Below are 57,671 nucleotides of genomic sequence, written 5' to 3'. Positions count from 1 at the left end.
GCCCGAGCGCAGGAACCGGGGCCCGGGGGCAAGAGAGCCGGGGAACGCGGCAGCGTGCGCGCTCCCTGTTGCGGACGCCTCCCCGGAGGCGCACAGTTCTGCTATGAGAACGACGACGCCGTTGTTCGTGCTGGCCGTGGTGATCGCGGCCCTGGCCCAGCTGGTGGCTGGGTACTTCTACATGGCCAGCGGCCTGATGGCCCCGCTGTGGGCCATCGTGCTCCTGGGCGTGTGGTGGGTGCTCCTCACCTACGCCGGCGTGCGGCTGGTGCAGCGCCGGTCCTACCTGGTGCTGCTCGTCCCCGTCGTGGCCGGCGTGACCTGGTTCGCGGTCATGACGTTCGGGGAAGCGGTCCTCGGCTGGACGCCCTGAGTTCTCGGGCCGATTTCCGTTCACGGGGCGGTCACCTCGGGGTCGTCTGGCAGGCCTACTCTCGGCGACGCCGCGACTGCTCACCCGCGCGGCCCGTCCCGAGGAGTCTGCCCATGCGCACGTCCATCGTTTCCGCCGCCGTCCTGGCCCTGGGCCTGGGGTGCCTGAGCACCGGTCCGGCCGCCGCGAAGCCCGCGGCCGAGGAGCTGCCCGCCGTCCCCACCCTGTCCGGCTTCTCCGTGCTCCCCGCCGACACGTTCGTTCCCGGCTCGGAACCGTCGGGTGCTTTCCTCGACGGCCGCACGACGCCCGCCTACCCGGGCCAGCCCGTCCAGGGCTTCTCCGGGGTGCACGCCGCCGGTGACGGCACCTGGCTCGCCATGTCGGACAACGGGTTCGGCAACAAGGCCAACAGCCGCGACTTCCTGCTGGCCGTCCACCGCATCGCCCCCGACCTCGACGGAGGAGAGATCCAGGTGCTGGACACGATGCACCTCTCGGACCCCGAGGGCCACATCCCCTGGGACATCTGGCGCGACGGCGGGTGCGAGGCGGCCGGTGACCTGCCCGCCGGCTACGAGTGCCCCGTCCGGGACCGGGTGCTGACCGGCGGGGACTTCGACCTCGAGTCGATGCAGGTCGCCGAGGACGGCACCCTGTGGTTCGGTGAGGAGTTCGGCCCCTACCTGCTGCACACCGACGCCGAGGGACGCCTGCTGGAGGCCCCCATCAAGCTGCCCGGCGTGACCTCTTCCTCCGACCCGGACCCGGAGGCCCCGGCAGCCAACCTGGCGAACTCCAAGGGCTTCGAGGGCATGGCGATCGCCCCCAACTCCCGCGCCCTGTACCCCATGCTCGAGGGCGCCACCGACGAGGACAAGGCCGCCGGGCTGGCCGCCGACCGCCGCATCTACGAGGTGGCGCTGAGGGCGGGGAGCGCGGCGACGACGTTCACCGGGGAGTACCTGCGCTACCGGATGGAGGCCGCAGACCACAACGTGGGCGATTTCATCGCGATCAACGCCCACGAGTTCCTGGTGATCGAGCGCGACGACACCCAGGGCGCCGAGGCCGATTTCAAGAGGATCTACCTGCTGGACACCCGCGATCGTGACCGGGACGGCTACGTGGACAAGCGTGAACTGGTGGACCTGATGGACGTGGCGGACCCGCAGGGGCTGGCCTCCGAGGACGGCACCTACCGCATGCCCTACTTCACGATCGAGGACTTGGAGATCCTCGACGAGAACACCATCGCGGTGCTCAACGACAACAACTACCGCGCCACCGGCGGGCGTGGGGAGGGCGTCGTCGACGTCACCGAGTTCGCCACGATCGACCTGCCCGAGGAACTCAGGGTGGACCACCGCCTGCTCCCGGGTGCGGTCGAAGGACGGCAGGGCGGGGCGCACGGCTCGTCCCGGCCGGGCGGGACCCCGGCGCACTCCGGGACGGCCGCGGCCTCCTGGGCGGACTCCATGGTGCTGCCCGAGTAGGGCGACGCGGGGCAGGGCACCGACCCGGCCATCCGCGGAACCGCCGAGGGCGGGAAGTTCGTCATCCAGGTCGACAAGGCCTCCACCGTAGGCGTCACCGAAGCCTCCGGCCGTGCCGCGCTCGCCGGGGGCATGCCGCTTCCATGCCGATCGGCGCGCTGCCGCTCAGGCTGACGCGCCGTTCCGGTCGACCCGGTTGGTGAACCCGCCTCCCTGCGTCAGCGCCTCGAGGTTCTCGCGCAGCAGGTCTGCGGCCCCGATGGGCCGGCCACCGGCCATGTGCGGAGTGATGGTCAGGTTGGGGGCCGACCACAGAGGGGAGTCCGCGGGCAGGGGCTCCTGGGCGGCGACGTCGATGGCCGCGCCGGCGATGGACCCGGTGCTGAGGGCCTCCACGAGGGCGTCCTCGTCCACGGTCGATCCCCGGCCCACGTTGACCACCAGGGCGTGCGGCGGAAGGGCGTCGAGCGTCTCGCGGTCCAGGGCGCGCTCCGTCGCGGGGTCGTGGGGCAGGACGAGCACGAGCACATCGGTCCCGGGCAGGTGCTCGGGCAGCTGCTCCGGGGTGATGACCGGGTGCCCGCCGCGTTCGCCGGAGCTCCGCGCGACGCCGGTGACGTGACTGCCCAGAGCGGTGCACAGGTCGGCCAGGTGCTGACCGATGGCGCCGAACCCCCAGATGAGGACGCGGGCGTCGATGAGCGTGGTGACCCGGTCCTCGGGGTGCAGCGGCTGCAGGCCGCCCAGCTGCGGGTCCCAGGTGCGCTCGTCCTGGCTCCGGGCCGCGGTGGGCAGCCGGCGGACCAGGTTCAGCAGGAGCGCCAGGGCGTGCTCGGTCACGGGCCGGGTGTGCAGGCCGACACCGGAGCAGATGACCGCCTCGGCGCGGAACCCCGCCTCCAGCACGCTGTCCGGCCCGGCCGCCAGCGCCTGGACGAGCTCCACGCGGGTGAGCCGGCGGGCCGTCTCCTGCAGGACGTCGCCGGAAGTGCCCCAGACGACGACGGCTTCCGCGTCGGCGTGCTCCGGCGGGACGGGCTCCGCGGCCGCGTAGCGGACGACCTCGTGGCCGGTGAGGTCGCCGGGGTCGATGTCGGTGGTGTCGGGAATCAGGATCTTCATCAGGTCATCGTCTCCTGCCCGGTCCGTCGCGTCGAACAGCCCGCCGAGCGGCCGGACCTGTTGCCGGCCGCTCATTCCGGGGAATGGTCGGGTTCGCCTGCACAACCGACCTGGCGGGATGTCCGACGGTCTCAGCAGGTGCGGGCACCGCCGCGCGGGGCGGAGCCACCCAGGAAGACCAGGCTGCGCCGCAGCGTCTGCCGCCAGCCGTCCCAGCCGAGGTCGCGCCACGGCATCCGCTCCTCCGCGGGAATGGCCAAGCGCCCGATCACCGTGTACACCGCCAGCACAGCGGCTGTGGCCGTCAGCAGAAACAGGAACGCGATCATGATGAGCTCCTTGCATGTCGTGGGCCGGCCGATCCGGCTCACTCTCACGCTGACAAGCCTGGTCGCTCGGCGATCTCCGCACGAGTGGCAGAAATGACTATGTCCGATCATTTTCTGCCATCTTTCCCACGCCTCGACTCGGAGCGGGCAGGGGGCAGTCCTCCCGCCCTCGTCGCGACCACGACGGAGCACCTCGGCCACGCTCTCGCGGCCGAGGCGCTTACGTGTCGGTGCTCAGGAGGTGGTCGCGAAGCGGCGGCGGTACTGCTGCGGGCTGAGCCGGCGGATCCGGGTGAAGTGGTGGCGCAGCGTGGCCGCGTTGCCGAAGCCCACGTCCGCGGCGATGCGCTCGACGGGCAGGTCGGTCTCCTCGAGCAGCTGCTCGGCCCGGTGCAGGCGCCGCGCGGTGATCCAGGCGTGCGGTGTGGTGCCCGTTTCGTCGCGGAAGCGGCGGGCGAAGGTGCGCGGGGACATGGCGGCGCGCCGGGCCAGGGCGTCGACGTCGAGCGGTTCGTCGAGGTGTCCCACGATCCAGGTGAGCAGCGGGTCCAGCGTCTCGGCCCGGCGCTCGGGGACCGGGTCCTTGATGAACTGGGCCTGTCCTCCCTGGCGCTGTGGTGGCACGACCATGCGCCGGGCCACGGTGTTGGCGGCCGCCGAGCCGAACTCCTGGCGCCACAGGTGGAGGCAGGCGTCGAGACCCGCCGCGGTGCCGGCACTGGTGAGGATGCTGCCGTCCTCGACGTAGAGGACCTCGGGCACCACCTGGGCGGCGGGGAACCGCGCGGCCAGCTCCGCGGTGTGCATCCAGTGGGTGGTGCAGCGGCGGCCGTCGAGCAGTCCGGCCGCCCCCAGCACGAAGGCGCCCGAGCAGATCGACAGGATCCGGGCGCCGCGGTCGTGGGCTGAGCGCAGCGCATGGATCACCTCGGCCGGGACCTCCCGGTCCCGGGACATGGCCGGGAGGACCACGAGATCCGCCTCGGCCACCCGGTCGAGCCCGTGCTGGACGGCCACGTCGAAGCCGGCGATCGTGCGGACCGGCCGCCCGCCGGGACTGCACACCGCGAAGTCCATCGCCGGCAGGCCGTCGGCGGATCGGTCGATCGCCCAGGCCTCGCAAGCCACGCCGAGCTCGAAGGGGGAGACCTCGCCGAACACGATGACGGCCACGTTGCTGATCATGGGTCCATGCTTCCAGTACGGCGGCAGGAAGTCGACGAAAGCTATGAAAATGCCAGTCGCGGTGGGGCCGGCGGGTGAGGAGAATCAGTGCCATCAGGACCGAAGCGCGGGCGGACGGGAACAGGGCGGTGGACGATGGCGAGCATGGGTGAGGGCGAGCGCCGGAAGGTGGCGGTCCTGGGGGCGACCGGGGAGCTGGGCGCACGGGTGGTGGCGCATCTGCGCGAGCGCGGCGTCGACGTCGTCGAGGTCTCGCGCCGACAGGGCACTGACGTCTACTCCGGGAAGGGCCTGGACGCCGCGTTCGACGGGGTCTCCACCGTGGTGGACTGCCTCCACCTGGCGACGCTGTCCCGCCGGCGCGCCGTCGACTTCTTTAGCACCACCGCCCGCAACGTGCTGGCCGCGGCACAGCGGAACGGTGTGTCCCGGATCGTGTGCGTCACGATCCTCAACGCCCGGGACCCGGAGGTGCACCGGTGGCTGGGCTACTACGCGGGCAAGGCCGCCCAGGAGCAGACCTACCGTGCCGGGCCGGTCCTGGTCACCGTCGTGGCCTCGGCGCAGTGGTACGAACTGGCCGAGACCCTGCTGTCGCAGCTGCGCATCGGCCCGCTCTCGGTGGTGCCGGGGATGCGCTCCCGGCCGCTGGCCGCCGAGGACGCCGCCGCGTTCGTCGCCGACCGTGCCCTGGAGCCGGCCAGCACCGCGACACCCGGCGACGCCGTCATCGCCGGGCCCGAGATTCGCGACATGGCGGAGCTGGCCCGTGCGCTCGCCGAGCGCCGCGGAGGACGCCGAAAGGTCCTTCGGGTGCCGGTGTCCTTCACCGCCCTCGGCAACGGCGGCCTCCTGCCTCGGGGGGACTTCACCACGGCCCCGACCCGGTTCGAGGACTGGCTCCGCGGCACCTCATGACTGCGGGCGTGAAGGTACCGCATGTTCTGCCGACTGGAAGCCTTCTTTCGCCATGACTCGTCGCCGCCGTGCATACATGCGTTCCAGGAGTGGTACGTCCTTGTCACGGTAGTCATGGACGACAGCCGGAAGGGGTGCCTCCGTCCGCCCGCGAGTGATGCGCCCGAGTTGCTGGATCACGCGGCCTTTGAAAGATACGGGGACCGTGAGGAACAGCGTGTTGAGAGACGGGAGATCGAGTCCTTCGCCGGCGATCTTGTCGATCGCTACGAGCACGAATGGGTGCTGCTGCGCGTCCGCTGCCCCCAGTTCTCTCCGGACCTCACCACGCTCAGCGGGGGTCATGCGACCGTGGAGTCGAAACACGGGTGCATCACATCCCTGGATAGCGTCAGCGAGTGCGTCAAGATGACCGAGCCTGTTCGTCAGGACCAGACATGTGCGACCTCGATCGACGGCGTCCCTGACATGTTGCGCAATCATCGTGTTGCGAGCGACATCGACCGCGAGTTCGGAGTAGATCGCCTGGATGGATGGCCCGTCCGTTCCCGGTTCCTCGGTGGTGAATGTGGTCTCGTGCGTGATCAGCTCCCGATGAGCCCGGTCAGCGGAGTCGATCACATGTCGGATGGGGCCGCACTGCATCGTGATCAGACCGTTCATCTGATCAGCTCGGTAGGGAGTCGCCGTCAGCCCCGCCCAATGGCGGACGTTCACGTTGCGCAACGCGGCCTCGGTCGCGGGTGCTGCGACGGCATGGCATTCGTCGATGATGATCTGCTCGTACTCCTCGAGCAGAGCGGGGTCCGCGTTCCGGTGTGCGATGGACTGCATCATGATGAGATCCACGATCCCGCGCCGTTTTCGCCGTCCTGCGCCGAGCTGGCCGATCTGCTGGTCCGTCAGGCCGAGGAACTGCTTCAGGCGCTCCCGCCACTGCGTGAGCAGTTCGGCGCGGTTCACCATGATCGCCGTGGGCGCGGCACGCTGGGCGATGAGCGCGCAGGCGATGACCGTCTTGCCGGCGCCCGGGGGCGCGACGAGGACGCCGGTGTCGTGCGCGAGGAGCGCATCGACTGCCACTCTCTGCTCCTCACGGAGATCCCCCACGAACGCCAACTCCAGGTGCTTGTGAGTCTCCGAGCTGGTGCTGATGGTGACGCGGAAACCAGCTTCCCGCAGCAACGCCACTGCTTCGTCGGTGAGGCCGCGCGGCAGGCGCAGTTCGTTCTCGTCGTGCTCGAAGCCGGTGACGAGGCGCGGTGTGCCGAAGGTGCTGAATCGCTGGGCCTGCTTGCGGTAGAACTCAGGGTTGGGTACCGACGCCATGTGCTTGAGCTCGGTGATCACGACGCCGGGAAGGTCGCCTGCCGGGACGTGCAGGACGGCATCACGGCGCAGCTCGAGTACTTGCCCGGCTGTTGCGCGAGCGAGCACTGTGATGCTCGCTCGCCGGGGTCGCGCGCCCAGCGTCTGCGACGGACCGATGCGTGAGTCGGTCGCGGTTGTCGTCCCTAGTTCTGCCACGCGCTCGACAGGCACGGGAGTCGTCGTCGCCAGCACGGCGAATTGGTCCTCGTACGATTCCCATGTCGCAGGGTCGGCGAACACAGTCGTCCCGCGACGGCGGCAGTTCCCCTGCAGGGGCAGTGCGATGAGGTTCCCGAGACGAGCCCGGCCTGTTGACCGATCCGGCAACGTGTCCTGCGAGGGGAAGAAGCGATCGTAGCTGCGGAAGGCCATCCCGGGCCGTTTTGCCATCGCGGCGCGAAGCAGCGACATCCCCGCTGACCTCGCGGTGGCGGCGGGCACCGGCGCGGTGAAGAACATCCAGACGTGCGCGCCCTCGCCGGACCGGGAGATCTCGGCGAGAACATCAATGCCGGCACGCCTGCATTCCTCGACGAATGCTGCGGCATCCAGGCGCCAATCTGCGTCGTCGAAGTCGCACACCAGCAACTGGCAGGTGTCCTCCGCGAGCATCGGGTAGATGCCGACGTGGAACTCACGATCCCCTGGGCGAGTGCCCCCACGAAGGTGCCGCTCGAGGACGGCACCGTCGAGTGCCAAATGGTCCGCCGCGGTCTCCGACCCGGTGTAGAAGCCACCACGGACCGCGGGACTCCAACCGGACTTGCCCGTGCGGGTGCTGGTCCATCTGACCGCGTAGACGTCGTTCCTGCCGACGAAGCGAGCACCGAAAAGCGCAAGCTTCTCGGCGCTCGATGACGTCGCCGTGACTCTTGAAGACACGCTGGAACGAACGTCAGAGAAGATTCCGGTGCTCCCTGAGCCTGCCCGATCACTCTCCAACTTGCGGAGCGCAGCGCGCGCCTCCGCCAGTTCGCTTTCGAGGTCGGCGATCCGCGATCGCAGCGCCTCGACCTCGTTTCCGACCTCCCGATGCCCCACGGGCATCAGGCTACCGAGGTGGTGACGAACCCCGAAGACCTGGCCTTCCGACGCAAGGGCTCTCTCCATCGATATGGACGGTCAGGTGTCGCGTTGAAGCCATCCCAGTGCTCGTCCGACTTCGACAGGCCAGCGCTCTTGAATGCTGCGGAGTCGCTCGATGATGACTTCCCGGTCGACGATCTGGTACTGGAGCAGGGCTCCGACGAATGCCTGATCCTTCTCCCGGTAGGCCAGCAGCTTCGCCACGCACAGGCCTTCCTTGTCCAGGCACAGGCCGGTGAACTGTTGGCCGGTGCCCACCTGGCGGGTGTTCTCATTGCTGACCACGACCAAGCGCTCGCGCCAACCAGCCGACAGCTTCGCCGTCATGTCGTCCACGCCATCCAGAAAGAAACCGTGCGTCTGGTCGAAGTCCGACCACTCGCCGGCAACCGCCGATAGCTCATCCGACAGATCAAGGACCGTCTGCGGGTCGTCGTCCATGGGCAGGATGTCGATCTCCGTGGACATCGTGGCCTGGTCGGGCAGATCGTCCTCGTGGAAGGAACCCAGGATGGACTGGGAACCCACGATGATGACCTGGTCTCTGCGGATGATGCTGCAGGCGGCGCGGATCGCATGCTCGAGCTGGTAGCGGTGCACTCAGCGTCTCGGCAACGACTTCAGGATGGACAGCCGCTCGTCCTGGCCGATCAGGCCACCCATGGGAGAGACCTCACGCATCTCGATGCTGCCAGGGTCGGGGGAGTCGAGGACCGTCCGCAGGGTCTCCACATCGCGGGTCTCCACGATGCGGCGCCAGCGGCCGAGGTTCTCGACGTGCGGATGCCCTTGCACCGAGCTGCTGAGTCGCTCGAGGTTCTGGAGGATCTGCGGCGTCCAGGAGGACAGGGTCTCCTCGTTCAGCTTGGGGACCAGCGACCGGTGGAGCAGCAGGGTGCGCAGGCTCGACCGGTTCATCTCGGTGTCCTGGGACATTGCTCCTCCTCTCCTCCTGGTGACCGATTCTACCGTCGCGCATGATGTCCGAGCAGGCTGGTGGCTCATCTCTGGTGCCCAGGTGAAACCTCCCCAGGCGTGGCCAGAAGAGCATCCCGTTGGCCGCGCTCTGGGGAAATCAAGGTGGGCCGGCGGTCCTGCCGGGGCGACGAACGGCCCTGCTGCTAGCCGATCGGTGTCGGCGGTCGTTTCCCGCTGAGCACGGCGAGCGCGTTGTCGGCGGCGAGCACCGCCATCGCGGTGCGCGTCTCCACGGTGGCGGAGCCCAGGTGCGGCAGGAGCACCACGTTGTCGAGCTCCAGCAGCTCGGGATGCACCTGAGGCTCGTGCTCGTAGACGTCCAGCCCGGCGCCCGCGATCCGACCGTCCCGCAGCGCGGACGCGAGCGCCGCCTCGTCGACGATCGGTCCGCGCGCGGTGTTGACGAGGTACGCCGAGTCCTTCATCGCCGCCAGCTGCTCGGGGCCGATCAGATGGTGCGTGGCGGGCCCGTAGGGGCAGTGCAGCGAGACGACGTCGGAGACGCTCAGCAGCTCGTCGAGCTCGACCCGCCGGGCGCCCAGCTCGGCGGCGATCCCGGGATCGATCTCGCTGCGCGACTGGTAGACGATCTCCATGCCGAAGGCCCTGGCCCGGCGCGCGGTCGCCTGGCCGATGCCGCCCATGCCGACGACGCCGAGGGTCTTGCCCTGCAGGCTGCTGCCGAGCAGGAAGAACATGCCCCATTTCCAGTCCTGGCCGGAGCGGATGAGCCGTTCCGCCTCGCCGAGCCGGCGGGTCGCCATGAGGACGAGGCCGAACGCGATGTCGGCGGTGGCGTCCGTGAGCACCCCGGGGGTGTTGGTGGCCACGACGTCCCGTTCGGCGCAGGCCGGCACGTCGATGTTGTCGTAGCCGACCGCGACGTTCGCAACCACTTTCAGCTGCGGGCCGGCGGCGTCGAGCAGCTCGGCGTCGATGCGCTCGGTGAGCAGGCTGACGACGGCATCGGCGCCGGCCACCCGGCGCAGAAGCTCCTCGCGGTCGATCGGCTCCGGATCCGGCCAGGCGTCGACCTCGTGGGCGGCGCGGAGCTTCTCGATCGCGGCGTCGGGAATCCGTCCCGTGACGACGACCCGGCTCATGCCGTCTCGATCCACGCGCGCAGGCGGCCGAGGCCGTCGCGGATGTCGTCGACGTCGATGCCCGAGTAGGCGAGCCGGATGTACTGCCGGTCCTCGCCGGGCTGGCGCCGGCCGAAGTGCTCGCGCGTGCAGAAGGAGACGCCGGTCTCGTGCAGCGCCGCCGTGGCGAAGTCACCGACCGCCGTGTACCCCATGCGTTCCATGGCGGCGGTGACGTCGGGGAACAGGTAGAAGGTCGACTGCGGCACGGCCACGTGCATGCCGGGGGTGGCGTTCACGAGCTCACAGGCGACATCGCGGCGCTCGCGCAGGATGTCGAGCGTCTGCTGCACGGGCTCCTGGGTGCCGCGGAGTGCTTCGATGCCGGCCCACTGCACATAGTGCGTGGTGCACGACTCGTCGTTGGTGTTGAGCGTGCTGAGCACCTTCGCGATCTCCAGGGGCGCGACGGCGCAGCCGAGGCGCGAGCCGGTCATGGCGAACTTCTTGCTGAAGGTGTAGAGGATGACGGTGCGCTCGGCCATGCCGGGCAGCGAGGCGATCGAGTTCGAGACCCCCTCGTAACGGGTCTCGAAGTAGGCCTCGTCGGAGAGCACCCAGAGATCGTGCTCCTGGGCGAGCTGCGCGACGGCCTCGCGCTCGGCCGCCGTCGACTCGGCCGAGATGGGGTTCTGCAGGTCGTTGTAGATGATGGCGACCGTGTTCGGGGTGATCGAGGCGCGCACCTGTTCGAGGTCGATCGCGAAGCCGTCCTCCGTGGGCAGGTAGCGGTACGACACGGCCGTGCCCCCGAGGTACTCGATCTGCGACTCGTAGATCGGGAAGCCTGGGTTCGGGTAGAGCACCTCCTGGCCGGGGTTCATGACCGCCTGCAGGAACTTCGTGATGACGGGCTTGCCGCCCGTCATCACTACGATGTTCTCGGGGCTGAGGTCGATGCCACGGCGCGAGCCGATGTCCTCGGCGAGGGCCTCGCGCAGCTGCGGGATGCCCGGGCCCGGGCAGTAGCCCGTGTAGCCGTCGGCGATGGCCCGGTCCATCGCCTCGATGATGTGCGGGGCCGTCGGGATGTTGATGTCACCGAGGTGGAAGGGGTACACCCGGTTCCCCTTCGCCTTCCAGGCGGCGGCGGCCTGGGCGACGCTGAAGGCGGTTTCGGTGCCCAGCCGGTCGAGCCGGTGTGCGAGTTCCCGCATGCTGTTCCACTCCTCGTCGAGTTGGCGATCGATCCGCTGGCGGACCCGCACCGAGCATACGACTCATATATCAGCCTGGGAAGAGTGGTTTCCCGATGGATTCCCACCGTGGACATCGTTGCGAGGTGCCTCCGCGTGCAGAGGCCGTCCACATGGGATGCGGGTGTGGGGGGGGGGGGGGGGGGGGGGGCGCCCCCCCCCCCCCACCCCCGGCTCAGGTGCGTGGGGTCAGCGCACGCGGAGGTAGACGGGGCCGGAGCCGACGTTGACGGTCTGGATGACCGTCTGGTTGCCGTTCCAGCCGCCGTGGACGGCCTTGCCGCCGCCGATGTACACGGCGATGTGGGCGAAGCCCATGCCGCCGTTGGCGTAGTAGACCAGGTCACCGGGCTGGGCCTGGGCGGCGGAGACCCGGGTGCCGAGCTTCAGGTAGGAGACCGGCCACCCGTGGTGCTTGACCCCGGCCGCGCGCAGGGCCTTGGTGACCAGGGCGGTGCAGTCCTGCCGCACGCCGAGCTGGTTCTTGGCCGCGGCGGCGATGGTCGCGGCCTTGCCGGACTGGGCCTGGGTGCTGAGGACCTGCTGGGGGGCTGCGGCGGGGGCGGCCTGGGCCGGGGCCACGCTGCTGAGCGCCAGGGCGCCGCCGGCGGCCGCCAGGATGGCGGTGCGCCCGAGGCGGAACGAGCTCTGGGCGCGGTGGCGGGGCGTGCGGGACTGGAAAACGGGCATGAGTGATGTCCTCCCTCTTGCCTGCGAGGTGAGCTGTCGGATGCGGGTGGGAGACACCCGGTCGCAGGGTGGGGGCCCTGGCGACTTAACCCCTAGGTCCCGGGGAAGGGACCGTTTCTGGTTCCCCCGCTTCTGCCGAGCGATGTGTCTGGGGGGCCCCGGGCACCGGCAGAATTCGGCGATGTGCACGGGGATGCCGATCGATGAGGCGATCGGCACGGAGGAAACACTAATCGAAAAGTAACGAGAAAGTCTCGTTTAGATCACGGGCGTGTCTCGGCTTGAGTGCTGGTGCGGCTGTGCACCTCCGCGCCGGGACGCCGTGGCCCCGTGAGGCGTGCCCATGGGGATCCCCCGGGAGGCTCAGTTCGAGACGAAAGTGGTTTTGACCTGGGGCTCTGCCAAGGTCATGCCGACGGGCAAGCAGGCCCCTGCCCTGGAGCCGAGTACCGAATGGCGCCACCCGTGGCAGGGCACGACCGTTTGCCGGGAAAGGCCCACAGAGCATTAGGTGTCCGACGGGATCGGCCCCTTCAAGGGCCGGGGCAAACCATCACTTCCGGCAATTTCCATTGTTGTCCCAGGAATTCGCAAAAAGAAAGAAATGCCTTTGTGGCACGTCGATTCCGCTTCCCTGGCATCCCGCGAGCACCAGGCTGCCGATGAGGGGATGCGCCCCGACGCCCCGGCCTGCCGGCATGCGGAGGGCTCCGGTGCCGCAGCACCGGAGCCCTCCGTTCGGCTGTTCGACCGGTCAGGCGACGCTGAAGCCCTCGTACTGTCGGGAGGCGACCTCGTCGCACTTGGCGCGGTAGGCGCCGACCCCGCCCACGTAGGGCATGAACACCCGCGGCTTGCCGGGCACGTTGGCGCCCAGGTACCAGGAGTTCGCCTGCGGGAACAGGGTCATGTCCGCGGCGTCGTTGACGTGCTGCACCCACGCGTCCTCCGCCTCGGGAGAGGCCTCGGAGCGGACGAGGCCCTGGTCCTCGAGGTAGCGGATGTGGTCGGTGATCCAGTCGACGTGCTGCTCGATCGAGGTCACCATGTTGCTGAGCACCGACGGGCTGCCGGGACCGGTGACCAGGAACAGGTTCGGGAACCCGGCGGTGGCCAGCCCGAGGTAGGTCCGCGGGCCGGCGGCCCACTTCTCGGCCAGGGCGAGCCCCTCGGTGCCCCGGATGTCGATCCGGTTCAGGGCCCCGGTCATGGCATCGAAGCCGGTGGCGAAGACGATGGCGTCGACCTCGTACTCCTGCTCCGTGGTGGCCAGCCCCCGCTCGGTGAGCCGGGTGATCGGCGCGGACCGGACGTCGACCAGGGAGACGTTCTCCCGGTTGAACGTCGTGTAGTAGTCGGTGTCCACGCAGATCCGCTTGGTGCCCACAGGGTGGTCGTAGGGCTTCAGCAGCTCCGCGACCTGCGGGTCCTCGACGATCTCGTCGATGCGCTTGCGGATGTACTGGGCCACGACGTCGTTGGCCTCCTTGCTGATCGCCAGGTCCGAGAAGCACTGCCCGAGGCGGAACCCGCCCAGCGTCCAGTGCTCCTCCATGACCTTGCGCTGCTCCGCCGGGTCGGTCTCCAGCGCGGAGGCGGTGCTGGGCGGGAACGGCAGCCCGGTCGGGGTCTGCCTGGCGATCTCCCGGATCCGCGGGTAGTCGGCCTTGATCTGCGCCCACTCCTGCGGGTCCAGCGGCTGGTTGCGCGCCGGGACGCTGAAGTTCGGGGTGCGCTGGAAGACCGTCAGGTGCTCGGCCTGCCGGGCGATCTCGGGGATCGACTGGATGCCGGAGGACCCGGTGCCGATCACCGCGACGCGCTTGCCGGTGAAGTCCACGCCCTCGTGCGGCCAGGAGCCGGTGTGGTAGACCTCCCCGGTGAAGTCGGCCAGGCCCTCGAAGTCCGGCACGCGCCCGGCCGAGAGGCAGCCGGTGGCCATGATGCAATAGCGGGCGCTGACCGTCTCCTCGGTGCCGTCCGCGGTCGAGCGGGTGGTGACGGCCCACCGTGCCGTGGCGTCGTCGTAGACGGCGGAGGTCACCTCGGTGTCCAGCTGGATGTCGCGGCGCAGGTCGAAGCGGTCGGCCACGTGGTTGAGGTAGCGCAGGATCTCGGGCTGGGTGGGGTAGCGCTCGGTCCACTCCCACTCCTGCTCCAGCTCCGGGGAGAAGGAGTAGGAGTAGTAGGGGCTCTCCACGTCGCACCGGGCCCCGGGGTAGCGGTTCCAGTACCACGTGCCGCCCACGCCGTCGCCCTTCTCGACGACGGCCACGGACCGTCCCTGCTCGCGCAGGCGGTGGAGGAGGTAGAGGCCGGAGAACCCGGCGCCGACGACGACGACGTCCAGCTCGCGCACCGTGCTCATCGCTCGCCCGCCTCCTCCAGCTCGGCCTGGACGTCCGTGGCGATCGAATCCACCACGAAGTCCAGGGCCTCGGCGCTGGCCGGCAGCACGTTGACCATGGAGAAGAAGCCGTGCATCTGGCCCTCCCAGCGGCGCTGGTGGACCTCCACCCCCGCCTCCTGGAGCTTCTCGGCGTAGGCCTCGCCCTCGTCCCGCAGGACGTCGTGGGCGGCGGTGATGACCAGCGCCGGGGGCAGGCCGGAGAGGTCCTCGGCGTGGAACGGCGCGGCGTCCGGGTGTTTGCGCTGCTCGGCGTCGGGCACGTACTGGTCCCAGAACCAGGTCATGAACTCGGTGGTCAGCAGCGTCTGGTTCTCCTCCTCGGTGTAGGAGGGCCGGGTGAAGTCGGCGTCGGTGACCGGGTAGATCAGCACCTGCTTGGCGATCACGGGCCCGCCGTTCTCGCGCGCCCGCAGGGCCATGACGGCCGAGAGGTTGCCGCCGGCGCTGTCCCCGCCGACGTAGAGCGGGACCTGCGCCCCGGCGATCTCCGCCAGGTGCTCGCCCGCCCAGGTCAGGGCGGTCCAGGAGTCCTCCACCGCGGCGGGGAAGGGGTGCTCCGGGGCCTTGCGGTAGTCCACGAGGACGACGGCGCAGCCCGACTTCTCGGCCAGCTGCCGGCCCAGGGTGTCGTAGCCGTCGATGTCCTGCAGCACCCAGCCGCCGCCGTGGAGGTAGACGAACACGCCGGTCGGGGACTCCCGCGGCACGTGCACCCGGACGCGGAAGCTGCCGCCGTCGGAGGCGTCCAGGACGTGGTCCTCGGTGCGGTGCATCTCAGGGCCCGTCCCGAACATCTCGTTCATGGCCGCGGCGACGTCCGGACCGGCGAGACGGAGGGACACGACAACTGTGGCGTTCGAGATGCCGGCCACCCGGCGAGAAGCGGTCGCGGAGCACCTGCGGGAGGAGATCCTCTCCGGTGCGCTCGCGCCCGGCGCCCCGATCCGTGACGCCGAGATCGCGGCCCGCCTCGACGTGAGCATCACGCCGGTGCGCGAGGCCATCACCGAGCTCATCGGCGAGGGCCTGGTGGTCAGCACCGCCAACAAGCGCCGGCACGTCGCCGTGCTCACCCAGCGGCAGGCCATCGAGCTGATGGACGTGCTCGGGGTCGTCACCGTGGCCGCGCTCGAGCGCGCCGTGCCCCACCTCGACGACGGCCGGCTCGACGCGCTCGGCGACACCGTCACCCGCTTCACCCAGGAGGCGGGACAGCACCACTTCGAGGAGTCCCGCACCGGCCTGATCGACGCTGTGCGGGTGCTGCTGGCGGCCGCCGACAACGAGGAGCTGACCGCCATGGCGGAGCAGGTCATGCTGCGCTCGCTGCGGCGGATCACGCTCTATCCCTCAGGCCACCTGGTGCCGCTGTGGGTCGAGAGCTGGCAGGACATGCTGCACCTGCTGCGTGAGGGCGCCGGTCCGGAGGCGGTGGCCCGGCTGCGGGCGTTCTTCACGGAGCTGACCACCCGGATGCGCGAGGACCGGCCGCTGGACGCGACGGTGGGGCCGGCACCGCAGGGCTGACCACTCTCTGATCCCTGATGTCCGGCGGCCTCACTGCGTACGGGCGCCGACGACCGGGACACAGTCACCCAGGACGAGCAGGCTGAGCCGCCAGCCGCCAGCCGCCAGCCGCCAGCCGCCAGCCGCCAACCGCCAGCCGTCCCAGTCGAGGTCGCGCCGCGGCACTCCCGCGTGACAGGGCATCGATGACAGCCAGCAAAGTGCCCCTCACAGTGTGGTCGACGACGTCTGCATCGATTCGCCCGAGGTCCGCGACCCGGCGCAGCTGGCCTCCCCTGTGCGCGAGGCTTCTGCACGACGATGGCGGTGTCCTCCCCACCTCAAGAGGGGAGGACACCGCCATGGCTCTTCGCCGGTGCGGCTTGCAGCCCTACCAGGTGCCCGACAGGTCGAGAGACAACCGGTCGCCGTCCAGGACGATGGGAGCCGAGAAATAGACGGTCTTGGTCGTGTCCTCGCTCTCCCAATCGGCGGGCTCCTCGTCGTCCTACTCGGTGTTGTACTCGTAGGTCAGCGTGACCTCCCCGGACTCCTCCGTGCGCAGGTAGAGCGAGTCCCAGCTCTCCTCCACCGTGTACGTCGGGTAGGACTCGACCGACCACGTCGGACTCCGGTAATCGTCGTCGTTGTAGAACGAGGACCCGAATGGACAGTCCTCGGGATCGAATTCAGCCATGGCTGCACACTCGTCGATCACCGCGTTGGCTGCCGCGATAGCGTCGTCCCGGACAGCGTCCGTGGGCTCTGCGGCTAGAGCCCCGTGGGTGCCCCGGCCGCCGGCCGAGGCGTTAACACCCGGCCCCATGGCCAGCGAAATCCCCAGCGCCCCACTGCGCTCGCGGCAACAGCCCCCGTCCAGGAACCTGAATGGAGCACAATGACCCCCGATAGCAGCCCTGCACCGGACCTCAAGGTGCTGGACACCTGGGCGCGCGCTCACAATGCCGCCCGCCCCGTACCAGCGTCGGTCGACGATCGCAGGGAAAAGATCGAGCTCCTGGCCGCGCGTGAGGCTCTACAGCCCTCCAGCGAGACATCGGCTCAGTCGCGGACGGCGTCCGTACCCTCAATCCGCGCCTGCGAGCGGGTAACCTGCACGATCTCCGATGGCGTGCGCCGGACCATTGCACTCCTGAAGTCCTGCACCAACGCCCTCGCTGCGACGCCCGCCATCTACCACGGGAACACGAACGCTCTGGCCGTCGGCGCCCATACCTGCGACTGCCACTCTCCCGGGCTCAACCCGCCCGACACACCCCTAACCTCGACCGCCCTCAGATCGCGCGTGGTTGCCCACCGTGCCGGTCGAGCAGTGCCCGGCACCCGGAACCTGGACGCCGCGACCCAGGCCGGTCAGTCATGAAAGAACTCAGATCGCCGCTCGCCATTTTGGCTGCCGTAGGGCTGATTGTGTCTGTTTGCGGAATTCTTTTTTTGCTTCTAGTTATCATCCATCAGGCGAATCCATTGCCGTGGGTGCCTGCCGACGCACTCTCGTGGGACGGGTTTACCGCGATTATTTCCACCCTGCTGTCAGCAGGCATCGCCGGCGGCGTCGCAGCTTTGGTTCTCAACGTCCAGAATAAACACCAAGTCAGGATTCAGGACAAGACCTTCAATGAACAGCGGGAGCAAGCTCGTATGCAACGCGAGGTGCAATCTGCAGCGGACCTGGCCAAAGAAATCGATCAACGGTGGCATCTTTACGATGATGTGTTTGATCTCGAGAAAAAATTCGGGGACCTGTATCTTCCAGCCGTTCAAATACGTGACTTGCGCAGATTGACCAACCTCTGGACAGCTCAGCTCAATGGTGACCTTTTGCAGAAGGCGGGCATCACTCGTGCCGATCTTGGAAATGCGGTGCAGAAATACGTGCGCGGCATCGACTGGGCAATAGCCCACTACGGTTACGCAGAGGGGCGTTCGTCCAGCATCAATTCAGAGGGTCCGGTCACACCCGGCCGGGTAATGGATAAGGCACATACCGCGCTGGCAAAATTCGCCCACTACATAACCAGCCTGCCTGTCGCACCGGATGACACCGCATGCCGTTGGTTGCGTCAATTTGTGCGCAACGGCCAAGACCTGGGCACTTTTCTATTCGACCAACCTGAAAAGCGCCAGCCAAACAATGTCCCGTGACGGGTCTGTTGGAGGCTTTCATTCCACGGAAGGATGAGAGTCATGGGAGCACCGAGGAAGTGCCCCGACGAGTTGCGTGAGCGTGCCACTCGGATGGCGGTGGAGGCCCGGCGGGACCCGGCGACCAAGGCCGGGGCGCTGGCGCGGATCGGGCAGCAGTTGGGGATTAATCCGGAGACGCTGCGGAACTGGGTGAGACAGGCCGAGGTGGACGAGGGTTACCGGCCGGGGACCACCACCGATGACGCCCAGCGGTTGGCCGAGCTGGAGAAAGAAGTGCGGGAGCTTCGTAGGGCCAACGCCATTCTGCGGTCGGCCTCGGCTTTCTTCGCGTCAATGTCATCGTAGGACGTGCCGGCGGGGTTGGCTCGTTTATTCGCTGTCCTCGATCTTGGTGGGCTTGTCCGCGATGTGCCGCCCCGCCGGTCCGGCCGGGCGAGGTCCGGGTGTGGCCTGATAGGGCCTCTGTGTCAAGAGAGGGCCGGTGGGGCGGCGGCGAGGTCCTTGAGCATGGTGCGGTAGATGACGTTGCTCAGTCGGCGTTTGAGGGCCCTGCGGGCCTCACGGGGCGTCTTGCCCTCTTGAATCTTCTTCAGGTAGTTCTCCCGGCCCGGGCCGCCGTGTTGAACCTGGCATACGGCCATGACGTGCAGCACCGAATTCAGTCGACGGTTGCCACCGGGGTTCAGGCGTTGCCGCAGATTATCCCCGCTGGAGGTGTCCAAGGGTGCGACCCCGGTGCAGCTGGCGAAGTGGCCGGCCGAGCGGAACCGGCGTACGTCCCCGACCTCGCCCAGGATCTTCCCGGCGTGCAACGTGCCGATGCCTTGGAGTTCCATCAAGAAGCTGCCGGTGCCCTGAAGCTCCTCGGCGATCTTCTGCTCGTAGTCGTCCATGAGCCTCTCCAGCCGGGCGACCTCACCGACCAGATCGCGGGCCAGGTCACGCCGGCACTGTGCTCGATAGCCGTGCTCGCCCGTAGCCCGCGCAACGCCGCCCGCGCTCGAGTCGAGGTCAACCCCCGGGGCACGCCCCCGGCGATCAGATTCCGGAGCAGATCGTGCAAACGGTTCAGGGCCCTGGTCCGGTCACCCTTGAGGCCGTCACGGGCGTGGGTGAGCAGGTTCAGAATCTCGGCGTGGTCCTCGGCAGCCACCGGCCGCAGACCCTCGTGGTGTTGTGCGGCCCAGCCGACGGCCCGGGTGTCGGCGGCATCGGTCTTCCGGCCGCCGCCGGTGTGCAGCACCCGGGCCTTCATCGACAGGGTGGCATGGACGTCGAGCACCTCGTGGCCTTGGGTGAGCAGGTACTGGGCGATCCCCGGCCCATGCCCTTGGCACCTTCTACGGCGAAGATGATGTCCTCGAACTGGGATGCCCAGGCCAGCACGGCCGGGCCGGTGCCTTTGGTCACGGCAAAACGCCGTGTGGCTCTCACCGTGCCATCAGCGGCCAATGCGGCGGCGGTGAGCGAGGACTTGTGCGGGTCGATCCCGATGACGGTCATGACGGGCGGCTTCCGCTCGTAGGGATATGAAGCTCCCTCGGTGGGCACTCTGACTTCAATCCACCTGCACGCCTCTGTCGAACCACACCCAGGGCAGGTGGCGGCCGGCCGGGCACCCTATCAGTGAGCCAACCCCTTCCCAGGGGTGCCAAGAAGCAAGCGGACCAGCGCCGACCGCCACCATCAATACTACGAAGCTGCAGACTCCCCAGCGCTGGCCACTACCCATTCAAGACAAGTCAGAGGCAAAAACGTTGGGGTGCAGGTCGCCGCCCCGTTTCGACAGCCGCCGTCATGTCAGAAGGCTCGAGTCGGGTTCTTCCACACGGCCCCGTCGTAGGTGAGTTCGTACAGGCCCGCGTCCAGCGCTCGGTGGTGATTGGGGCACAGAAGCTGCCCATTGGCGACGTCGGACGGACCACCCTCGCTGTCCGGAACGACGTGAGCGGCCTCCAGAATGAACGCTTCCTCTAGCCCGCAGACAGCGCACTCTGCTGGGTAGTGCCGCAAGAGCAGCCTCCGGAAGGCCTGCTGGTGTAGCCGGTGTCTGCTGAGGCCTTGGGTATAGCGGGCCTCGATTGCCGAGGCCACTCGTTCGACCGGTCGATGGGACGCCCACAGAAGCTCCAGATCGTCGGCGACATCGGGAGTGAGAAGTACGCCTCCGCCTTGGAAGGTCCAGCCGCTGTCTGGGATCTCTCCTTGAGCACCTCCCGAGGAAGCACCTCCTGCGGGCAGAGCAGGGTGTCCCAGGCGACGTCGACGAACGGAGCCTGCTCCTGCCGCTCCGTGTCCCAGTGATCCCAGTGTTCGATCTCGCTGCGGGCGGTTCCCGAGGCGATCATGCCGAGAGGCTTCGTCCCCACCTTGAGAAGGAAAATCCTGTCCCCAGGGTGCATGCCGGAGGTGCGGCTTCCCGTCGACCACCTGTCCGGCGCTTGTCCCTGTTCGGCGATGAGCTGTTGCATGCGATCGCGATCATCCTGCGACCATTCCCAGCTGCCGGGATTCCACAGGAGCACGAAGGCTGACGGAGGGCGGGGGAAGTCCCCGGGTGGGTCTCCTCCGACCACGTTGAAGCCCAGATCCGTCAGTTTGCGCGCCGTCGTGTCCAGGCCCCCGTTGAACATCTCATGACGCAGAGGTCGGCCGTGCTGGTGACCGCAAGCGGCCCCCAGGAGCGCTTTGGAGTCGTAGCGTCTGCCCTCGTATTCCACGAAATAGGTGCTGGATCGGCCGAAGCCGTACTTCTCCAGGAACCGATCTCGTCCGAGCTCGTCGAACTCGTGCATGGCCGCCACGACGGCTCCAGGATCGGTGAGGTCACTCAGCTTCATGCTTTGCACCATAAAGCCACGGAACAGTCAGGGCCAGGCGCGGTTCGACAGGCGTGGACCAACCAACGACTGACCGACACACGTCCGCTGACAAGACACAATAGTTCCCATGGCCGAATCCGATGACGTGACAACCAGCCGCTCCCGCGTGACCCTTCCGTCCGCTCAGAAGATGTACTGGGCGGCGGAGCAGTGGCGGGACCGATCGTTGATCGACGACCGCAGTCTCTTCAGCGGGGAGCCAATCAACAGCGCGGCTGCGGTGCAGGAACTGGTCGAGGCCTTCATCGATCAGCCGGACGAGGGCTCCGGGACCTTCTACGAGAAGCTCGAGACCCAGCTGTCCACGGTCAGCGCGGACGCGGTGCAGCTTGCCGCCGAGCTCATGTACGTCTACTACCTCATCGTCACCACTCGGGCGGCGCGGGCCAAGACGAAGCGCGACCAGATCCAGATGATCCTCGACTACCGCGATGCCGGCACCACGGATCTGCCGGACGAGTTTGCCGAGGCGCTCGCCGGTGGTGTCGCTCATCCCGGAACTGGCTACAACACGTTCCGGTGGAAGATGTTTGCCTACCTCATCCGGGTCTACGAAACGGCGAAGAAGTTGCCTCGCGCCGAGCGAACTGGCGTCTTCACGGACTGGAGTACTTTCCAGCGCTTCATGGGCGGCATCGACGACCAGTCCGTGTGGAGCCAGCGATTCGCCCTCGAGCACATGCTTTTCCCGAACTACGCGCCGGCCATCACGAGCCGTGATGACCGGCGCGCCCTGCCCAAGTTTTTTGCGGACCGGCTGGGTGCGGAATTCGAGGTTGCCGAGATCGTACGGCGGCTCGAGCCGAACGCCTGGTTCGGGAACCACGCGTACACGGACTTGTATCGGACGCCCTATCGGGAGGTGTGGCAGCAGCCCAATCCGAAGATGGACGCCTACGTCTCGTGGGCGCGGCGTTTCGTCGACGTGCTGGAGCAGCCTCGCGCCGCGTGGGAGGAGTGTGCGCTCCGGGCTGCGGAGGCTCTGCGAGCAGCAAGCAGCGGGGCGCCTGTCGCCGGGCCGCTGCGCGCGGCGCTCGCCGACTTGGATGCGGGAGTCGCACCGGTAGTCTCGGCCGTCGTGTCCTGGGCCGAGAACGACGACGCTGCCGCCCGGTACGCCCTGACCGCCTTCGCGGATCACCGCGGAGGGGAGGCGATCGACCGCTTTCTGGACCGGGTGCCTGACGACGTGCTGCCGAGCGGCAAGGCTCAGATGGCACTCGCCTCAGCCTTGCTCATGGCGCAGCGTGCTGAGGAGTTCCCACTCTGGCCGTTCGAGACCGCGGCCACGGCCCACCGTCTCGCCAACGGTTATCCGGGGCAGGACGCCTCCACAGTGGGGGAGAACTACGTTCTTTACCTCGAGCGACTCGACGCCACTCGCGTCGGCCTCGGAACGCCGGAAGACCTCTGGGGTACCCGCCTCGACGCAGCTGTGCTCGCCGACATCCTCGTGCGAACTGATCGCCCCGAGGGGTGGGAGGACACCGAGTGGCGAGCCTTCGACGCCTGGCGCACCGGCAAGACCGTCGCACTGACTACGCAGGACAGTACTCCGGCAGCTGGGGCGGTTACCGCGCCGGCAGAGGTTCCGGTGGCGGAGGTTCCGTCGTCGGACTCCTTCGAGGACCTCGCGGCCGGACTGTCCCTGGACGAGGAGGGGGCCGAGTGGCTCGAGGAGACCCTCGAGCTGCTCCAGCTGAAGAAGCAGCTGATCCTGCAAGGGCCTCCGGGCACGGGGAAGACCTACTTGGGGCGCAAGCTTGCGGAGTTTCTCGCCGGCGACCCGAAGCGGGTGATGCTCACACAGTTCCATCCGGGGACGAGCTATGAGGACTTCGTGCAGGGACTTCGACCGGACCCGGACAACCCGACGTCGTTCCGGGTGGTCGACGGCCCGCTGCTCCGCATCGCGAAGGAGGCGCGGGCGCACCCCGAGGACACCTATGTGTTGCTCGTCGACGAGATCAACCGGGGTAATGTCCCGGCGGTGTTCGGGGAGCTCTATTACCTGCTCGAGTATCGCGACCAGGAGGTCACGCTGACCTACGGACAGGACTTCAGCCTGCCGGGCAACCTTTTCCTCATCGGCACCATGAACACCGCCGACCGCTCCATCACGGCCCTGGACTCGGCGCTGCGCAGGCGCTTCTACGTCCGCGACCTGCGACCGGGCGAGACCCCGGTGGACGGCATGCTCCGGAGCCACCTCGCCCAGCACGACGCCGAGCTGAAGTGGCTCGCCGAGCTCCTCGACCGGGCAAATGGCATCATTAAGGACAAGGACCAGCACGTCGGCCCCAGCCACTTCATGGGTGCGCAGATGGATGAGACCCGAGCCCGACGTGCTTGGGACTACACCGTGATGCCGACTCTGCGCGAGGTTTTCTACCGCCGCCCGGAGTTTCTGGACCAGCTCGAATTCGCGACTCTGAAGGCGGCCGTGACGCACACGGCGGGCGATGCTGCAGCTGACTGAGTGGGCGACCTCTGGGCCCCTGACTCTGAGTTCCGCCCAGCGGCATGTGCTGGAGACCCGCTTCGAGGCCGTCGTCCGCGCGACCGGCAAGGGCGATGAGGTCACCGTACGCCCCGGCGGGGTGGTGGGCAGCGTGAGCGTCGGCGGCGTCCCGATCGTGGTGCGGCCCAAGATCCCGATCGATCGGGTGCTGTTCATGACCGCCTACGCCGCTGACCCGTTCCGCTGGGAGGAGAACTGGTCGGCCATAGCCGGCGTCGACGACCTCGAGGACGGCATGGCCGCCCTCTTCGTCGCGGCGTGCCGTCGGACACTGCAGCGCGGACTGCTGCGCTCGTACCGGACCATCGACGCCGACCTACCGATGGTGAAGGGGCGGGTGCGCTGGAACGTCCAGGCACGGAGGCGCGCGCCGCTGCCCGTCGCGTCCCGCTTCCAGGTGCACGACGACGACATCACGGAGAACCGGATCCTCCGCGAGGCACTAGCGGTGCTGCGCCACAGCCGCCTGACCGATCCGGCGCTCGCCGCCGGGGTGGACCGGCTGTGGCGGAGCCTGGAGCACGTCCGGCCGCTGCGGGATCCCCTCCCTGATCTGGACACGATCACCTGGACCCGGCAGAACGAGCACTACCGCCAGGTCCTCGGCCTGGCACGGGTGGTGCTGGAGAACTCCATGGTCGATCTCGCCGGTGGAACCGTGGGTACGGTCGGCTTCACGCTGCGCCTGCACGACATCTTCGAGCGCTTCGTGCGCACGGCCCTCCGTGAGGCCGTCGCCCTCTCGGAGACCGAGTTCCCCAACAGCTGGCGGGGCAGGGGGCTGTCATTGGCCGAGAGCGGACAGGTCCCGCTGGTGCCGGACCTCGGTGTGCGGGTCGGCGGACAGTGGCGCTTCGTGGGCGACGTGAAGTACAAGCGTGACGCGGGGCCCAGCCACGAGGCTGATCTCTACCAATTGCTGGCCTACGCGACGGCGACCGGATTGCCGGAGGCAACGCTGGTCTATGCCCAGGGGCCTCACACGCCGATCACCCACGACGTTCGGCACTCAGGGGAGCGGCTGCATCTACGGCACCTGGACCTGTTGGTTCCGCCATTGGCGGTGTTGCGGCAGGTTGGCGGGATCGCGCGAGAATCGGTCCGGGTCTGACCTGCCAGCGGACCGGGAACAGTCGGTGCTGGAGGCAGCAGGAGAACGGGCTGTCAGTATGTCCAGCGGTCGGACGTCGACCTTCTTGCCCATACGGGTGTTCAGATGACCGGCACGGGTCCAGAATTTGAGCCCGCCGTCTATGAGAGATCGACCGAGGTTCGCTGAAGCCGATCGGTTGAGGGGACTGCCTAGGTGTCTTCGGAATGGCTGGTCGTCGGTCGGCGCGCCCGTACCGGTGATATTGACGCATCATCGGGTGTCGTGAACCGCGCGTTTTGACGCTCGAACTAGGCTGGTGATGCAGCACGCTAACCTGCAGCAACCCCCACGCCGCAAACCCTGGAGCACCGATAAACCGATGAAGGCTGATTCGCCCCACTGGAAGGTGATGGGCCCGCCCGCGACGCCAGAGGAGGCGGCCGCCCTCGAAGCGTTCCGCGAGGTTCTGCCCGACGACGGGCGCACGACTGCGTGGGTCAACTTGACCTTCATCGACACCAACAACCGCACCGCTGAGGTCGATGTCCTACTCCTGACGCCAGTGGGCCTGTTCTGTGTCGAGCTCAAGGGCTGGCACGGGACTATCACCGGCAACTCCCAGCGCTGGTACCAACCGGGCAAGACGCACCCGAACCCGTTCCTGGTCACCGACCGCAAGGGCAAGCGCCTCGCCTCGCTGCTCAAGTCGTACACGTCGAGCCCACATATGGAGAGCGCCGTCCCGTGGGTCAACCCGCTCGTCGTTCTGCATGGCGAGGGCTCCACGTTCGCGGTCGACGCCTCCGGCCGCGCCGGTGTGGTTAAGCTCGACGGATACTCCGTCAGCTCCAAGCCTCCGCTGCTCCGGCTCAGCGACTTCCTCGCCACTCCGCCGACTAACCCGAAAGACAACATTGACCCGCAGCGTGCCCAACTCGTGCGGCACCTGTGCGAGAAGGCGGACTTCCGTCCGACGCCGAAGACGCGGATAGTGGGCGACTTCGCTGTCGCCGAGTCCGACCCCGTCGCCGAAGGGGTCGACTGGCAGGACGTGGTCGTCACGCACCCGAACCTGCCAAAAATCAAGCAGCGCCTGCGTTTGTACGACGTGCACCCCAAGGCGTCCGCGTCGGAGCGCAAGCGCATCGAGCAGCTCGCCCAGCGCGAGTATCAGCTCACTTTCGGGATCCGCCACGAGGGCATCGCCGTCCCGCAGCAGTTCCTGGTGACCGATGACGGCCCGGCGCTGGTATTCGAGTACCAGGACGCCGAGCGACCGCTCGACGCGTTCCTCGCCGACGATGGCGCCGCGCTGACGCTCGACCACCGGGTCGCGATGGTCGAGCAGCTCGGCGACATTCTTCGGTACGCCCACAACCGTCATCTGTTCCACCGCGCGCTATCGCCGCAGCGTGTGTGGGTTCGACCATCGCCTGACGGTCCGCGCTTGGAGGTGCGCGACTGGTATTCGGCGCAGAAGGACCGTGAGACGGCCGCAACGACCCGCTGGACCGTCATCAGCCGCGGCGTGACGGACCTGCTCGGTGTCGCGGGCGCGGAGGACCTGGTGTGGCTCGCTCCCGAAGCCCGCCAGTCGGTCACCGATGTACCTGGTGCGCCGCTGGATGTCTTCGGGTTCGGAGCCGTGGCTTTCCTCATCCTGACCGGAAAAGCACCGGCCACGACGATCGCCGATGTCCAAGAGGTCCAGCAGCAGGCTGGACGGTTCGACCCGCGTGCGGTCACCGCCGGACTGCCGGACTCCCTGGCCGAGGTCGTGGGAGAGCTGACGGCCGTCGACGAGGCCGAGCGACCGGCGTCGGTCGAGGACGCGCTCGGGCTGGTCCGCATGGCGTGGGATGAGGTACGCCGACCGGACGACCAGGCCCCCCCTGCGGAGATCGCGGACCCGCTCGACGCCCAGACCGGCGACATGATCGGTGGACGCTTCCTAGTCGCTGGCCGCCGCGGCGAGGGATCGTCGGGTGTGGCCCTCGCCGTGCTGGATGACGAGGCAGGCGACGACAGGGAACTCATCCTCAAGGTTGCCCGCGACGACGCCGCGGGTCGCAGGCTCGACATCGAAGCCGAGGTGCTCGGAGGGCTTGAGCACCCGCGCGTCGTCCGACTGATCGAGACGCTTGAACTCGGTGGCCGAAGCGCCTTGCTCATGTCTGACGCAGGCAAGGAGACCCTCGCCGCGCGCCTCATCAAGGAAGGCCAGTCGACCCTGGAGCAGCTGCAGCGGTGGGGCACCGACCTGCTGGAGGCCATGGCGTACCTGGTCGACGTCAAGGGCGTCTTCCACCGCGACATCAAGCCCGCGAACCTCGGCATCGCCCCGGACCCCGGTTACCGGAAGCCGCACCTGACACTCTTCGACTTCTCGCTCGCCCGCGAGCCCTTGGACAACGTCGCCTCCGGCACGCCCGGATACCTCGACCCATATCTGGGCAAGGGGCGCCGCAGCCGCTATGACCGGGCGGCGGAATTATGGGCGGTTTCGGTGACGTTGTTCGAGATGGCGACTGGTGTGCTGCCGTGGTGGTCCAACGGCGGGGGCGCACCTGCCTCCACTACGGACCGTCCGGTGGTGGAGCCGACGTCGTTCGACCCTGCCGTGAGCGCGCAGCTTACTGAGCTGTTCCGTAAGGCCCTGTCGCCCGACATTAGGGAGCGGTTCGGGAACGTCGAAGACCTGCTGCACGCCTGGGGTGAGGCATTCGCGAGCCTTGCACTGGACGAGGACGCCCGGCGGAAGGACGACGAGCTCGCTTCCAAGGTCACCTTGGAGACGCCGTTGGAGCAGTCGGGCTTGTCCGCGCAGGCCCTGTCCGCCCTGCGCCGTCTGGACGGCGTGGTTACGGTCGCGGACGTGCTGGGCGTGCACCCGGTCAAGATCAACGGAATCCGCGGGCTGGGGGAGACCTACCGCAAGGAGATCCAGGCCCGCATCGCGCAATGGCGCGCATCACTGAGCTCGGCCGAGCCTGCTCCGGGGGTTGAGGTAACGCTCGGCGTCGACCGCGTGGTCGACAACCTGCTCGAGATGCTTCCCGCGGCGAACAAGCCGCTCGCGCACGGCCTTCTCGGCCTTGGCGATGGCGCCTCGTGGCCCACGGCGGCCGATGTCGCGGCCAGCTTCCAGACCACGCGCGAACGCGTCATCAGCATGCTCGACGACGCAGTCGGCGAATGGTCGAAGGACAAGCCATTCCTCGCCGCGCGCAGCGAGCTGACCAACATCATCGCGAACGCAGGGCGCGTCATGACGGTGCGCGAGGCGGTCGCCGCGCTCCTGACGCTGCGCGGCTCCACGCTCGACGGCGCCGAACGTTCGACCTACGGCACTGCGCTCGTGCGGGCTATCGTTGAGCTCGACGCACGCGACACCCATCCTGTCTTCGTGCTGCGCCGCCGTGCCGGCGCCAAGGTGGACCTGCTGGCACTGAGCGAGCACGCCGCGACCGTGGAGGACGGCGGAGTTGCCCCGCCTGCAGATCTGCTCACTGACCTGGCCGGCGAGCTCGGCGGTAAGGCCGACGACCTGGTTGCCGGTGGCGTCGTCGCCGCCAGTACGGCGATCACCGCGCTCCGCGGCGTCGTGAACGACCTCGACGGTGCCGGCCAGTGGCAGGTGACCGACGCGCGCCTCCTGCGATTGGCCGCGGGCGCGAGCCAGACGGCGGCAGTGTCGGGGTTTCAGGAGCTCTACCCGCGCGCACTGCCCATCAAGGAGGCACTGGAGTACGCGATGCGCGGCAAGCCTGGCCGCTCTATCAGCCAGATGGCGGTGGGACGCACGCTCAGTGCGCGGTTCCCGCACCTGGCCGAGCCGCTGCCGAACCCCGACCGGCTCAACGCGCTCATGCGCGAGCTGTACCCCGAGCTGGTGAACCGGAACGGTATCTATGCGCCCAAGAGCACCGCGCTGTACACCACGGGCACGGTCTCGACGACTCAGTTCGCGCCCACACCTGCCGCCGAGGTCGCGCGCAAGCTCACTGAGTCGCTCGAAAGGCATTCGGCGCTCACTCTCACCGTCGCGCCCAAGCGGTATGTCGCCGCCGCGAGGGCCTTGGCCTCGAAGTTCGACATCGATGTGCTGGACGTCGCCGAGCTCGTGGTCAGCGCTACTAGGGAGCAGATCGAGAAGGCCGGCGGTATCTGGAGCGGTCTGCTCGGCTATGACGCCCTGGACTGTGACAGCAAGCAGTGGAAGGCACTCGAGGGTGTCGTCCAGAGGTCGGTCGAACCCGTCTGGGGAGAACGACTCAGCGCGCACCGGCCGCTTCTGTTGACGAACGCTGGCCCCCTGGTGCGATACGGCATGACCTCGTTGCTTGCCACCCTGCTGGATACCGGCACCAAGCGTCCTGCCGCCCGCTGGCTGCTGGTCGCTAAGGCCGGCGACGCCCGCGCCCCGCTCTTGGAAGGCCGGTCGGTACCGCTGAGCCCGAGCGGCTGGATAGACCTTCCGCGCGACATGGCGCAGCTCGCCGATGACAAGACCATCCAACTTCAGCCCTGCAATCCCGGAGACCGTGCATGATCGACTCTTCCGCCCTCCTCGCCGCCCTCAAGACACAGCTGCGGACCCTGCAGATCGACCTGAAGGAGCGAGCCGACGACCCAACCACCACTTGGGGCGGCACCCTCCAGCGAGAGCACGCCGAAGCGTTGGGACGCGAGCGCACAGGGCTGTCTTGGGGTGCGTGGCGAGACAATGAAGTCGATCAGGCGGCCGTCGCGTGGATCGTCGCGACGACGTTCGTCCGGTTCTGCGAGGACAACGACCTGCTCGTCGGCGCCACCCTCGACGGAATTCCCGTCCCGGTCGGCTGGATCGCCGGGCCCGGCGACCGTATCCTTCGCGCACGCGAGAACCAGACCGCCTACTTCCGCGTCAACACCAGCCACCACGACCGTGACTGGCTCCAGCAGTCCTTCCGCGTGCTGGCAGCCCAGCCCGCCGGAGTATCGCTCGTTGACCCCCAGCACAACCCGGTCTGGACCGCAGAGGTCAGCGCCGAGGCCGCCAAGGGCCTCGTCGACTTCTGGCGCCGCACTTACGACGACGGCGCACTCGTGCACGACTTCACCGACCCCGACCTGGACACTCGCTTCCTCGGCGACCTGTACCAGGACCTGTCCGACCACGCAAAGAAGACCTACGCGCTCCTGCAGACGCCGGTATTCGTCGAAGAGTTCATCCTCGACCGCACCTTGACGCCCGCAATGGTCGAGTTTGGCGTTGACGGGCTCAAGTTGATCGACCCTACCTGCGGATCCGGTCACTTCCTGCTCGGAGCGTTCGAGCGCCTCAACCAACAGTGGGCCACCGAGGCGCCCGGGCTTGATCGCAAGCAACGCGTACACAAGGCGATGGAAGCCATCCACGGGGTCGACCTCAACCCATTCGCCGTCGCCATCGCTCGATTCCGCCTTACTGTCGCCGGAATCCTCGCCGCAGGCGAGAAGTCTTTGGTGGGTGTACCAGAGTGGGGATTCCACTTAGCTATCGGAGACTCGCTCCTCGGCGAGCAAGGCGTCACCGAAGCCCTTTTTGGTGAGGAAACCTATACCTATGCCACTGAGGACCTCGACAAGTACCACGATATCCTTCGGCCCGGCCAATATCACGTGGTAGTGGGAAATCCGCCGTACATCTCGGTTAAGGATCCCGTATTGAATGAGGCATATAGGAAGGCTTATCGGACAACGCACCGGCAGTATCAATTGACGGTGCCGTTCATGGAGCTCTTCTTTCGCCTCGCCATCAAGGGTGCGTCGGGGCTTGGAGCAGGGTACGTAGGCAAAATCACATCGAATGGCTTCATGAAGCAAGAGTTCGGCAAAAAACTAATTGAAGACTTTTTCGGCGGCTATCACACGGACAATCCTGTGGACGTACTGGGAATTTACGACACATCCCGTGCGCATATCCCTGGTCACGCGACGCCAACTGTAATTCTGGTGGGCCGAAGGCGTCGACCCGTATCGCAGTCCGTGCGCGTTGTCGTGGCCGTGCGAGGTGAACCGGGCAAGCCGGACGACCCCTCGCGTGGACTTGCTTGGTCCGAAGTGCGGGATCACGCGGACGACATTGAGTACTCAGGAGACTACGTCACCGTGACATCTCTTGACCGAAGCGCTCTGGGTCGACATCCATGGCCACTGGGAAGTCCGGAAATTGAGCGAGTTCTAGAGGTCATGAAGACGGGGACACGACTTCACGACGTAGCGAAAGTATTTGGGTACTCGGGCCAGACCAACTCGGACGGGGCGTTCCTCGGTGCACGGCGGGATTTTGTTCGCCGTGGGGTTGAAGAGGATTGGTTTAGGCCTTTTGTGGCTGGTGAAGACGTTAGGGATTACCGCATTGCAAACGGGGATTACGCACTGTTCCCGTACTCGATAGAGACTGGAAAGCTACTCGATATCCGAGAAACGATCGGCGCATTGAAGTGGATGTGGCCCCTTCGAGCCCAAACTTGGGCGCGAGCAACCTTCTCCAAACGGTCATACAGGGACGAGGGAAGAACTTGGTGGGAGTGGCATCAGATTGCGATTGACCGTGCAAAGTGCACCTTCACGCTGACATACCCTAATGTCGCGACACACAATCACTTCTCGCTCGATCGTGACCATAGATTGTTCAATCCGCATGCGCCGTTCGTGCAGCTACCCCACAATGCGACGGAGCGCGAGTATCTCGGACTACTTGGAGTTCTAAATAGTTCACTGGCCTGCTTCTGGCTCAAGCAGAAAAATCACAACAAGGGCAATGGCGGTATTGGAGGCGGAATCGGTGACGAGGATTGGGAGCCGAGGTACGAATTTGCTGGTGCGAAACTTAAGGACTTTCCGCTGGTGAAAGAGCTCCCCTATTCAATGGGGGAAACTCTCGACAGACTTGCTTCTGATCTTGAAGATGCGTCGCCGGCGGCAACGATTAACGCCTGGCTTATTGGGGATCGGCCGGAGGGCCTTAAAAGGGCTCTGTCTGAGGCGGAGCTCCTTTGGAATAGAATCTCGGAGCGACTAATTTTCGAGCAGGAAGAGCTCGACTGGCTCATGTATGCGTCATATGGAGTGACCGAGGAGTGTCTCACATATGAAGGCGGAGCGTGGGACCGGCTTCAACTGGGTGAGCGCGCTTTTGAAATTTCGCTAGCGAAGCGCGTCGAGAGAGGTATAGAAGAGTCTACTTGGTTCGAAAGACACGGATCCACGCACACTAGCACTCCGCCCGATTCCTGGCCCGAGGATTACCGGGACCTCGTTCGACGGCGTGTGGAGTCGATCGAGAACGAGCCTGGTCTTGCTCTGTTGGAGCGACCCGAGCACAAGCGTCGCTGGCTGAGGACGTCGTGGCAGACGCAGCTAAGGACGGCACTTCATAGGTCATTGCTCGATAGGCTTGAGGACCCTGAACTTTGGAGAGATTTCCAAGGGCCCGTCACGCGGTCGGTTACACAGCTTGGTGACCTTCTGCGGCAGGACGAAGTGCTATTGGAAGTAGCTCGCGTGCTTACCCGGAACGTGGAACCAGACGTGGCGTCAGTCATCGGTACTGTCGCGTTGACCGAGGCTGTGCCCTACCTGGCGGCGCATCGCTATAAGCCCTCGGGTCTGGAAATTTATCGAGAGTGGCAGCGTGTGTGGGAATTACAGAGGCTCGAGGATGAGGGCCAGATTGTCCGGATTGCCCTGCCGCGAAAGTACTCGTCAAAGGATTTCCAGAGGGTCGAATACTGGAAGGTTCGCGGCAAGCTCGACGTGCCCAAGGAGCGGTTTGTACTGTATCCGGGCGTTGGACGCGAGGGAGACAACAGCCTGGTGCTCGGCTGGGCGGGCTGGAGTCACCGTGACCAGGCGGTCGCGCTGGTCCGCGAGATCATGAACCAGCAGGCCCTCGGTGCGTCAAACGAAGCCCTCGTGCCCATGGTTGCCGGGCTCGTCGAGCTGGAGCCGTGGCTACACCAGTGGCACACCGAGCTCGAACCGGAGTTCGGGTCCAGCGCGGCGCAAGCGGTCACCAGCCAGATCGACCAGTTCCTTGCCCAGCTGCAAATGACCCGCGACGACGTGAACGCGTGGCGTCCGCCGGCCGCGGCGCGAGGGCGACGTCGCAGCGCCTGATCGACCTTGGTTTCATACGCCGTAGTAGAGGAGAGGCGACATACCTGATGAACGGAAATCTTCACCGATGAACACCCACACCACAGGCGCCCTGGCGATGATGCTGCGCGACGCGATCCGCGTACCTGAGGCCGTCCACGACGACGACTTCGTCATGCGCATCCACGAGGGCGTCCCTGCCGCCGAGCAAACCCTCAAGGACTATGTCGTCACGGAGAAAATCGCCGAGGCTTTCGGCGAGGGCTTGACCCTAGTGAAGTCCTCGCTCACTCGCGGCAACGCCAAGGGCGCGTTCATCCACGGCTCGTTCGGTGCCGGTAAGTCGCACTACATGGCCGTAATGCACTTGCTTTTGAGCGGGAACCCGCACGCGCGTGCGCTGGAGGGGCTGCAGGCCGTCGTGGCCGAGTATGCAGACGTCCTGGCAAGGAGGTTCCTCGCAGTCGACTATCACCTCATCGGGGCCGAGTCCTTCGAGAGTGCTTTGTTCTCTGGATACATCAATACCGTCAAGGCGAAGCACCCGGAGGCTGCCGCCCCTGTGCTCCATCAGAGCGACCTGTTGTTCCAGAATGCCCAAGCGCTGCGGACGCAGATTGGCGACGAGCTCTTCTTCTCGAAGTTTGCGGCTGACTTCGACCCAGTGTTCGGCACCCTGAGTGAGGGCAGGTTGACCCCCGCCGAGCTCGACGCGGCCGCCAACGGCACAGCGAGCGACCGCGACCGGCAGGCGGTGGCCGTGAAACTCGTGGAGACCTACTTCCCGGCCTACACAGCCACCTCGGCCTGGCTGCCGATCGACCAGGGCCTGCGGATCATGACCGCCCACGCCAAAGGCCTGGGCTACGACGGACTGGTCCTGTTCCTGGACGAGTTGGTGCTGTGGTTGGCCAACCACCTGCGTGACTCGGCGTTCATCCAGAACGAGACCTCCAAGGTGGCCAAGCTCGTCGAGACCGGGTCGGGGCAGATGGCGATCCCGATGATTTCGTTCGTCGCGCGGCAGCGAGCGCTGAAAGAGTTCCTTGGTGGCGGCAACGTCGGCGCCGAACAAGTCGCGCTTGAGGACTCGTTTCAGTGGTGGGAAGACCGATTCGACAAGATCACCCTTGCCGCCGCCGACCTTCCAGAAATCGTCAACAAGCGCTTGCTGACGCCCACGTCGGAGGCCGGCACGACAGCACTAGCCGCTGCCGTCGCCCGCGTGCGTGCCAACCAGACGGACTGGAGGCACCTGCTGACGGATGCGGCCGGCTCGGGCGCCGTCGACTTCGAAAAGGTGTACCCGTTTTCACCGGCGCTCGTGGACGCGATGGTCGCATTGTCGGCAATCATGCAGCGCGAGCGCACCGCGCTGAAGATCATGAGCGAGCTGCTGTACCGCGGACGTGAAGAGCTCACCGTCGGAGACGTCATTCCGGTCGGCGATCTGTTCGACGTCGTCGTGCTCGGTGACGCCAAGCCGCTGACCGACGACATGGTCAAGGTTTTCGAGGCGGCCGCATCGTTCTACCGCGGCAAGATGCGCCCGTACCTGCTGGACAAGCACCACGTCAGTGACACGGACGCCCGGACTCTCGACCGCAACCACCCGTTCCGCCGCGAGGACCGCCTCGCCAAGACCCTCCTTGTCGCGGCGATCGCACCCGGGGCCACGTCGCTGAAGGACCTGACGGCGTCCAAGCTCGCCGCACTCAACTTCGGCAGCGTCGTGTCGATGTTCGGCGGGAATGTGTCCGGGCAGGTCGTGACCCTGGCCACTGAGTGGCAGGCCAAGTTCTCCGAGATCACTGTCGGCTCGACCGCGGACCCGGTGATCAGCCTGCAGCTGACGGGCGTGGACTTCGACGCGATCCTCGCGCACGTCACGCAGGAGGACTCGCACGCGAACCGCCGTCGACTTATCCGCGACACGCTCGTCGCCGAGATCGGCGCCGTCGCCACCGGTTCGTACGCCGGCGAGTACACGGTCGACCACATCTGGCGGGGCCAGAAGCAGACGGTCGACGTCGTGTTCGGGAACGTCCGGGACAAAATCGCGCTCCCCGTCGAGGCGCTCAAGGCGTCGGACGGGCGGTGGAAGCTCGTGGTCGACTTCCCGTTCGACGACATGGATGACCGCGGACCGTCCGATGACATCGAGCGCATCTACACGCTTCGGCAGGAAGGAATCCTCAGCGACACGATCGTGTGGGTGCCGCACTTCCTGACCACGCAGCGCATGGAGGACGTGGGCAAGCTAGTTCAGCTTGAGTACCTGCTCATCGGCGACCGGTTCGACCAGTACGCCGCGAATCTGCCGGTCAACGACCGCGAGCCAGCGCGTCGGCTACTGACTGGTCAGCGCGACTCGCTGCGCAGCCAGCTCGCCGCGCTCTTGCGCCAGGCCTATGGCGTCGACTCGTCGGCGAACGACGAGAACCTCGGGACCAAGCTCGCCGGCACCAACTTCGTCACCCTTGCCGACGGGTTCGCACCGACCCAGCCCTCGGTGGCGACGTTGCGCGACGCCGTCGCTGGCGTGCTCGGGTCCGCGCTGACCTCCCGATACCCCAAGCACCCTGAGATCGAGCGCGGCGTCGAGGAGGTCCGCCGGGCCGAGCTGAACGCCGTGCTGGACCTGGCGCGCAAGGCCGTGGACGCCGGCGGTCGTCTGGCCAACGTCAACCGGGCCACCGGAACTCGCGTGCGCCGCGTGGTAACCGCTTACGGCGTCGGGGCACTACGCGAGACCACCTACGCACTGGATGCTCAGCACTTCGCGTTCTTCGATGAGTTCACTCGCGCCGCGGGCACCGGCGACGTGACCGTCGGGGCCCTGCGCGGCGTCCTGGCCGAGCGTGGCATGACGAGCGACGCCATGGACCTGCTCGTTCTGGCGTGGGCCAAGATCACCGACCGCGAGTGGTACCGCGCCGGCGCCCGCACATCCGAGCCAGGCATCGGTGCGCTGACCCCGGACATGCTCCTCCGCGAGCCCGTGCTGCCGTCCGAGGAGGAATGGCAGGTCGCGCGGACCCGGGCCAAGGCGCTGTTCGGCGTGGGAGTCGACGAGTACCATCTCTCGACCGCCGCGCTGCAGCGCGTGGGCGAGGCGCTCAAGGGCAAGGTCCATCCGGCGCTACACACGACGGAGGACGCAGCGGCGGAGCTGTTTGCGCACTCCGAAACTCTCGGGCTGGACGAGACCGCGCCGCGGTGGCAGACGGTGACGCGCGCACGGGACCTGGTCGCCGTCCTTGCCGCGGCCGATGGACCGGTGGCGAGGATCGAGGCACTTGCCCAGTTCGACCTCCCTGCCGAGTCGCAGGCCATCGCCAGATCGATCAGCGCGTCCGGCGATGTCGTGGCGGCGCTGCGCGGCGCGAACTGGGAGCTCATCGACAGGCTGCCCGCGCTGGGCGGTGACCGCGCGGTCCGCGCGCTGGCGCAGCTACGAGAGGTTGCGCGGCAGTCAGAGCTGCACGCCCCCCTTAAGCCGGCCCTCGACGCTGCAGCGCGCGAGGCAACCGAGGCTCTGTTCGACGACCCGGAAGAGATCGAGCGGCGTCGACTGAAGGAAGTGGAGCGGCGTCGCCGCGAGGAGGAAGCCCACAGGCAGCGGGAAGAGGCCGAGCGCAAGGCGGCCGTGGAGCGCGCGGCCCGTGAGGCGGAGCTGCATCAGGAGCGAGAGCGGCTCGAGGCTCAGCGTCGCGAGCAGGAGGCGCGCGAGGCGGAGCTCGCGCGCAAGCTTGCGGAGCTGAACCAAATCCGGCTCGAGGAGGAAGAGCGCGAGCGGAAGCGGATGGCTGAGAAGAGCCGGGTGGTCGCGCGCGTGGTCGAGGTTCAAGAGATTGGGCAGAAGATCAGCGACGAGCTGGCCAACCCAGTTCCGGGCAAGAAGCTGCGGGTGAGCTGGAGGTGGGAGTGACTAGCAGTTCAACCGAAGCAGCGCGCACCGTCGCCGTATCCGAGGCGCTCGTGCGGTCGCGAGCCGCCGAGCTCATCGCCAAGGGCGGAGATTCGCGCGTGCTCGTGATCCGTGCTCAGCCGCGCTGGCACGGCGAAGACCTGACGGTTGACGGTCATCGCGTCCGGGTGGTGGAGGGCATCTCCCAGCTGGCAATCCTTAACGCCTACGTTGCCCAGGCCGACGACGAGTACCTGGTTGTGCTCACCGACCGGCCACGCACTGATCTCGGTGACACGGTGCTTGCCCGGGCTTACCGCCAGCAGATCGAGGACCCTGATGAGTGGGGGAGTGTCCCGGCGTTGTTCGGTGGGGCGCGTGAAGTCAGCCGCGAGCTGCGCCGGCTTGACTGGGCGGCCACTGCACTGCTCGACCACGAGCCTGCCGGGGGATGGGCGCCGTCGACCGATCTTGCCGTGACCGCCGAGCACGCCATCGGCGGCCTGCTGGCGAACCTGTTGGAGCTTGACTCGGGTGATCTGGACGGCGTCGTCATCCTCACCACGCTGAGCAACGGGTCCCGCGCTTCCTGGTCTGCGGTGGATCCAGAGTTGCAGGACCACCTGATCGAGTGGGCCGAGCAGCAGTACGGCACCGCCGCCGGGTTCGCGCTCCGCGCGACCGCCGCCCCAGGCGGACTCGTCAAGCCCCTTGCGCTTGGGCTGGCCATCGACGTGCTGTGGCCTGACCCTGCCGGCGATCTCACCGAAGAGCAGGTTGCCGCGCGCACCCGGTTGCTCGAGCGCTACGTGGGCGGCAGACCTATCACACTGTTTCAGGCGCGGGAGATCGCCAACGCATCGGTGTCCGCTGTGCTGCGCCTGTCGAGAGAGGGTGACCCCGAGGGACGGCTCGGCGTGGTACTCGACCAGGCCGAGGCGCTGCTGCGCGATAACCTCGGCTGGCCCGCCGGGGCCGAGCGCTCGTCGATCCTGCGCCCCGGCTTTACAGCCCGCCTGCGCGCGCTTGGCAAGGCACTCGACGATGGTCCTAGCGCTGAGGAAGCACTGGCGGCGGTTCTCGACCACCGCGAGGCAACCCTCGCCGGCCAGGACCTTGCACCGCGGATGGCACTCCGGCTCTCCCGTTGGCTTGCCTCACCGGAGTCCGAGGTCCACAGTCTTGGGGAAGATCTCCAGCGGCAGCTCGACGATGGCGCGTGGGTCGACTCCGCGCTCGGCGTGTTGTGGAGCGGCTCATCTGACGCTGAGGTGGGTGCCGCATACGGGCGGCTGATCGAGCGTGTGCGCGACCGGCGCCGCAAACGCGACGAGGTCGCTGCGGCGCACCTCGGCCACTCTGCGGTGATGCGTTCGATGGCAGACCTGCTAAATGACGGACCAGCCCTGGGCATCGAGAACGTACTGCACACGGTAGTCAATCCGTGGAAGTCCTACGGCGGAGTGCTCCTTGTGGTCCTGGACGGTATGAGCGGCACGGTGGCGGTCGACCTCGCTACCGAGGTCGGTCGCTCAGGTCTCGTCGAATGGGTACCTGCCGTGACCAAGCGCCGCCTTGCCGCTGTGGCATCGTTGCCATCGATGACCGGGATTTCACGAACCAGCCTGTTTTGCGGCGAGATACGCCAAGGTAACTCGGCGACGGAGAAATCCGGATTGGCCATGGCATTCCCTGGCGCGCGGGTGTTCCACAAGGGCGAGTTGCGAGCCACCGGTGGGTCCCAGCTCGCGGAAGACGTCGCATCGGCGATCGCCGACGCAGCCGTCCCGGTGGTCGGAGTGGTCATCAACGCCATCGACGACGCGACGCACAAAAATGACACCGCCGGCCGGCCTTGGGCCATGAGGGATCTGGAGCCGCTACGAGCTCTGCTCAATGCCGCATCGATCGCCGGGCGCGCCGTCGTGCTCACCTCTGACCACGGTCACGTCGTCGAGCGGCAGACCGAGATGCTCCCCGCCGTGGCTGGCGGCGATTCGCGCTGGCGACCGGTAACTTCGGGCCCGGTCCGAGATGGTGAGGTGCTGGTGAGCGGGCCACGCGTTGCGCCCGACGCTGGCGAGGCTATCCTCCTGTGGCGTGACGATGCACGATACGGGCCAGCTCGGGCCGGGTACCACGGTGGCGCGTCGTTGGCCGAGCTGACGGTGCCGGTGTTGGTGTACCAGCGGTCGCTGGCTCAGTCGGCGCCGGACGATTGGCAGGCGGCGCCACCGCAAGCGCCCGCGTGGTGGAACGACCCGATCGTTGAGACACCGCCCGCGCCTACGACTGTTCCGGCGAAAAAGGCGCACAAAAAGCCTGCTGTCGACAAGGCGGTGCCCACGTTGTTCGAGGTCACCGAGACTCCGACTCCCGCGGCGGCGAAGACTGACTACCTCATTGCCCGAGTGCTTGCGTCGCCGGTCTACTCCGAACAGATAGATCTCGCCGGGCGCGCAGCCACCGGGGCCGGAGCACTCGTGGAGCCGGTGCTGCGCACCCTTGTAGATCGCGGGGGGCGAGCGCACCAGGACACCGTCGCGTCGGCCGCCGGACTGCCATACGCCAGGATCGGGCAAGGGCTGGCCGTGGTCAAACGAGTCCTGAATGTCGAGGGCTACGACATCCTGTCCTACGACAGCGATGGTAAAACTCTGCGGCTCGATGTCGACATGCTCAAGGACCAGTTCGGAGTGAAGTGATGGCAGATATTGCGATCAGCACGCGGCGGCGCAGGGAGATCATTGACGCGCTGCGCCGCGGCACCGTGCCCCAACAAGGGCTCGACGTCATGGCCGTAGGGCTCGGCAGGTTCGGGACCGCGATCGATGACGAGCTAGACACAGTCAAGCAAGGCGCAGCTCAGTTCAAAGCGGTCAGGGGCGAATACGGGTCCGGCAAGACATTCTTCTCCCGCTGGCTCACCGAGCAGGCCAAGAAAAAGAACTTCGTGACTGCCGAGATCCAAATCTCCGACACCGAAACGCCGCTGTACAAGCTGGAGAAGGTCTACCGGCGCATCATCGAGAACCTCTCGACCCCTACTGTCTCCAGCGGAGCATTCAGCGATGTCATCGACGGCTGGCTGTACGTACTTGGACAGGACGTGCTGGCCGCCGGGCCCGTTGACTCTACTGACCTCGAGCATCGGACCGACGAGTTGCTCGAGAAGCGACTCGCATCGGTGTCGAAGAAAGCACCCGCGTTCGCCATGGCTCTGCGCGCGTACCGCCAGATGAGCGTGAGCGGAAAGAATGCTGAAGCAGATGCCCTTCTGGCGTGGCTTGGTGGCCAGCCGCACGTTTCTGCCAGCGCACGTCGGTCGGCCGGCGTTCGGGGCGAACTCGATCACTTTGGCGCGCTCGGGTTCCTCCAGGGGCTACTGACCGTGCTGCGCGACTCGGACTACGCAGGGCTCGTGCTCGTTCTCGACGAGGTCGAGACCCTCCAGCGGATGCGCTCCGATGTGCGCGAGAAGTCGCTCAACGCGCTGCGCCAGCTCATGGACGAAATCGACAGCGGACGCTTTCCCGGCTTGTACCTCCTCATGACGGGCACACCTGCCTTCTACGACGGCCATCAAGGGGTCCAGCGACTGGCGCCGCTCGCCCAGCGATTGCAGACCGACTTTGCAACCGACGCACGATTCGACAACCCACGGGCGATGCAGATCCGCCTGCACGGATTCACACCTGATTCGTTGATAGAGCTCGGCAGCCGTGTCCGCGATATTTATGCTGCGGGGACCGAGGCTGCCGAGCGCATTCACGCGGTCGTCGACGACGCCTACATCGCTGACCTCGCCGGTGCGGTCGCCGGGGAACTGGGCAGCCGCACCGGCGTGGCGCCGCGCATTTTCCTGAAGAAGCTTGTTGCGGACGTACTCGACCGTGTCGATCAATTCCCGGACTTTGACCCGCACAAGCACTACGAGCTCACGCTCAGCGTCTCGGAGCTCACCGACGTTGAGCGGGAAGCGCAGTCACATGGTGACCTGCGCGCGGTGCCGTCGGTCGACGACGTCGACCTAGGCTTCTAGCGCCATGGCAAGCGGCACCGGTCTCGACGAGGTCATCGAGTACCACGTCGTCAACTCGCTGGGATGGTCCAATCTGCGCCCCCTACAGGCGACCTCTATCGAGCCCGTGCGATCGGGTGTCGACTGCGTGCTTATCGCACCCACTGCCAGCGGGAAGACAGAGGCCGCCGTCTTCCCGCTGCTCTCCTTAATGGTTCAGGAGGAGTGGCACGGCCTGACCGTCCTCTACGTGACACCGCTACGGGCACTGCTGAACAACCTGCACCCACGCATCACGACGTACAGCGACTGGCTTGGTCGCCGCGTGGGACTGTGGCACGGCGACGTCGGCGACACCGCGCGCAGGCGAATTCTCGCCGACCCGCCGGACATCCTGCTGACCACACCCGAATCACTCGAAGCGATGCTCGTGTCGCGACGCGTCGACCACAACCGGTTGTTTTCAGGGCTACGCTCCATCGTCGTCGACGAAGTGCACTCGTTCGCGGCCTCTGACCGCGGATGGCACCTGCTCGGTGTTCTGGCTCGTCTGGAACGGATAGCAGGGCGGCCCATCCAGAGAGTCGGCCTGTCGGCGACGGTCGGCAACCCACAGGCGATCGGGCGCTGGCTTCAAGGTGGCGAAGCCGCAACCGGATCGGGAGAACGGGAACTTCGGGTGGTCTCCGAGGAGGGAGCGGCGTCCGCGCCCGAGCCTGAGGTGTTGCTCGACTACGTCGGCTCGGTGACGAACGCGGCGAAGGTCGTCGCTGCACTCCACCACGGGGAGAAGCGGCTCGTCTTTTGCGAGTCACGCCGCGTCAGCGAGCAGCTTGCCTTCGAACTGCGCACGCTCGGCGTCGAGACGTTCGTCTCCCACTCGTCGCTTCCCCCAGAGGAGCGGCGCAGGTCCGAGCAGGCATTTGCCGAAGCTCAGAACACCGTAATCGTCGCCACCTCCACGCTTGAGCTCGGCATCGACATTGGAGATCTGGACCGTGTCATCCAGATCGATGCGCCTCGCACTGTTGCCTCATTCCTTCAGAGGCTCGGGAGAACAGGACGTCGACCCGAGACAAGGCGCAACACGTTGTTCCTCGCCACCAGCTCAGAGACGTTCCTCGAGGCCGCAGGCCTCCTTCTGTTGTGGAAGCGCGGCTTCGTTGAGCCCATCACGCCACCGCCACACCCGCGGCACCTCACTGCCCAGCAGCTTCTGGCGCTCGCATTGCAGGAGGGCGCCTACGGGGCCAACACCTGGCGGGAGTGGTGGGGGACACTGGGACTGATGGACGATGGCGATGAAGTGCTCGCATACCTTCGAGACGAAGGCTTCCTCGTCGAGGACGGCGGTCTGCTGATGATTGGCCCGGCCGCGGAAAAGGCATTCGGCCGCCGTTACTTCATGGATCTTCTCAGCTCATTCAACGCCGAGAAGGAACTGCGCGTCGTGAGCGGGAACAAGGAGCTCGGGTTCATCTCACCACTTACGTTGCCGCGCGAAGGCTCGAAGAGTCTCGAGGCCAAGCCCATCCTCATGAACGGGCGGGCCTGGCACATCGAGCACGTGAACTGGGGACGGTTCGAAGTCGTCGTCAGCCCGGTGACGTACAAGGGCGATGTCCGGTGGCACAGCGACGCAATCGCACTGTCGTTTGAGATGATGCGGGCGCAACGCGATGTAGTCCTCGGCGAGACGCCAGATGTGCCGCTGTCACGGCGCGCAAGTGAGCGGCTGGACCTTGTCCGCGAGACGCGATTCGACCAGGTCTCAATGGACGGGCTCGTCCTCGAACGGTCGGGGCAGAACACACATCTGTGGACCTGGGCGGGGCTCAAGGCCAATGAGACACTGCGCGCGGGCCTGGGGGGAGCGGAGGGACGGTCATACAACGACGTCATGATTCTGCGGGGTGTGGGGGATCTGCAGAAGCTCGCAGAGATTTCGTTCGATGACGTGGTGCCGCGCGTCCCTGTAGAGATGGTCGAGACCCTGAAGTTCTCTGCAGCCCTGCCGGAAGCGACCGCTATCAAGACGCTCTCGGAGCGGTTCGCAGACAAAGTAGGTGCAGCAGCGGCTGCATCGGAGCAAAGGGAGGTGTCCAAATGAGACAGGTCGACCAGACGGTCGATGTCGTCGAGGACTTTTTCGAGCGTGTGTGCTGGTGGAACCTTGGATGAACCCGGTCAAAGCATGACGGGGGCGGCTGAGCCTCTGACCCTGACCCGCATCGACGTCCGCGACGTTGACTCCCTGTCCGCAGTGAGCGCCGTGTTCCCCGCCGGCGCTTCCCGATGCGGGATCTATGTCCTGCGCTTCGCCGACGGCGACGAATACGTGGGACAGGCCCGCAACGTCCTCACGCGATTCCGCACGCACGTTCGGTCATGGGCCGACCCCATCGTGGCGCTCGACTTCGCTCCCATCCCGGTGGCGGAGCTCGACCAGACGGAACGCCGAGTCATCCAGTCGAAGGAACAAGAAGGAGTTCGGCTGCGGAACTCCGCGCTCGTCGGACTGCCGATGGTGGACGCAGCCGTGGACTTCGTCGTCACGCGGGCCGAGCAGGAGGAGTGGCTGAGCGGGGTAGACCCAGATGCCGACGTCAGTGACCGGTGTTTGCATTCTGTCGGTCGTGACCGCTCGGCGAAGAACGTCGTGGTGCTCTCGGAGCGTCCTTACTACGACCTGCTCCTCGACATCCTCGCCGCCTACGTCCGGCAGGTGATCCCTGCGCCGGACCGGACGGAGCAGCGGTTCTGGTGCGTCACCGCCATGCCCAGCACCGCTCGCACCGCCACTTGGCAACGGGTCGCCGCCATCACCGTCAACAACGTCGAGACCCTCGTGATCGGCGAGAGCACCGAGCGCGACGGAACCGTCTACCTCGACGGCTTCCTCAACGTGGCTCCCGGGCTTCGCCTGCCGTCGAGCCTGGAGATCGAGACCGACGAGTACCGGACCGTGGGTGAGGTCCAGCGCATCCAGGCGGAGGCAGCCTTCCTGGAGTTCGCCGTCCACCATCCACTGGTCCGGGATGCCGCCCGCATCACCGCCATGGGGCTGCTCCGCAAGGGCACATCCATGATGGGCCGGTACCACTGCATCCCGCTGGCCGACGACATCTTCGACCGCATCCGGCAGGAAGCTCGATCGCGGTGACCTCCCTTCTGTCCTGGCTCGACACCGACTCCCGCCAGCGCGATCAGGCCATGGCCGTCCTCGACGCGTTCCGGGACAGAACCACCGTGGACGAGCTCGGGGTCGGCAGCATCCGTGACGCGATCACCCAGCAGCTGTTCCCCGGCTCCTCGGTCCTGCACACCCGGGCTCGGTACCTGCTGTTCATTCCGTGGCTCGTCGCCGACGCCATGACGGCCAGGGACGCCGACGCGGCCGTCGCGGAACTGCGCCGGGGCGAGGTCCGGCTCATCGACGTGCTGGCCGACAGCGAGGACCGGCAGGGGCTGATCGGCGGCCAGGCCCGGGCCGATCTGCGGCGCATGCCCTCGGCCATGTACTGGGCGGCGCTGCGCAGCTACGGCCTCACCACGAGCCGTGCCTCGATCGCCGGCCTGCTCCGGGACGGGGCCGCCCACACCGCCGAGATCCGCCGGGCGCCACGCGAGGCCGACGACGAGCACGGGCCTGCGCTGCTCCGTCCCGGCATCGATCCCCACGCGCTCCTCCTCCGTCCGCGCGACTGGCCGCAGGGAACGAGCTTCGCCCTCACCTCTGCCGAGGCGGACTACCTGCGCGGGCGGATCATGACCTCGCACCCGGAGAGTCTCTACGCCTGGTTCCTGCGCGAGGAGGTCGAGGTCGGGACCGCCAGGGACTTCGTCTGGGAGCACCCGCAGGCCGGCGAGTTCCCGGCCGCGATGGCCGAGTGGGTCGAGCACGGCCGGGCGTTCTCCGTGCTCAACCGCGGAGCCGCGCTGCTCTACAACCTCCAGCTCGCCGAGGCTTCCGAGCACGCGGAGCGCACCGAGCGATACCGCGCGGATCTCGTCGAGTGGCGCGCCGCCGTCGACGGCCCGGACGGTCTGCGGAACTGGAGCCTCGATGCCTTCTGGCGACTTCTCTCCGGAGCAGGTGCCCGCATCAGCCGCCCCACGCGCACGTTCGTGGACCGGTGGCACGAGCTCGTCGCCTCCGGGCCGGGGATCGTCGACGACGACGGCGCCCGCGAGCTCATTGCCCACCGAGAGCGGTCGCTCAAGGGTCCGCGCGCCCGGCTCGTGAACCCGAGCGCGCTCAACGCCTGGAGCGGCGCGTCGGCGCTGGCACAGTTGCAGTACAACTGGCCGACCGCCCGGCGGATCCTCGACGACATCCAAGCCAGTGCCCTCGTGGAGGTCCCCGCATGAGTCTGGGACCCGAGGACCGCAAGCTCCTCACCGACGCGCTCGAGCCCCCACCCGGGATGGAGCTGGGCCGCGCCGTCACCACGACCTACTCCCTGGACCTCGTGGCATTGCTGCTCGTACCGCTGACCTTCGCCGCGATCGACCAGCGGGAAAGCGCGGAAGAACCCGGGGACCCGGACCAGGGCGTCGATCCCGTGGCGCTGCTGGAATCGGTGCGCCGCTACGCGGACCGGCTGACCGTGCTCGTGCAGGCGGGCGGCATCGCAGTGCCGGCCAAGTACCGGCCGATGCTGACCTACCTGGAGGGCTCGCTCGTCCAGGTGGCCGTGCCCGGGACCGGGGGCGTGTTCCACCCGAAGGTCTGGGTGCTGCGCTTCCGCGACGCCGAGGAGAACTGTGTCCACCGGGTGCTCGTGCTCAGCCGCAACCTGACCTTCGACAACTCCTGGGACACCATCCTCGTCCTCGACGAGTCCGACGACCCACGAGAGAACCTGGTGCCCGGCGAAGAGCTGGCGGACTACCTGGAAACGGTCGCCTCTTGGGCCGTGGCCCCCGGACTCAGTACTGACCGGGCGGCGGAGCTCACCGACTTGAACGCCTCGCTGCGCGGGGTGTCCTTCGCGGCCCCGGTCGGGTTTAAGGACGCCGCCTGGGTCGCCCGCACGGGCGAGAGCAGGGTGCATTCCCGGTCCCTGTGGGACGACGTGACCGGCGGCGTCCACGCCCAGGACCGCGCCACTCGTGCCCTGGTGATCTCTCCCTTCCTCGACACCTCGCTCCCCGACCTCGTCGATCGGTGCGGGAAGGTCCGGCTGCTCTCTCGCGCCGAGAGCCTCGACGCCCTCGGCGATCTGGGAGACCGGGTCGAGACCTTCGTCTTGGACCCCTCGGCGGATCTGGACGGCACCGAGGATGCGGCCGGTGAGCACAGCGCAGGACCGGCGGGGGCCCGCCGATTGGCCGGACTGCACGCCAAGATCTACTTCGTGGAACGGGGCCACAGCACCACCCTGTACGTCGGCTCGGCCAACGCCACCCGCGGCGGCTTCGGCCGCAACGCCGAGTTCGGCGTCCGGTTGACCGGACGCAAGGGGCTCATCGACGAGATCTGGACCGGCGCCCACGGCAATCTCGGCCTGTCCGCGGTCTGCCAGCCCTACGACCCGAAGCCGCCGGACGAGACCGCGATCGCCCGGCAACGGGCCGAGCGGGAACTCGAGCGCTTCCACGCCGCCCTCGCCGGTGCCGGGCTGCGCCTCGACGCCGCCGAGGACGCCGACGGCACGTACACGCTCGACGCCTCCCTCAGCGGCGCGGTCGATGAACCGGAGGGCGTCACGACGACCGTCCGCCTGCTCTCGCTGCCCGCCCAGGAGCGGACGCTGAGTGAGGAGTTGACGTGGACGCGCGTCGACGCCTCGCGGATCACGCCCCTGCTGTGCGTGCGCAGTCGCATCGCGGTGGGGGACGTCGTCGTCGAGCGCTCTGCGGTGCTGGTCGCGGATCTGCACGGCGCACCGGGGGACCGGTCCGCGCGCGTGCTGGCCGAGATGCTGAAGACCCCGGAGGACGTGCTGCGCTACCTGGCGTTCCTGCTCGGCGACGTCACGCTCTCCCAGGCCCTGCGCTTCGGCGGCACCACGGGCGCGGCGGCCTTCTTCGGGGCCGGCGGCACCGGGCACAGCGCCGACGTGGTCCTGTTCGAGCCCCTCATGAGGGCCGCCGTGCACGGTGACGCCGACGCCCTCGGGCGCATCGACCGGCTCGTCGGCGAGCTCAGGACCGTCGAGGCCCTGCACCTCCTCCCTGACGGGCTGGAGGAACTCGTCACCGTGGTCCGCGAGGCGGTGACCACCTCGTGAGAGCAGTACCGCGCCGTCCCGACGTGGATCGGGAGCTGAACGGGCTCAAGGACTTCCAGCGCCGCACCGTGGAGTACGCCCACCACCGGCTGTGGGAGGACGAGGACTCCAGCCGCCGCTTCCTGGTGGCCGACGAGGTCGGCCTCGGCAAGACCCTCGTCGCCCGCGGCCTGATCGCCAAGACCATCGACCACCTCTGGGAGTCGCCGGACGTCGACCGGATCGACATCGTCTACATTTGCTCCAGCCAGCAGATCGCCGCCCAGAACATCCGGACGCTGGACATCGCCGACTACGGCATCTCCAAGGTGGATCGGTTGACGATGCTCCCCACCCAGGTGCGCAACCTGGCCGCGAACAAGGTCAACCTGCTCAGCCTGACTCCGGGCACGTCCTTCAACATCAGCCAGTCCGGCGGACGCAGCGAGGAACGCGTGCTGGTCCAGCACATGCTCGCCCAGGTCGTCGGCGAGCACGTGGTGGAGCGGCCGGAGTGGCTGGTCTTTTTCTGCGGCACCAAGCGGCCGAAGAACTACGCGGCCGAGGTGGCCGGCTTCGACGCCGGCACTATCGACGCCGAGATTCTCGAGCGCTTTCGCCTCGCCGTTCTCCGGGACCCAGGACTGGGCCACCGGCTCGAGGAAACCGCCGCCGAGTTCGTGTCGGCGACCGGCAGCCCGGACTGGCCGCTCTCCCACCGGCGCTACCGCCTGATCGGAGAGCTGCGACGGCTGGTCGCGCAAGCGTCCGTCGACGCCCTGGAGCCGGACCTCGTGATCCTCGACGAGTTCCAGCGCTTCAAGAGCCTCCTGCACGAGGACACGGAGATGTCCGAGCTCGCCGACGCGGTCTTCAACCACGAGAGTGCCCGCGTGGTGCTGCTCTCCGCCACGCCCTACAGCATGTACTCCGTCCCGGAGGAGGGCGTGGGCGACGACCACTACGGCGACTTCCTCAAGACCTACCGTTTCCTCACCGGGGCGTCGCGCGACGCGCTCGCGGGGGAACGGGGCGACGACGGGTCCGCCGCGGTCGCCGAGCTGCAGGCCGGGCTTCGCAGGATGCGTGACGCCGCCCTGACCGACGACGTCGAAGGCGGGACCGCTGCCGCCGCGCACGTGACCGAGCTGCTCCGCGCGGTCATGTGCCGCACCGAGCGCCTGGCCGCGACCCCGGACCGCGACGGCATGCTCGTCGAGAAGACGCTTCCGCCGGCACGGCCCACGGCCGACGACGTGCGGGCCCTGCGTCGGTTGCACGAGGTCGCCCAGGAGGTCGGCAGTCACCGCGATGTGCTGGAGTACTGGCGGGTGGCGCCCTACGTCCTGCAGTTCATGGACGGCTACGACCTCAAGCAGAAGGCGCTCGAGCACGTGGAGAAGGACGACTCCGGCTTCTCGAAACGTGCCGTTGCCGGCGCGCAGCGACTGCGGGGCGAGGAGATCGAGCGCTACGCCCCGGTCGATCCCGCCAACGGCCGGCTCCGGTGGTTGCTGTCCGACCTGGACACCTACGGTTTCGCCGACGTCCCCTGGATCCCCGCCTCCCTGCCGTACTACACCGTGCCCGAGACCAGCCCTTTTCATCGCGCGACGACGACGGGGCTCACCAAGCGGCTCATCTTCTCCGCCTGGAACGTCGCTCCGAAGTCCATCGCGGCGATGACCAGCTATCACGTGGAGCAGAAGCACCACCGGCCCGAGGATGCTCACGCCTACTCCGACCGGCACAGTTATCTGTTGCGGTGGCGGAAGTCCCCGGACGGCCGCCTCGCCAGCATGCCGCTGCTGCCGCTCGTGCTGCCGCTCACCGTCCTCGGCGCCGCAGGCGATCCCGTGGCCGCCGCCCGGGAACTGGGCACCACGCGGGCGCCACTGGACGCCGTGCGCGCTGTGGTGCGGGCCAAGGTCGAGAAACTGCTGGCCGACCTGCCCTCCGGGCATGCCGAGGGCCGGGGGAGCGAGCAGTGGTACTGGGCGGCGCCGCTGTTCCTCGAGAAGACCCGGGCCCCGAAGCACTTCTCGTGGGGCTGGAAGTCCCTCGACTACAACAGCCGCGGCGGCGAGGAGCACGACGGCAAGGAATCCGCCCTCGCCCTGCACATCGCACGAGCCAAGGAGGTCGACGAGGAGTTCCTCGCCGGCCTCGGCGCTCGCCCCGACGACCTGGCCGACGTGCTGACCGACCTCGCGCTCGCCGCTCCTGCCACAGTGGCCTACCGCGCCCTCTACAAGACCGTGCCTGAGGGCAAGTTCCCGGACGTGGTGTGGGACTCCGTTCTCGTCGGAATGGCCATGCGGACCCTGCTGGACGGGCGCAGCGTGGCACCCATGGTCCGCGGCTGGGCCGGCGCGTCCGCGCCGCAGTGGCGCAACGTGCTGACGGCCTGCGTGGAGGGCAACCTGCAGGCCGTGCTGGACGAGTACTTCCACGTCATGGACGAGTCCTCGCGCATCGGGAACGCCGCAGTCCGAAAGCGCCTGGAGCGACTGACCGCCGCCCTGTGGGACGCCGCGCAGACGGGCGGTTCGATCTCCTTCGACGAGATTGTCGCTGACGGAGATTCGCACGTGGTGGAGCGTCGGCGCCTGCGTGCGGACGCTGCCGCCCGCTTCGGCCGCGTGGAGAGCGACCAGGGCGTCCGCGCCGACACCAGCCTCCGGGACGGCTTCAACTCGCCGTTCTGGCCGTTCGTGCTGGCCTCCACGAGCATCGGCCAGGAGGGGTTGGACTTCCATCGGTACTGCCACGCCGTCGTGCACTGGAACCTGCCCAACAATCCCGTTGACATGGAGCAGCGCGAAGGACGCGTGCACCGCTACAAGGGGCATGCCGTGCGCAAGAACGTGGCGAAGGAGTTCGCCGCGGCTGTCCTCGAGAATTCTTTCGCAGACAATCCATGGGACGCACTCTTCGCGGCCGGCGAGCAGGCACGGCCGGAGGGCGAGAGCGAGATCTACCCGTTCTGGGTGTGCCAGACGGAGAACGGGGCGAAGATCGAGCGCTACGTCCCTCAGGCGCCGTTGAGCACCGAGCGGGTCAAGCACAGGAATCTGCTCCGCGCCCTCGGCCTCTACCGAATGGCTCTCGGTCAGCCAAGGCAGGAGGAATTCCTGCAGGTCATCGGCAAGGACGCCGAGTCACGAGATCTGGACTGGATGCGTTTAGATCTGGGGCCTCAGCCAGGACCGTAAGACCCGGAGTGAGCAAAATGTTACCGGCATGTCCGGTGTGCATTGCCGTCCGCAAATTGGGGCATGTCACGATGCTAGAGATCCCCTCACAGAAGGACCCCCTGATGAAGCGCAATGTCTTTGCCCTCCTTGTCCTGCCTGCTCTGATGTTGGTCGGTTGCTCCAACGTCGAAGCCGACCCGGAGCCGACTGCTCCCAATGTTGAGCCCGCTACGGCAGAATCGACGCCTTCGTCCACGCAGGAAACGTCTCCTCGAGGCAATCTCATGAAGGAGATCGGCGAACCTGCTGGGATCCACTCGCTGGATGATCCGAGCAAGAACGTCGTCACCTATGTCGTCAAGGGAATTGAGGTGGATCCCGTGTGTACCAGTCCGTACTCGATGGCGCCCGAAAACGGCCGATTCATCGCGATCGACATGGAGGTGGAAACGGCAGGCGAACCAGAGTTCACGGAAGTCATGTACGGGCCAATCAATGTGTCACCGCACTCCTTCAAAATGATTGATGCCAATGGGACAACTGTGAACTCGGTCAGTTCCGGACCGTCCTACGGTTGCATGGAGGAGTCGGAGACGTTGCTTTCATCTATCGGCCCCGGTGAGAGGGTGACGGGCAAGGTTGTTCTGGACGTACCGAGCACCGAAGGCATCCTCGTGTACAACGAGTCCATTGATCCGTCCCTTGGCTGGGAATGGAAAATCCCGCAGGCCTGACATCGGTTGTTGAGTCAACGCTGAAGGTGTAGGGCGGCTTGGCATTCGTAGCCGGGATGCCGCGCCGCGCTGTCGGGTGTGACGGCCAGGAAGAGGGTCTTCACGATTAGAAAGGTCGTTGGGGCCTGAAGTCGCCAGTCGTGAGCACGGATCTGGCCGTGTAAGCGGCACTCGATCAGCGCCTGACCAGGCTCAAACTGCTGCTTGATGGCTTGAAGGTCCAGCGCGTTGATGTCCTCTGCCCGGGCACGCCTGAATTTCCATACAGGAAGACACTGACTCCTACCCGGCCAGAGCCTGGCGCGGCCCCGGCTGGGTACACAGCACTTTCGTTGGGGTCGAATGACGCCGAGACAGAGACGACTGCCGTAATCGAACCGATCAGTCGATTCGGAACATCGTTTTCGCGGTGCGGCCGACCACACTGGTCATGGTGGCGTCCACCGCGCCGCCGATCACTCCACCGACGAGCGGCACACCCTTCGCCAAGGTGACGACCGAACGCTTCGTGCCGTACTTGGCCAGGAGCATGAAACCGGCCTTCCTGTTGATCTGGTGAATCAGCGCCATGGGAAGTTTCTTGATCGCCTGAATCGCCACTTTCTCGCCGACCTTGATGCCGAATGCTTTCGCGACCTGCTGTGCGCTTGAGCCCACCGCGATGAGCGTGACCACCGTGCGGACGTGCGGGTCCCTCGGGTCGTACCCACGTAGGTAGGCGATTGCGGCGGCGAGCCGTGCATTGATCACGAGTGCGCCGGCCATGTTCGCGGGAATGGTCACTGGCATCGTGATGAACCCACCGAGTCCGGTCACGAAACCGTTGACACTGGCCGCTTCGACCGACTCGACGATCAGTCTCTTGATCACCTTCTCGATATCGGCGCGCTCGTCCGGTCCGACTGACCTGGTCGGTTCGTCGATGGGTTCATAGCGGGTTCCCTGGACGCGGGCCAACCGGTCTTCCGCCCACTTGATTGACCCCGTTAGCGGACCGATATCCGTGTCAATCACTTTGCCGACAAGCTTCACAAGCTGCTCGGACGCCTTCTCGGCGGTAGACGTCGCCGTTTCGTCGGATTCGGGGGCGGTCGTATTGGTCATCAAGATTCATCTCCGAGTTCTTGCGTGAGTGCACCCAAGGCGGGAAGTGCGTGGTTCATGGTGTGTCCGCTTCGTAGTGATGGCGGTGCTGGTCGCACTGGTCGACGCAGACGTGCTTGCGGCGGGGCCGTCGCGGATTGACGATGTCGTAGACCCGGATGAAGCGGTAGTAAGCGGGGATGAAAGCGATGATGGCCGGCCAGATGGCGTTGAGGAGCAGGCCGCAGATGATCATGACGCTGGGATATGCCCAGAGCCCGCTGGGTGCCGTGAGGCAGGTCAGGAGGAATCCAGCGGCGGACACACGCCAGGACACCTTGTATACGGCTCGCTCCCAGGCCTTCCACGGCATCCGGTCCCCAGGCCGGTAGTCCAGGCCCTTGTCTGCCAGGTATTCATCCACGGCCTGCTGCTGCGGATCCTCGCTCATGGCTGGCCCCGGTGCTCGCGGTGCCGCCATGACGCGAGCCTCGTCGTCCTGCAGGCGGACCCCGGCGCCGCCGTACATCGGGTTGATCGTCTCAAGGCGTTGCTCCTGTCCCCGCCCCTCGGGGTGCACTGGCCAGACCGTCGGTGTGCTCAGGGGCGACCACATTCATGATTGCTTGGTAGACAAGCGTCATGGTGTTCGCGGCGACGATCACAGCACCCGTGAGGAGAACGAACTCCCGGACGAGTTTTTGGCCTAGCGTGCGTTTGGCGCGAGGTGACATGGGAGCCCTTCGACGAAATGGTTCCTTCATCATAACTATTGCAAACAGGGGTTTGCTGGAAGCGGGCGCAATAGTGACCCAACAAATTCGACAGGGCGTATGGGCTTGTCGCAGGGCCGGACGTCGCCTGCTTCGACCAAAGCGCATAATTTGGTAGTTGTCGCAGTTCCGAGAACCCGAAGTATGATGGTTCACCTCGAGCCTGTTCACATGTAGCCGTGCGCCCAGCTGATGACATGATGACCGGATGTGGAACACATTCTGGCCGGATTTCTGGGTCGCAATCATCGGCGCCGTGGTGGGATCTGTCCTGACCGTGACGATCGCGTTGATCACCTATCGGTTGCAGCGACGGAGCAATGAGAAGCACGCACTGCGGCTGCTGGTGGATGAGATCCACCACCGGAGGGCGTTCGCTGCGATCGCCAACGTTAAGGACGTCCCCGGCGCGCAGAAACTGGCCGACTTCCACAACGTGAACGCCAGCGTCCTGGACATTCGCGACCGCATTCGCCTGGCGCGCGAGCAGACTCGTCCGGAGTCCGGTGCCCAGAAACCCCTGTCCGACATGACGAGGGCCTGCAACCGGTATCTCCAAGCCACGGCTCGCCAGCCAGACAGGTATCTGTACGAGCTCATGTCTCTCCGAGACAACTTGTGGCAGGGCATCCGGGACATGGCGGGGGAGGTCCGAGGCGTTCGAGCCCTGGAGCCAGCAGCAGCGGCCTACTGATTGGCCCGTGACGGGGTGTCACCACTGCGTTCGGTCACTGCAATCGAGGGTCTGCACCACGCGGCCACGAATCCGCGGGCCAGCGTTCGGCACAGGATCGGGCGGACTGAGCTGCTGCGGCAACTGATCAACTGCTTCCACTGCGAGCCAGTTCCGGTCAGTGGCTCCTGGACACTGACGCGTTCAGACGGTCCTGGTTCCAGGGCAGGTGGGCCCAGCGCAGCGTGGGCTGCTGCTCGGGATGGACCTCGGTGACGGTCACCGGGAGCTGCCCACCTGCGAACCACGCATGCTTGGGCTGGTACGAGGGCATGGGCAGGTTCCCGGGGTCCTTGACCGTCAGCGGCGGGGCGAAGAAGCGGCGGGTCAGCGCGCGGACGAACCCTGCACGGTGGTATGCGGCCAGCCGGTCGAAGCGGGCGATCCAGGAGAAGAGGACGCCGGCCGCGGTGGAGTGCAGGTGCTCGCGCTGCTGGCTGAGTTCGGCGACCTCCCGCTGAAGCTGGTTCAGTTCCTCGAGGGCAGCGGCGCGGCGTTCTTTCTGCTGACGGAGCATGTTCTCCTGCTCGCGCACGTTCTCCTGCTCGGCGGCGGTCATCGGGGCGCGGGCCACGGGGGGCTCAGCGGGAGGCTCGGGCGGGAGGTCGTCCGTGATCAGGCGGATCTGTGCTTCGGCGGGGGCGATCCGTCGGTCGAGACCTTCCACCGCCTTGATCAGCGAGGTGTGGATCCACGCCTCGATCTCGGCGATCTCCGCTGCCATCGCGCGGGTGGCCGGGTGGTGGCCTTCGGCGTCGGGTACGGTCGTCGCCGCGCTGCGCTTGCCTGCGCGCACAGCGGATCGGCGTTGCCAGAAGCCCACACGGGAGGCCATGGGGGGAGCGCCCGCCAGCAGATGGCCGGACGGCACCAGGAAGCGACCCATCACGCTGTCCTTTCGTTCTTGAGGTAGTAGGCCCACGACAGGTTGCAGTGGGTGCAGGTCTGACCCAGCCGGCACTCGATGCACTGCCGTTCCCGCCACTGGCCCCCGCAGCGCGAGCAGTCGACGAGGTTGCCGGGGCAGGCGGGGCAGGGAGAGGTCTCGATGTCGGAATCCTCCCCGTTGCGGGCGGCCAGCCAGCGCACGATGAGGACGATCAACGCCAGGAGGAGGAGTGCTGTGACCACCAGGATCGCGGTGCTCACGCCGGACGAGAGGATGTCGTTCATGGCGGCGCTCAGCGGTTCCCGGCCATGGCGGGCGGTGCCAGCGGGTTCTCGTCCAGGTAGGTCAGGTAGTCGGCCACCTTGGCCGCCGCAACCCGCTCATAGCGGGCCATGTACGTCTCCGCGGCCTCGTGGAGGTGAGCGGTCACGGTGGGGTCGGCCATGGCCTGCTCCAGACCCTGGAGGTAGCGCAGGAATCCTTCCCGGATCATCTCCGGCAGCGACTGCAGGTGGGCACGGGTCCGCTGGTCGATGGCCAGCTCGTTGAGCATTACGTTCTCCCGGGTGGCCCTCGCGTGCGTCTCCTCGGCCCGGAGGGCGACGACCGTCTCCTGGAGGACCTGCCGGCGCAGCCGCAGCCCCCTGAGGTGGGTGATGAGCTGGGCGCGCTGGTGCTGCAGCTGGTGCTCGGTCTCCGAGGCTCGCTTCTCGGCCTCGGCCCGCTCCGCGTTTTCTGCTCGAAGCCGGTCCAGCTCGGCTTCGCTCGGGTGGTTGCCGGTGGACCGCTTCGTGGGCCAGCGGTTCTCGAGGAGTGTGATGGCGAGGGTCAGTGCCAGGGGCAGAGCCGTCCACATCGAGTACAGCAGCGCATCGCCGAACCAGGGCAGGACGATGTCCACGACGGATCGATCGGCCGCGTCCTCAGCCAGGTCGAGCACATCGGGACGGGTGGTGAGATAGCGCAACCATCCCAGCGCCACGATCGTGACCACGTAGAGAGTCACCGCGATCGTGCCGAGTGTCTTGTGGGAGCGGCGGGCCTGAGGGTCCAGCAGCGGAGGAATGGCGAACGAGGCGATCGCCACCGCAAGCCCTGCCACGGACAGAGCCATCAGCTGCCCCGTGAGCTGGCTGTCGCCGAGGAGCTGGGTGACCCCGTAGATGAGCCCGACTTCACCGCCGACCAGGGCCAGCCACAGGAGCGTGTACAGGTACGGGCGGGTCCAGAACCACAGCGCGATGCGACGCACGGTCTGGAACGCCGGGCGCAGGTTCTTCCGAGACTTCTTGGCGGCCTTCTGGTCCACCGGTTCGGTGGAGGACAGCATCTCGGCGAGCGGCTCGTAGAGGGGGTGACTGGGGTCGTCGAGGATGGCACGGGTCTCGTCGATCCTGCCTTCGACCTCGACGAGCTCCTCCTCGGTGTGACGGAGCCGACCCTGCGCCCGCACGAGTTCGGCTTCGGCCCGGGCGGTGATGTCCCGAGCCGTGTACAGGTCCTCGTGCCGCTGATCGATCGCCTTGCCCAAGGCGAAGCCCAGCCAGCTGGAGCAACGGTGCTCGAAGGTGGTGGGGGCCTGCGACGTAAAGGAGTACTTGTCGAAAATGCCGCGAGCGGCGTCCGTGAGGCCGTCCTGGAAGCAGGCGTCGGTGAACTGGGCGTGGTTGGGCCGCTCCGGGATGTCCGGGCCGGGGACGGTGTGGGACCCGGCCGCGTCGGCGCGCAACTCGTCAGGGGGAGCAGTGCTCATCGTGGGGATCCTTTCCCTGTCAGTGGTCGCCGAGTCGTTGCCGAAGGCGTGTTGTAGGTGTGGCTCACCGGCGCAGCCTGATCAAGCCGGAGGGTGCTCACGGTTCCGCAGCAGAGCGGTTCCCTGTCTGATGTGTGGTGGAGGGAGGCGATCCGTCAGTCCTGGAGGGCCGCGGGGGAGAGTTCGGTGGAGGTGATCAACACCCGGCGGTTCTTGGCCTGCGCCGCGTCCAAACCGGGGTTCCCGGCGACCTCCGGAGTGCGCCCCGGACATGCGGGGCCCAGGCCCTGCACGTGCAGTTCCGTTTCCAGCCCGGCGCTCTTCAGCGACTCGGCGATCGTGCGTGCCCGCTGCTCGGAGAGTCGTTGCATCTGCTCTGCAGAAACACCCTCGGGGTTCGCCGTGCACCCCGTCACCCACAAGGACTTGGCCGAAGACGACTCCAGGGAGGAGACCAGCTCGGTGAGCGTCTGTTCTGCGGCCGCGGGGTCGGCGAAGTCCGCGGTGTCGGGGTGGAAGGAGACCTGGGACTCGGGGACGGCCACGGACACCGGCTTCGCCACCATGTCGCTGAACGTCACCGGGGTGACGTCCGGCAGAGCGCCGGACGGTGCGGTGGCTTGCACGGTGTCGTCGTGGAAGACGACCGATCCTCCACCGGCCTCGACGACGGCCGTCCACAGCTCCTGCAGCTTGGTCCGGGCCCACACCGGTACGGTGGCCTGCGGGTCGAGGACCTGGCCCATGCCCCACCAGCGCACCTCCACGCCGTCCAGGTGCGGAACGTTGCCGGCGTCCTGAAGCTGCCCCACGATCTCGGCGACGTCGGTCTGCGGGCCGAGCAGTCCGTTCTGCATGGCCAGGGGGCCGGCGGTGGACACCCCGCTGTCATAGACGTAGAGAACCTTGTTCTCGGAATCGGCGGTGGGCCGGCCGCCGAGGTCGAGAGCGCTCAGGACATCGGACTCGCCAGAGGAGGCCTGGAGATTCGCAAGGTTCTCGCTGAGGTCCTCCAGCCGCTTCTCTGAGGACTTCGCGCGCTGGGTTGGATTGTCGGTGTCCAGCTCGTAGATCTCGGTCTGCGCCGTCTGCGGATCCCCGTCGGCCGGGATGACGGACACCGTCATGTTGCGGTCGAAACGATCCATCAACTGCTCGCGCAGCGACGCGATGACGATCTCCGGATCGCGGCCCGACTCGTCCACGATGGATGCCATTCCCTGCCGGTCCCCGGCGATGACGACCATCTGCCCCGCCGGAGGCACTGCCTCGGCCTCTCCACAGCCTGTGACCAGCGCCGCCGTCATCAGCAGAGCCGAAGCGGCCATCAGCCGCCTGTTCCCCATGTTCATTGCCCCTCGCTCTCGTACTACTGCATAGTAGATTGCGTTTGCAATTACATGCATCTAGTGGGCGAAGTGCTGTTCCATGCCGTGTCACAAACCGGCACACTCGTCCTCCCCGGCGCCTCCATCTGCGGAAATGCCTCCCACCACGCCGTCCTTCGTCGGCTCGTGACGCCCGGGAGTCGTGGTGCCGCTGTTCGATTCACACGGCTGATGCTGTGGCGGTGTCCTCAGCCCCCGGGACGACGGCGCAGGGGAAAGCAGGCAGGGCGCGACAACCGACTGCTCGATCGCGTGGCCGACGCTGGGGATGTCAGTCGCGGGTCGGGCGTGCTCCTGCAGCAGCTTTAGACCTGGTCTCAAAACCTGATCGGTCGTTGCCCACCTGCCTGGGAACGGTCCACAGTGCCTGCATGACGACGAGGA

The 57,671-nt window shown here is 67.0% G+C and carries 42 protein-coding genes, 1 pseudogene and 1 riboswitch; of the genes and pseudogenes, 21 read left to right on the top strand and 22 right to left on the bottom strand.

The features are described 5' to 3' along the window. The first annotated feature begins 103 nt into the window (after window positions 1-103). Together ACPYN7_RS10910 and ACPYN7_RS10905 are read left to right on the top strand one after the other, a co-directional pair. Window positions 104-373, top strand: coding sequence for a hypothetical protein (locus ACPYN7_RS10910; protein ID WP_424347657.1), 270 nt, complete (start codon window positions 104-106; stop codon window positions 371-373). A 113-nt stretch (window positions 374-486) separates the two neighbouring features. Next, window positions 487-1,869, top strand: coding sequence for an esterase-like activity of phytase family protein (locus tag ACPYN7_RS10905; RefSeq protein WP_424347656.1), 1,383 nt, complete (start codon window positions 487-489; stop codon window positions 1,867-1,869). Between the two features lie 165 nt (window positions 1,870-2,034). Here the strand turns inward: ACPYN7_RS10905 and ACPYN7_RS10900 are convergent, their stop codons facing one another. The 3 genes from ACPYN7_RS10900 to ACPYN7_RS10890 all read right to left on the bottom strand — a co-directional run bounded on the left by ACPYN7_RS10900 (window position 2,035) and on the right by ACPYN7_RS10890 (window position 4,505). Beyond that, window positions 2,035-2,991 carry an NAD(P)-dependent oxidoreductase gene (locus tag ACPYN7_RS10900; protein WP_424347655.1) on the bottom strand — a complete coding sequence of 319 codons (957 nt, stop codon included), beginning with the start codon at window positions 2,989-2,991 and terminating at the stop codon, window positions 2,035-2,037. Window positions 2,992-3,122: 131 nt separating this feature from the next. Continuing rightward, complete coding sequence (locus tag ACPYN7_RS10895) at window positions 3,123-3,320, bottom strand: hypothetical protein (RefSeq protein ID WP_424347654.1); 198 nt, start codon at window positions 3,318-3,320, stop codon at window positions 3,123-3,125. 234 nt (window positions 3,321-3,554) lie between these two features. Next, window positions 3,555-4,505 carry a helix-turn-helix domain-containing protein gene (locus ACPYN7_RS10890; protein ID WP_424347653.1) on the bottom strand — a complete coding sequence of 317 codons (951 nt, stop codon included), beginning with the start codon at window positions 4,503-4,505 and terminating at the stop codon, window positions 3,555-3,557. Between the two features lie 144 nt (window positions 4,506-4,649). On the opposite strand from ACPYN7_RS10890, the gene ACPYN7_RS10885 reads away from it, so the two are divergent. After that, window positions 4,650-5,423: an SDR family oxidoreductase gene (locus tag ACPYN7_RS10885; protein WP_424347652.1), complete on the top strand. Its 774-nt coding sequence runs from the start codon at window positions 4,650-4,652 to the stop codon at window positions 5,421-5,423. On the opposite strand, the gene ACPYN7_RS10880 is transcribed toward ACPYN7_RS10885, so the two are convergent. The 8 genes from ACPYN7_RS10880 to ACPYN7_RS10845 form a co-directional block, all read right to left on the bottom strand. After that, window positions 5,418-7,835, bottom strand: a complete 2,418-nt coding sequence (locus tag ACPYN7_RS10880) for a TOTE conflict system archaeo-eukaryotic primase domain-containing protein (RefSeq protein ID WP_424347651.1) — start codon at window positions 7,833-7,835, stop codon at window positions 5,418-5,420. The two genes, ACPYN7_RS10885 and ACPYN7_RS10880, sit on opposite strands and share 6 nt — an antisense overlap. Before the next feature lie 81 nt (window positions 7,836-7,916). Then, on the bottom strand, window positions 7,917-8,480 hold the full coding sequence (locus ACPYN7_RS10875; protein ID WP_424347650.1) for a DUF6036 family nucleotidyltransferase: 564 nt from the start codon (window positions 8,478-8,480) through the stop codon (window positions 7,917-7,919). After that, a complete protein-coding gene (locus ACPYN7_RS10870; RefSeq protein ID WP_424347649.1) occupies window positions 8,481-8,816 on the bottom strand; it encodes a hypothetical protein in 336 nt (111 codons plus the stop codon). Window positions 8,817-9,001: 185 nt separating this feature from the next. Then, window positions 9,002-9,961, bottom strand: coding sequence for a 2-hydroxyacid dehydrogenase (locus ACPYN7_RS10865; RefSeq protein WP_424347648.1), 960 nt, complete (start codon window positions 9,959-9,961; stop codon window positions 9,002-9,004). Then, complete coding sequence (locus ACPYN7_RS10860; protein ID WP_424347647.1) at window positions 9,958-11,157, bottom strand: pyridoxal phosphate-dependent aminotransferase; 1,200 nt, start codon at window positions 11,155-11,157, stop codon at window positions 9,958-9,960. The genes ACPYN7_RS10865 and ACPYN7_RS10860 overlap by 4 nt, the downstream gene beginning before the upstream one ends. Window positions 11,158-11,385: 228 nt before the next feature. Then, window positions 11,386-11,886: an NlpC/P60 family protein gene (locus ACPYN7_RS10855; protein ID WP_424347646.1), complete on the bottom strand. Its 501-nt coding sequence runs from the start codon at window positions 11,884-11,886 to the stop codon at window positions 11,386-11,388. 5 nt (window positions 11,887-11,891) lie between these two features. After that, a riboswitch (cyclic di-AMP (ydaO/yuaA leader) is annotated at window positions 11,892-12,077 on the bottom strand. Between the two features lie 563 nt (window positions 12,078-12,640). Further along, entirely contained in the window at window positions 12,641-14,254 is a 1,614-nt protein-coding gene (locus ACPYN7_RS10850) for a flavin-containing monooxygenase (RefSeq protein WP_424347645.1), read from the bottom strand. Further along, window positions 14,251-15,138 (bottom strand): alpha/beta hydrolase, encoded by an 888-nt coding sequence (locus tag ACPYN7_RS10845; RefSeq protein WP_424347644.1) that lies wholly within the window; start codon window positions 15,136-15,138, stop codon window positions 14,251-14,253. The genes ACPYN7_RS10850 and ACPYN7_RS10845 overlap by 4 nt, the downstream gene beginning before the upstream one ends. 7 nt (window positions 15,139-15,145) lie before the next feature. Between ACPYN7_RS10845 and ACPYN7_RS10840 the strand changes: the two genes are divergently transcribed. Beyond that, the gene (locus ACPYN7_RS10840; RefSeq protein WP_424347643.1) at window positions 15,146-15,823 is read left to right on the top strand and encodes a GntR family transcriptional regulator; all 678 of its coding nucleotides are present in this window, start codon (window positions 15,146-15,148) and stop codon (window positions 15,821-15,823) included. Window positions 15,824-16,310: 487 nt separating this feature from the next. On the opposite strand, the gene ACPYN7_RS10835 is transcribed toward ACPYN7_RS10840, so the two are convergent. Next, on the bottom strand, window positions 16,311-16,499 hold the full coding sequence (locus tag ACPYN7_RS10835) for a hypothetical protein (RefSeq protein ID WP_424347642.1): 189 nt from the start codon (window positions 16,497-16,499) through the stop codon (window positions 16,311-16,313). Between the two features lie 683 nt (window positions 16,500-17,182). On the opposite strand from ACPYN7_RS10835, the gene ACPYN7_RS10830 reads away from it, so the two are divergent. Together ACPYN7_RS10830 and ACPYN7_RS10825 are read left to right on the top strand one after the other, a co-directional pair. Then, a complete protein-coding gene (locus ACPYN7_RS10830; RefSeq protein ID WP_424347641.1) occupies window positions 17,183-17,968 on the top strand; it encodes a hypothetical protein in 786 nt (261 codons plus the stop codon). A 33-nt stretch (window positions 17,969-18,001) separates the two neighbouring features. Further along, window positions 18,002-18,298 (top strand): annotated as a pseudogene (locus tag ACPYN7_RS10825) (transposase); the annotation flags it as partial. Window positions 18,299-18,438: 140 nt separating this feature from the next. On the opposite strand, the gene ACPYN7_RS10820 reads toward ACPYN7_RS10825, so the two are convergent. Together ACPYN7_RS10820 and ACPYN7_RS10815 are read right to left on the bottom strand one after the other, a co-directional pair. After that, window positions 18,439-18,864 carry a transposase gene (locus ACPYN7_RS10820; RefSeq protein ID WP_424347640.1) on the bottom strand — a complete coding sequence of 142 codons (426 nt, stop codon included), beginning with the start codon at window positions 18,862-18,864 and terminating at the stop codon, window positions 18,439-18,441. Then, complete coding sequence (locus ACPYN7_RS10815) at window positions 18,807-19,253, bottom strand: IS110 family transposase (protein WP_424347639.1); 447 nt, start codon at window positions 19,251-19,253, stop codon at window positions 18,807-18,809. Before ACPYN7_RS10815 ends, ACPYN7_RS10820 begins: the two co-directional genes overlap by 58 nt. Between ACPYN7_RS10815 and ACPYN7_RS10810 the strand changes: the two genes are divergently transcribed. Next, window positions 19,239-19,496, top strand: coding sequence for a hypothetical protein (locus ACPYN7_RS10810; RefSeq protein WP_424347638.1), 258 nt, complete (start codon window positions 19,239-19,241; stop codon window positions 19,494-19,496). The genes ACPYN7_RS10815 and ACPYN7_RS10810 overlap by 15 nt on opposite strands. 275 nt (window positions 19,497-19,771) lie before the next feature. On the opposite strand, the gene ACPYN7_RS10805 is transcribed toward ACPYN7_RS10810, so the two are convergent. Both ACPYN7_RS10805 and ACPYN7_RS10800 read right to left on the bottom strand, forming a co-directional pair. Beyond that, complete coding sequence (locus ACPYN7_RS10805; RefSeq protein WP_424347637.1) at window positions 19,772-19,984, bottom strand: HNH endonuclease; 213 nt, start codon at window positions 19,982-19,984, stop codon at window positions 19,772-19,774. Continuing rightward, window positions 19,945-20,811, bottom strand: coding sequence for a hypothetical protein (locus tag ACPYN7_RS10800; protein WP_424347636.1), 867 nt, complete (start codon window positions 20,809-20,811; stop codon window positions 19,945-19,947). The genes ACPYN7_RS10805 and ACPYN7_RS10800 overlap by 40 nt, the downstream gene beginning before the upstream one ends. Before the next feature lie 109 nt (window positions 20,812-20,920). Between ACPYN7_RS10800 and ACPYN7_RS10795 the strand changes: the two genes are divergently transcribed. The 13 genes from ACPYN7_RS10795 to ACPYN7_RS10735 all read left to right on the top strand — a co-directional run bounded on the left by ACPYN7_RS10795 (window position 20,921) and on the right by ACPYN7_RS10735 (window position 50,668). Next, window positions 20,921-23,332 carry an McrB family protein gene (locus ACPYN7_RS10795; protein WP_424347635.1) on the top strand — a complete coding sequence of 804 codons (2,412 nt, stop codon included), beginning with the start codon at window positions 20,921-20,923 and terminating at the stop codon, window positions 23,330-23,332. 46 nt (window positions 23,333-23,378) lie between these two features. Continuing rightward, window positions 23,379-24,485, top strand: coding sequence for an McrC family protein (locus ACPYN7_RS10790; protein ID WP_424347634.1), 1,107 nt, complete (start codon window positions 23,379-23,381; stop codon window positions 24,483-24,485). Window positions 24,486-24,786: 301 nt separating this feature from the next. Then, on the top strand, window positions 24,787-29,019 hold the full coding sequence (gene pglW / locus ACPYN7_RS10785) for a BREX system serine/threonine kinase PglW (protein WP_424347717.1): 4,233 nt from the start codon (window positions 24,787-24,789) through the stop codon (window positions 29,017-29,019). After that, on the top strand, window positions 29,016-32,612 hold the full coding sequence (gene pglX, locus ACPYN7_RS10780; RefSeq protein ID WP_424347633.1) for a BREX-2 system adenine-specific DNA-methyltransferase PglX: 3,597 nt from the start codon (window positions 29,016-29,018) through the stop codon (window positions 32,610-32,612). The genes pglW and pglX overlap by 4 nt, the downstream gene beginning before the upstream one ends. A gap of 67 nt (window positions 32,613-32,679) precedes the next feature. Next, window positions 32,680-36,522, top strand: a complete 3,843-nt coding sequence (locus tag ACPYN7_RS10775; RefSeq protein ID WP_424347632.1) for a DUF6079 family protein — start codon at window positions 32,680-32,682, stop codon at window positions 36,520-36,522. Next, the gene (pglZ, locus tag ACPYN7_RS10770; protein WP_424347631.1) at window positions 36,519-39,206 is read left to right on the top strand and encodes a BREX-2 system phosphatase PglZ; all 2,688 of its coding nucleotides are present in this window, start codon (window positions 36,519-36,521) and stop codon (window positions 39,204-39,206) included. Before ACPYN7_RS10775 ends, pglZ begins: the two co-directional genes overlap by 4 nt. Then, a complete protein-coding gene (gene brxD, locus ACPYN7_RS10765; protein ID WP_424347716.1) occupies window positions 39,206-40,543 on the top strand; it encodes a BREX system ATP-binding protein BrxD in 1,338 nt (445 codons plus the stop codon). Before pglZ ends, brxD begins: the two co-directional genes overlap by 1 nt. Window positions 40,544-40,547: 4 nt before the next feature. Further along, window positions 40,548-42,632 carry a DEAD/DEAH box helicase gene (locus tag ACPYN7_RS10760; protein WP_035923649.1) on the top strand — a complete coding sequence of 695 codons (2,085 nt, stop codon included), beginning with the start codon at window positions 40,548-40,550 and terminating at the stop codon, window positions 42,630-42,632. Between the two features lie 63 nt (window positions 42,633-42,695). Continuing rightward, entirely contained in the window at window positions 42,696-43,685 is a 990-nt protein-coding gene (locus ACPYN7_RS10755; protein WP_424347630.1) for a GIY-YIG nuclease family protein, read from the top strand. Then, window positions 43,682-44,893, top strand: coding sequence for a DUF6361 family protein (locus tag ACPYN7_RS10750; RefSeq protein ID WP_424347629.1), 1,212 nt, complete (start codon window positions 43,682-43,684; stop codon window positions 44,891-44,893). The genes ACPYN7_RS10755 and ACPYN7_RS10750 overlap by 4 nt, the downstream gene beginning before the upstream one ends. Continuing rightward, a complete protein-coding gene (locus ACPYN7_RS10745) occupies window positions 44,890-46,758 on the top strand; it encodes a phospholipase D family protein (RefSeq protein WP_272026552.1) in 1,869 nt (622 codons plus the stop codon). Before ACPYN7_RS10750 ends, ACPYN7_RS10745 begins: the two co-directional genes overlap by 4 nt. Before the next feature lie 23 nt (window positions 46,759-46,781). Next, window positions 46,782-49,952 carry a DEAD/DEAH box helicase gene (locus ACPYN7_RS10740; RefSeq protein ID WP_424347628.1) on the top strand — a complete coding sequence of 1,057 codons (3,171 nt, stop codon included), beginning with the start codon at window positions 46,782-46,784 and terminating at the stop codon, window positions 49,950-49,952. A 104-nt stretch (window positions 49,953-50,056) separates the two neighbouring features. Beyond that, on the top strand, window positions 50,057-50,668 hold the full coding sequence (locus ACPYN7_RS10735) for a DUF4352 domain-containing protein (RefSeq protein WP_424347627.1): 612 nt from the start codon (window positions 50,057-50,059) through the stop codon (window positions 50,666-50,668). Between the two features lie 381 nt (window positions 50,669-51,049). Here the strand turns inward: ACPYN7_RS10735 and ACPYN7_RS10730 are convergent, their stop codons facing one another. Together ACPYN7_RS10730 and ACPYN7_RS10725 are read right to left on the bottom strand one after the other, a co-directional pair. Then, on the bottom strand, window positions 51,050-51,772 hold the full coding sequence (locus ACPYN7_RS10730; protein WP_424347626.1) for an EcsC family protein: 723 nt from the start codon (window positions 51,770-51,772) through the stop codon (window positions 51,050-51,052). A gap of 55 nt (window positions 51,773-51,827) precedes the next feature. Continuing rightward, a complete protein-coding gene (locus tag ACPYN7_RS10725) occupies window positions 51,828-52,367 on the bottom strand; it encodes a hypothetical protein (RefSeq protein WP_424347625.1) in 540 nt (179 codons plus the stop codon). A gap of 365 nt (window positions 52,368-52,732) precedes the next feature. Between ACPYN7_RS10725 and ACPYN7_RS10720 the strand changes: the two genes are divergently transcribed. Beyond that, window positions 52,733-53,218, top strand: coding sequence for a hypothetical protein (locus tag ACPYN7_RS10720; RefSeq protein ID WP_424347624.1), 486 nt, complete (start codon window positions 52,733-52,735; stop codon window positions 53,216-53,218). A 157-nt stretch (window positions 53,219-53,375) separates the two neighbouring features. Here the strand turns inward: ACPYN7_RS10720 and ACPYN7_RS10715 are convergent, their stop codons facing one another. The 4 genes from ACPYN7_RS10715 to ACPYN7_RS10700 form a co-directional block, all read right to left on the bottom strand. Further along, window positions 53,376-54,146 carry a hypothetical protein gene (locus tag ACPYN7_RS10715; RefSeq protein ID WP_424347623.1) on the bottom strand — a complete coding sequence of 257 codons (771 nt, stop codon included), beginning with the start codon at window positions 54,144-54,146 and terminating at the stop codon, window positions 53,376-53,378. Next, window positions 54,143-54,430, bottom strand: a complete 288-nt coding sequence (locus ACPYN7_RS10710) for a hypothetical protein (RefSeq protein ID WP_424347622.1) — start codon at window positions 54,428-54,430, stop codon at window positions 54,143-54,145. Before ACPYN7_RS10710 ends, ACPYN7_RS10715 begins: the two co-directional genes overlap by 4 nt. Before the next feature lie 8 nt (window positions 54,431-54,438). After that, window positions 54,439-55,899: a hypothetical protein gene (locus ACPYN7_RS10705; protein ID WP_424347621.1), complete on the bottom strand. Its 1,461-nt coding sequence runs from the start codon at window positions 55,897-55,899 to the stop codon at window positions 54,439-54,441. Window positions 55,900-56,054: 155 nt separating this feature from the next. After that, window positions 56,055-57,227 carry a hypothetical protein gene (locus ACPYN7_RS10700; RefSeq protein WP_424347620.1) on the bottom strand — a complete coding sequence of 391 codons (1,173 nt, stop codon included), beginning with the start codon at window positions 57,225-57,227 and terminating at the stop codon, window positions 56,055-56,057. Between the last annotated feature and the right edge of the window lie 444 nt (window positions 57,228-57,671).

It is taken from the genome of Kocuria sp. CH-021 (assembly GCF_049716185.1).
Lineage (GTDB): Bacteria > Actinomycetota > Actinomycetes > Actinomycetales > Micrococcaceae > Kocuria > Kocuria cellulosilytica.
The sequence above is the reverse complement of the archived record's forward strand: the minus strand, read 5'-3'. Positions and strand labels throughout refer to the sequence as shown.

Excerpts from the sequence above, each read along its gene's own strand:
- ACPYN7_RS10910 (WP_424347657.1), top strand. The coding sequence starts at position 104 with ATGAGAACGACGACGCCGTTGTTCGTGCTGGCCGTGGTGATCGCGGCC.
- ACPYN7_RS10905 (WP_424347656.1), top strand. The coding sequence starts at position 487 with ATGCGCACGTCCATCGTTTCCGCCGCCGTCCTGGCCCTGGGCCTGGGG.
- ACPYN7_RS10900 (WP_424347655.1), bottom strand. The coding sequence starts at position 2,991 with ATGAAGATCCTGATTCCCGACACCACCGACATCGACCCCGGCGACCTC.
- ACPYN7_RS10895 (WP_424347654.1), bottom strand. The coding sequence starts at position 3,320 with ATGATCGCGTTCCTGTTTCTGCTGACGGCCACAGCCGCTGTGCTGGCG.
- ACPYN7_RS10890 (WP_424347653.1), bottom strand. The coding sequence starts at position 4,505 with ATGATCAGCAACGTGGCCGTCATCGTGTTCGGCGAGGTCTCCCCCTTC.
- ACPYN7_RS10885 (WP_424347652.1), top strand. The coding sequence starts at position 4,650 with ATGGGTGAGGGCGAGCGCCGGAAGGTGGCGGTCCTGGGGGCGACCGGG.
- ACPYN7_RS10870 (WP_424347649.1), bottom strand. The coding sequence starts at position 8,816 with ATGTCCCAGGACACCGAGATGAACCGGTCGAGCCTGCGCACCCTGCTG.
- ACPYN7_RS10865 (WP_424347648.1), bottom strand. The coding sequence starts at position 9,961 with ATGAGCCGGGTCGTCGTCACGGGACGGATTCCCGACGCCGCGATCGAG.
- ACPYN7_RS10860 (WP_424347647.1), bottom strand. The coding sequence starts at position 11,157 with ATGCGGGAACTCGCACACCGGCTCGACCGGCTGGGCACCGAAACCGCC.
- ACPYN7_RS10855 (WP_424347646.1), bottom strand. The coding sequence starts at position 11,886 with ATGCCCGTTTTCCAGTCCCGCACGCCCCGCCACCGCGCCCAGAGCTCG.
- ACPYN7_RS10850 (WP_424347645.1), bottom strand. The coding sequence starts at position 14,254 with ATGAGCACGGTGCGCGAGCTGGACGTCGTCGTCGTCGGCGCCGGGTTC.
- ACPYN7_RS10835 (WP_424347642.1), bottom strand. The coding sequence starts at position 16,499 with ATGGCTGAATTCGATCCCGAGGACTGTCCATTCGGGTCCTCGTTCTAC.
- ACPYN7_RS10830 (WP_424347641.1), top strand. The coding sequence starts at position 17,183 with ATGAAAGAACTCAGATCGCCGCTCGCCATTTTGGCTGCCGTAGGGCTG.
- ACPYN7_RS10820 (WP_424347640.1), bottom strand. The coding sequence starts at position 18,864 with ATGGACGACTACGAGCAGAAGATCGCCGAGGAGCTTCAGGGCACCGGC.
- ACPYN7_RS10810 (WP_424347638.1), top strand. The coding sequence starts at position 19,239 with ATGGACGTCGAGCACCTCGTGGCCTTGGGTGAGCAGGTACTGGGCGAT.
- ACPYN7_RS10800 (WP_424347636.1), bottom strand. The coding sequence starts at position 20,811 with ATGAAGCTGAGTGACCTCACCGATCCTGGAGCCGTCGTGGCGGCCATG.
- ACPYN7_RS10795 (WP_424347635.1), top strand. The coding sequence starts at position 20,921 with ATGGCCGAATCCGATGACGTGACAACCAGCCGCTCCCGCGTGACCCTT.
- pglW (WP_424347717.1), top strand. The coding sequence starts at position 24,787 with ATGCAGCACGCTAACCTGCAGCAACCCCCACGCCGCAAACCCTGGAGC.
- pglX (WP_424347633.1), top strand. The coding sequence starts at position 29,016 with ATGATCGACTCTTCCGCCCTCCTCGCCGCCCTCAAGACACAGCTGCGG.
- ACPYN7_RS10775 (WP_424347632.1), top strand. The coding sequence starts at position 32,680 with ATGAACACCCACACCACAGGCGCCCTGGCGATGATGCTGCGCGACGCG.
- brxD (WP_424347716.1), top strand. The coding sequence starts at position 39,206 with ATGGCAGATATTGCGATCAGCACGCGGCGGCGCAGGGAGATCATTGAC.
- ACPYN7_RS10760 (WP_035923649.1), top strand. The coding sequence starts at position 40,548 with ATGGCAAGCGGCACCGGTCTCGACGAGGTCATCGAGTACCACGTCGTC.
- ACPYN7_RS10745 (WP_272026552.1), top strand. The coding sequence starts at position 44,890 with ATGAGTCTGGGACCCGAGGACCGCAAGCTCCTCACCGACGCGCTCGAG.
- ACPYN7_RS10735 (WP_424347627.1), top strand. The coding sequence starts at position 50,057 with ATGAAGCGCAATGTCTTTGCCCTCCTTGTCCTGCCTGCTCTGATGTTG.
- ACPYN7_RS10730 (WP_424347626.1), bottom strand. The coding sequence starts at position 51,772 with ATGACCAATACGACCGCCCCCGAATCCGACGAAACGGCGACGTCTACC.
- ACPYN7_RS10725 (WP_424347625.1), bottom strand. The coding sequence starts at position 52,367 with ATGTGGTCGCCCCTGAGCACACCGACGGTCTGGCCAGTGCACCCCGAG.
- ACPYN7_RS10720 (WP_424347624.1), top strand. The coding sequence starts at position 52,733 with ATGTGGAACACATTCTGGCCGGATTTCTGGGTCGCAATCATCGGCGCC.
- ACPYN7_RS10710 (WP_424347622.1), bottom strand. The coding sequence starts at position 54,430 with ATGAACGACATCCTCTCGTCCGGCGTGAGCACCGCGATCCTGGTGGTC.
- ACPYN7_RS10705 (WP_424347621.1), bottom strand. The coding sequence starts at position 55,899 with ATGAGCACTGCTCCCCCTGACGAGTTGCGCGCCGACGCGGCCGGGTCC.
- ACPYN7_RS10700 (WP_424347620.1), bottom strand. The coding sequence starts at position 57,227 with ATGGCCGCTTCGGCTCTGCTGATGACGGCGGCGCTGGTCACAGGCTGT.